45 protein-coding genes are annotated in these 40990 nt (G+C 72.6%); 24 read left to right on the top strand and 21 right to left on the bottom strand.

Annotation, left to right across the window (positions count from 1 at the left end):
- Positions 1-206 (bottom strand): SDR family NAD(P)-dependent oxidoreductase (locus ACT4N7_RS21900; RefSeq protein WP_444830685.1); only part of this gene is annotated, 206 nt, incomplete at its 3' end.
- A 75-nt stretch (positions 207-281) separates the two neighbouring features.
- Positions 282-791, bottom strand: coding sequence for an XdhC family protein (locus ACT4N7_RS21895; protein ID WP_444830684.1), 510 nt, complete (start codon positions 789-791; stop codon positions 282-284).
- A gap of 36 nt (positions 792-827) precedes the next feature.
- On the opposite strand from ACT4N7_RS21895, the gene nudC reads away from it, so the two are divergent.
- A complete protein-coding gene (gene nudC / locus ACT4N7_RS21890; protein WP_444830683.1) occupies positions 828-1733 on the top strand; it encodes an NAD(+) diphosphatase in 906 nt (301 codons plus the stop codon).
- Between the two features lie 108 nt (positions 1734-1841).
- Positions 1842-4034 (top strand): MMPL family transporter, encoded by a 2193-nt coding sequence (locus ACT4N7_RS21885; RefSeq protein ID WP_444830682.1) that lies wholly within the window; start codon positions 1842-1844, stop codon positions 4032-4034.
- 42 nt (positions 4035-4076) lie between these two features.
- On the opposite strand, the gene ACT4N7_RS21880 is transcribed toward ACT4N7_RS21885, so the two are convergent.
- Complete coding sequence (locus ACT4N7_RS21880; RefSeq protein ID WP_444830681.1) at positions 4077-4877, bottom strand: helix-turn-helix domain-containing protein; 801 nt, start codon at positions 4875-4877, stop codon at positions 4077-4079.
- 72 nt (positions 4878-4949) lie between these two features.
- On the opposite strand from ACT4N7_RS21880, the gene ACT4N7_RS21875 reads away from it, so the two are divergent.
- Entirely contained in the window at positions 4950-5588 is a 639-nt protein-coding gene (locus ACT4N7_RS21875) for a phosphoribosyltransferase (RefSeq protein ID WP_444830680.1), read from the top strand.
- On the opposite strand, the gene ACT4N7_RS21870 is transcribed toward ACT4N7_RS21875, so the two are convergent.
- The 5 genes from ACT4N7_RS21870 to ACT4N7_RS21850 form a co-directional block, all read right to left on the bottom strand.
- Positions 5575-5982 (bottom strand): STAS domain-containing protein, encoded by a 408-nt coding sequence (locus tag ACT4N7_RS21870; protein WP_444830679.1) that lies wholly within the window; start codon positions 5980-5982, stop codon positions 5575-5577. The two genes, ACT4N7_RS21875 and ACT4N7_RS21870, sit on opposite strands and share 14 nt — an antisense overlap.
- 96 nt (positions 5983-6078) lie before the next feature.
- A complete protein-coding gene (locus ACT4N7_RS21865) occupies positions 6079-7530 on the bottom strand; it encodes a sensor histidine kinase (RefSeq protein WP_444830678.1) in 1452 nt (483 codons plus the stop codon).
- Positions 7508-8236 (bottom strand): response regulator transcription factor, encoded by a 729-nt coding sequence (locus ACT4N7_RS21860; RefSeq protein WP_444830677.1) that lies wholly within the window; start codon positions 8234-8236, stop codon positions 7508-7510. The genes ACT4N7_RS21865 and ACT4N7_RS21860 overlap by 23 nt, the downstream gene beginning before the upstream one ends.
- A gap of 73 nt (positions 8237-8309) precedes the next feature.
- On the bottom strand, positions 8310-8597 hold the full coding sequence (locus ACT4N7_RS21855; protein ID WP_444830676.1) for a hypothetical protein: 288 nt from the start codon (positions 8595-8597) through the stop codon (positions 8310-8312).
- A 222-nt stretch (positions 8598-8819) separates the two neighbouring features.
- A complete protein-coding gene (locus ACT4N7_RS21850; protein WP_444830675.1) occupies positions 8820-9434 on the bottom strand; it encodes an alpha-ketoglutarate-dependent dioxygenase AlkB in 615 nt (204 codons plus the stop codon).
- Between the two features lie 244 nt (positions 9435-9678).
- Between ACT4N7_RS21850 and ACT4N7_RS21845 the strand changes: the two genes are divergently transcribed.
- The 3 genes from ACT4N7_RS21845 to ACT4N7_RS21835 all read left to right on the top strand — a co-directional run bounded on the left by ACT4N7_RS21845 (position 9679) and on the right by ACT4N7_RS21835 (position 11226).
- Positions 9679-10050, top strand: a complete 372-nt coding sequence (locus tag ACT4N7_RS21845) for a hypothetical protein (protein WP_444830674.1) — start codon at positions 9679-9681, stop codon at positions 10048-10050.
- A gap of 559 nt (positions 10051-10609) precedes the next feature.
- On the top strand, positions 10610-10825 hold the full coding sequence (locus ACT4N7_RS21840; protein WP_444830673.1) for a hypothetical protein: 216 nt from the start codon (positions 10610-10612) through the stop codon (positions 10823-10825).
- A gap of 101 nt (positions 10826-10926) precedes the next feature.
- Positions 10927-11226 (top strand): hypothetical protein, encoded by a 300-nt coding sequence (locus ACT4N7_RS21835; RefSeq protein WP_444830672.1) that lies wholly within the window; start codon positions 10927-10929, stop codon positions 11224-11226.
- Here ACT4N7_RS21835 and ACT4N7_RS21830 read toward each other — a convergent pair whose 3' ends face one another.
- From ACT4N7_RS21830 to ACT4N7_RS21820, 3 genes are read right to left on the bottom strand one after another with little or no spacing between them, the layout of a single operon-like run.
- Positions 11227-11682: a DUF6328 family protein gene (locus ACT4N7_RS21830; RefSeq protein WP_444830671.1), complete on the bottom strand. Its 456-nt coding sequence runs from the start codon at positions 11680-11682 to the stop codon at positions 11227-11229.
- Between the two features lie 57 nt (positions 11683-11739).
- The gene (locus ACT4N7_RS21825; protein ID WP_444830689.1) at positions 11740-14139 is read right to left on the bottom strand and encodes a glycoside hydrolase family 65 protein; all 2400 of its coding nucleotides are present in this window, start codon (positions 14137-14139) and stop codon (positions 11740-11742) included.
- 20 nt (positions 14140-14159) lie between these two features.
- Positions 14160-14894: an HAD family hydrolase gene (locus ACT4N7_RS21820; protein WP_444830670.1), complete on the bottom strand. Its 735-nt coding sequence runs from the start codon at positions 14892-14894 to the stop codon at positions 14160-14162.
- A gap of 333 nt (positions 14895-15227) precedes the next feature.
- Between ACT4N7_RS21820 and ACT4N7_RS21815 the strand changes: the two genes are divergently transcribed.
- Positions 15228-16574, top strand: coding sequence for a sodium:proton exchanger (locus ACT4N7_RS21815; protein WP_444830669.1), 1347 nt, complete (start codon positions 15228-15230; stop codon positions 16572-16574).
- Here ACT4N7_RS21815 and ACT4N7_RS21810 read toward each other — a convergent pair whose 3' ends face one another.
- Positions 16575-16991, bottom strand: coding sequence for an STAS domain-containing protein (locus ACT4N7_RS21810; RefSeq protein ID WP_444830668.1), 417 nt, complete (start codon positions 16989-16991; stop codon positions 16575-16577).
- A 245-nt stretch (positions 16992-17236) separates the two neighbouring features.
- Here ACT4N7_RS21810 and ACT4N7_RS21805 point away from each other — a divergent pair, with 245 nt between their 5' ends.
- The 8 genes from ACT4N7_RS21805 (at position 17237) to malQ (ending at position 24295) form a co-directional block, all read left to right on the top strand.
- The gene (locus ACT4N7_RS21805) at positions 17237-17569 is read left to right on the top strand and encodes a hypothetical protein (RefSeq protein ID WP_444830667.1); all 333 of its coding nucleotides are present in this window, start codon (positions 17237-17239) and stop codon (positions 17567-17569) included.
- Positions 17553-17852, top strand: coding sequence for a DUF6235 family protein (locus ACT4N7_RS21800; RefSeq protein ID WP_444830666.1), 300 nt, complete (start codon positions 17553-17555; stop codon positions 17850-17852). Before ACT4N7_RS21805 ends, ACT4N7_RS21800 begins: the two co-directional genes overlap by 17 nt.
- A gap of 190 nt (positions 17853-18042) precedes the next feature.
- Positions 18043-18528 carry a DUF6423 family protein gene (locus tag ACT4N7_RS21795; RefSeq protein WP_444830688.1) on the top strand — a complete coding sequence of 162 codons (486 nt, stop codon included), beginning with the start codon at positions 18043-18045 and terminating at the stop codon, positions 18526-18528.
- Between the two features lie 86 nt (positions 18529-18614).
- Positions 18615-19907, top strand: coding sequence for an FAD/NAD(P)-binding protein (locus ACT4N7_RS21790; protein ID WP_444830687.1), 1293 nt, complete (start codon positions 18615-18617; stop codon positions 19905-19907).
- Entirely contained in the window at positions 19900-20334 is a 435-nt protein-coding gene (locus tag ACT4N7_RS21785) for a DUF6187 family protein (protein WP_444830665.1), read from the top strand. Before ACT4N7_RS21790 ends, ACT4N7_RS21785 begins: the two co-directional genes overlap by 8 nt.
- A gap of 13 nt (positions 20335-20347) precedes the next feature.
- Entirely contained in the window at positions 20348-20893 is a 546-nt protein-coding gene (locus tag ACT4N7_RS21780; protein ID WP_444830664.1) for a carboxymuconolactone decarboxylase family protein, read from the top strand.
- Between the two features lie 61 nt (positions 20894-20954).
- Positions 20955-22337, top strand: coding sequence for a DUF2867 domain-containing protein (locus ACT4N7_RS21775; protein WP_444830663.1), 1383 nt, complete (start codon positions 20955-20957; stop codon positions 22335-22337).
- Positions 22338-22372: 35 nt separating this feature from the next.
- A complete protein-coding gene (gene malQ, locus ACT4N7_RS21770; RefSeq protein ID WP_444830686.1) occupies positions 22373-24295 on the top strand; it encodes a 4-alpha-glucanotransferase in 1923 nt (640 codons plus the stop codon).
- Here malQ and ACT4N7_RS21765 read toward each other — a convergent pair.
- The 4 genes from ACT4N7_RS21765 to ACT4N7_RS21750 all read right to left on the bottom strand — a co-directional run bounded on the left by ACT4N7_RS21765 (position 24258) and on the right by ACT4N7_RS21750 (position 27234).
- Positions 24258-25088, bottom strand: a complete 831-nt coding sequence (locus ACT4N7_RS21765; RefSeq protein ID WP_444830662.1) for a pentapeptide repeat-containing protein — start codon at positions 25086-25088, stop codon at positions 24258-24260. The two genes, malQ and ACT4N7_RS21765, sit on opposite strands and share 38 nt — an antisense overlap.
- 323 nt (positions 25089-25411) lie before the next feature.
- Entirely contained in the window at positions 25412-26005 is a 594-nt protein-coding gene (locus ACT4N7_RS21760; RefSeq protein WP_444830661.1) for a DUF7711 family protein, read from the bottom strand.
- A 16-nt stretch (positions 26006-26021) separates the two neighbouring features.
- Positions 26022-26720, bottom strand: a complete 699-nt coding sequence (locus ACT4N7_RS21755) for an alpha/beta fold hydrolase (RefSeq protein ID WP_444830660.1) — start codon at positions 26718-26720, stop codon at positions 26022-26024.
- Position 26721: 1 nt separating this feature from the next.
- Positions 26722-27234, bottom strand: a complete 513-nt coding sequence (locus tag ACT4N7_RS21750; RefSeq protein ID WP_444830659.1) for a pyridoxamine 5'-phosphate oxidase family protein — start codon at positions 27232-27234, stop codon at positions 26722-26724.
- A gap of 71 nt (positions 27235-27305) precedes the next feature.
- Here ACT4N7_RS21750 and ACT4N7_RS21745 point away from each other — a divergent pair, with 71 nt between their 5' ends.
- Positions 27306-27968, top strand: coding sequence for a winged helix-turn-helix transcriptional regulator (locus ACT4N7_RS21745; protein WP_444830658.1), 663 nt, complete (start codon positions 27306-27308; stop codon positions 27966-27968).
- Between the two features lie 294 nt (positions 27969-28262).
- Here ACT4N7_RS21745 and ACT4N7_RS21740 read toward each other — a convergent pair whose 3' ends face one another.
- Both ACT4N7_RS21740 and ACT4N7_RS21735 read right to left on the bottom strand, forming a co-directional pair.
- Entirely contained in the window at positions 28263-29111 is an 849-nt protein-coding gene (locus ACT4N7_RS21740; RefSeq protein ID WP_444830657.1) for an RCC1 domain-containing protein, read from the bottom strand.
- Between the two features lie 310 nt (positions 29112-29421).
- Positions 29422-30240, bottom strand: coding sequence for an alpha/beta hydrolase family protein (locus tag ACT4N7_RS21735; protein ID WP_444830656.1), 819 nt, complete (start codon positions 30238-30240; stop codon positions 29422-29424).
- 71 nt (positions 30241-30311) lie between these two features.
- Between ACT4N7_RS21735 and ACT4N7_RS21730 the strand changes: the two genes are divergently transcribed.
- Positions 30312-31880, top strand: a complete 1569-nt coding sequence (locus tag ACT4N7_RS21730; protein ID WP_444830655.1) for an amidohydrolase — start codon at positions 30312-30314, stop codon at positions 31878-31880.
- Positions 31881-31927: 47 nt separating this feature from the next.
- On the opposite strand, the gene ACT4N7_RS21725 is transcribed toward ACT4N7_RS21730, so the two are convergent.
- Both ACT4N7_RS21725 and ACT4N7_RS21720 read right to left on the bottom strand, forming a co-directional pair.
- Complete coding sequence (locus ACT4N7_RS21725) at positions 31928-32980, bottom strand: magnesium and cobalt transport protein CorA (RefSeq protein ID WP_444830654.1); 1053 nt, start codon at positions 32978-32980, stop codon at positions 31928-31930.
- A gap of 65 nt (positions 32981-33045) precedes the next feature.
- Positions 33046-33393, bottom strand: a complete 348-nt coding sequence (locus tag ACT4N7_RS21720; protein WP_444830653.1) for a hypothetical protein — start codon at positions 33391-33393, stop codon at positions 33046-33048.
- A 54-nt stretch (positions 33394-33447) separates the two neighbouring features.
- On the opposite strand from ACT4N7_RS21720, the gene ACT4N7_RS21715 reads away from it, so the two are divergent.
- From ACT4N7_RS21715 to ACT4N7_RS21705, 3 genes are all read left to right on the top strand, one after another.
- Positions 33448-34788: an OFA family MFS transporter gene (locus ACT4N7_RS21715; protein ID WP_444830652.1), complete on the top strand. Its 1341-nt coding sequence runs from the start codon at positions 33448-33450 to the stop codon at positions 34786-34788.
- Positions 34785-34889 carry an MFS transporter small subunit gene (locus ACT4N7_RS21710; protein WP_444830651.1) on the top strand — a complete coding sequence of 35 codons (105 nt, stop codon included), beginning with the start codon at positions 34785-34787 and terminating at the stop codon, positions 34887-34889. The genes ACT4N7_RS21715 and ACT4N7_RS21710 overlap by 4 nt, the downstream gene beginning before the upstream one ends.
- 72 nt (positions 34890-34961) lie before the next feature.
- Positions 34962-35423 (top strand): hypothetical protein, encoded by a 462-nt coding sequence (locus ACT4N7_RS21705; protein ID WP_444830650.1) that lies wholly within the window; start codon positions 34962-34964, stop codon positions 35421-35423.
- A gap of 115 nt (positions 35424-35538) precedes the next feature.
- Here the strand turns inward: ACT4N7_RS21705 and ACT4N7_RS21700 are convergent, their stop codons facing one another.
- Positions 35539-36666, bottom strand: a complete 1128-nt coding sequence (locus ACT4N7_RS21700; protein WP_444830649.1) for a hypothetical protein — start codon at positions 36664-36666, stop codon at positions 35539-35541.
- A 251-nt stretch (positions 36667-36917) separates the two neighbouring features.
- Here ACT4N7_RS21700 and ACT4N7_RS21695 point away from each other — a divergent pair, with 251 nt between their 5' ends.
- From ACT4N7_RS21695 to ACT4N7_RS21680, 4 genes are all read left to right on the top strand, one after another.
- Positions 36918-37718, top strand: coding sequence for an ArsR/SmtB family transcription factor (locus tag ACT4N7_RS21695; protein WP_444830648.1), 801 nt, complete (start codon positions 36918-36920; stop codon positions 37716-37718).
- 43 nt (positions 37719-37761) lie between these two features.
- Entirely contained in the window at positions 37762-38973 is a 1212-nt protein-coding gene (locus tag ACT4N7_RS21690) for a tyrosine-type recombinase/integrase (protein ID WP_444830647.1), read from the top strand.
- A 52-nt stretch (positions 38974-39025) separates the two neighbouring features.
- The gene (locus tag ACT4N7_RS21685) at positions 39026-40063 is read left to right on the top strand and encodes an RNA polymerase subunit sigma-70 (protein WP_444830646.1); all 1038 of its coding nucleotides are present in this window, start codon (positions 39026-39028) and stop codon (positions 40061-40063) included.
- 69 nt (positions 40064-40132) lie between these two features.
- A complete protein-coding gene (locus ACT4N7_RS21680; RefSeq protein ID WP_444830645.1) occupies positions 40133-40912 on the top strand; it encodes an SDR family NAD(P)-dependent oxidoreductase in 780 nt (259 codons plus the stop codon).
- The last annotated feature ends 78 nt before the right edge of the window (positions 40913-40990 follow it).

The following is a 40990-nucleotide window of genomic DNA, read 5'->3' as shown; positions in this document are numbered from 1 at the left end:
TCGACCTGCGCGGCGTCGCGGACGTCGGCACCCACGGCCAGCGCCGTGCCGCCCTCGGCCTCGATCGCCGCCACGGTGTCCGCGCAGCTCGCCTCGTCCAGATCGATCACCGCCACGGCGAACCCGTCCTTGGCGAGACGCTTGGCCACGGCGGCGCCGATGCCGCGGGCGGCACCGGTGACGATCGCGGTGCGGGGTTGGGACACGGTTCCTCCGGGAGCGGTCGATGAGCTAAGCAAGCGCTTAGCAAGCTACTCCCGGGCCGTGCGGCTGTCCACCCGTCAGAACTCGAAGCCGCCCGGTTTGCCGTTGCGGTCGGCGATCAGGCCCGCCAGCGTGGCGATCGCGATCTCGGCCGGGGTGCGCGAGCCGATGTTGAGCCCGATCGGCCGGTGCACCCGGTCGATCTCCGCCTCCTCCACGCCGAGCGCCCGCAGCGCGGGGATGTGCGGCCCCGGGTGGCGAGGGTTGCCCATCACGCCGACCCACCGGGTCTTCGACACCAGCGCGGCACGCAGGACGAGGCCGAGTTCGGGGCGGTGGTGGTCGGTGACCACGATGTCGGTGTCCACGCCGAGATCGGCGGGCACTGTCGCCGCCACGGACCGTGCGGGTTCGCCGCCGCGCCGCGCCGGTTCGGGCTCGACCAGGACGGTCCGGTAGCCGAGGTCGGCGCCGTAGCGCAGCAGGTGCTCGCCGACCGCGGTCGCGAACACCACCACCAGGGTGCGGGTGCCCGCGTCGGGCACCGGGGCGCCGTGGGCGACGGCGCACGAGTCGTCAGTGGTCATGTCCGCAGTCTGGTCGATGGCATAGCCTTCAGCGCGATGAATCCTTCTTCGAGCGTGTCGGCGCGGGACACCCTGCCCTACTGCGGCCTGACGCTGGATCGGGCGGGCGCCCGGCGCGCCGACGACGCGTGGCTGCGCGCGCTGCGCGAACACCCGAACAGCACCGCGATCCCGTTGTGGCGCGACCGATGTCTGGTGCGCGACGGCCTGCCGGTGTCGATCCCACCCGACGCGGACACGGTGTTCCTCGGCCTCGACGGCGCCGCCGGGGTGTTCGCCGCCGATCTGTCCGAACTGGACGAACCGGCCGCCGTCGCCGCGGCCGCCGCCGAGTCCACTGTGGACTTGCGGCGGCTGTTCCCGACCCTGCCCGCCGACCACGGCGCCCGGCTCGCCTACGCCCGCGGCCTGCTGCACTGGCACCGCAACCAGCGCTTCTGCGGCGCCTGTGGCGCCGCCACCCGACACGGCCACGGCGGCCACCAGCTCGTCTGCACCGGCTGCGCCAAGCTGCTGTTCGCGCGCATCGAACCCGCCGTGATCGTGCTGGTCGAGTCGGGGCGGCGGTGCCTGCTCGGGCGCCACCGCGGCGCCGCCGAGAACGCCTACGCCACCCTCGCCGGGTTCGTCGAGATCGGCGAGAACCTGGAGGACGCCGTCCGCCGCGAACTGGCCGAGGAGGCGGGCGTCGCGATCGGCGCTGTCGAGTACCGCGCCTCGCAGGCGTGGCCGTTCCCGTCCGGGTTGATGATCGGCTTCCGCGCCGTCGCGCTGTCCGAGGACATCACCGTCGACCGGGACGAACTGCTCGACGCCCGCTGGTTCACCCGCGCCGAGGTCGCCGCCCTACAGGCCGAACACCGCGCCGCGGGCACCCACCGGGGCGACTCGATCGAACAGTTCCTGCTGCGCTCCTGGCTGGGGTCCGACCTCGACCCCTAGGGGCGGTACCGGGGGTCAAGATCCGGGACGGTTCCCGATTCGCCGACGCCCGCGCGCTGACACTCTTCTGCTCGACACAGTCCTGAGCAGAGCGGTGGGGGTATCCCAATGTCAGCGAAACCGATGGTGACGGTGCGCATCGCCAGATGGAGCGCCTTACACCCGTGGCGGGCGATCGGCGCGTGGTTCCTGTTCGTGATCGTCTGCGTCGGCGCGGGGGCCGTCGTCGGCACCAAGACCGCCGACTTCGACGACAACCCCAAGGGCGAGCTGGCGGTCTACCAGCAGATCATCGACGACGCGAACCTCACCCGCCCGGCCACCGAGAACGTCCTGATCACCGCCCGCTCGGGCAGCCTCGACCAGGGCACCGCGGCGACCGTCGCGGCCGAGGTGCGCGCCAGGATGGCCGCGCTGCCCGAGGTCGGCGAGGTGGGCGAGCCGATCCCGTCGCCGCGGGGCAGCGCGATCCTGGTCAGCGTCGACATCGCGGGCGACCGCGAGACCGCCGAGGACCGGCTGCGGCCCCTGCTGGACACCACCGCCTCGATCCAGGCCGCCCACCCGGACCTGCGCGTCGAGCAGGTCGGCGGCCAGTCGCTGAACAAGGCCGTCTCGGAGACCTTGGGCAACGACTTCCAGAAGGCCGAGTTCATCAGCATCCCGGTGACCCTGCTGATCATGCTGATCGCGTTCGGCGCGGTCATCGCCGCGGGCGTGCCGGTGCTGCTCGCGATGTCCGCCGTCGGCAGCGCGCTGGGCCTGTCCGCGCTGGTCTCGCAGCTCGTGCCGAGCACCGAGAACACCTCCAGCATGATCCTGCTCATCGGGATGGCCGTGGGCGTGGACTACTCGCTGTTCTACATCCGGCGTGAACGCGAGGAACGCGCCAAGGGCGCCAAACACCTCGACGCCGTCGAGATCGCCGCCGCCACCTCCGGGCACGCCATCGTCGTCTCCGGGATCGCCGTGGTCGTCGCGATGGCGGGCATGTTCGTCGCCAACGACGTCACGTTCTCCTCGATGGCCATCGGCTCCATCCTGGTCGTGCTGGCCGCGGTGATCGGCTCCATCACCGTGCTGCCCGCGATGCTCGCCAAGCTCGGCCGCTGGATCGACCGGCCGCGCGTGCCGTTCCTCTGGCGGCTGGCCGCGCGCTCGAACGGCGAGCCCCGGTTCTGGCAGGCCGTGCTGCGGCCGTCGCTGCGCAGGCCGGGCGTCGCGCTCGCGCTCGCGACCGGCGCGCTGCTGGCCCTGGCCATCCCCGCCGCGGGCATGAACCTGAACTCGCCATCGGACGCCGACCTGCCGCGCAGCATCCCGATCATGCAGTCCTACGACCGGATGACCGCGGCGTTCCCCAGCACGGGCGCCACGCACGCGATCGCGGTCCGCGCGCCCGCCGACCGGGTCGCCCAAACCGAGGCCGCGGTCGCCGAACTGTCGGCCCGCATCCAGGCAGACCCCGGGTTCGCCAAGGACCGCGCCCCCGAGGTCACCCGGTCCGCGGACGGCCGGATCTTCGTCATCGCGGCCGCCATCCCGGACAACGCCACCAGCCCGGGGTCCGACCGGTCGCTGTCGTGGCTGCGGACCACCGCGGTGCCTGCCACGGTGGGCGCCGTCGCGGGCGCCGAGTTCGCGGTGAGCGGGCAGACCGCGGGGGAGAACGACTTCATCGACAACATGACCTCGGCGCTGCCGTGGGTGATCACGATCGTGCTGGTGCTGACGTTCCTGGTGATGCTGTGGACCTTCCGGTCCCCGGTGATCGCGCTGTCGTCGATCCTGCTGAACATGCTGTCCGCGGGTGCCGCGTACGGGGTGCTCGTGCTGGTCTTCCAGAACACCTGGGCCGAGGGCCTGCTCGGGTTCACCTCGACCGGCGGCATCGTGGCCTGGCTGCCGCTGATCCTGTTCGTCGTCCTGTTCGGACTCTCGATGGACTACCACGTGTTCGTGGTCAGCCGCATCCGCGAGGCCCGCCAGGGCGGGCTGGACACCCGCGCAGCGGTCGCCAAGGGCATCACGACGTCGGCGGGCGTGGTGACCAGCGCGGCGGCGGTGATGATCGGCGTGTTCTCCATCTTCGCCACACTGAGCACCATCGACATGAAGCAGATGGGCGTCGGCCTGGCCACGGCGATCCTGCTCGACGCCACCATCATCCGGGCCGTCGTGCTGCCGTCGCTGATGGCGGTGCTCGGTGAGCGCAACTGGTGGACGCCGCGGTTCCTGCGGCCGCGGGTCGCTCCGGTGTCCGCTCGGCACCGGCAGCGCGAGCTGGACCCGGTCGGCTGACCCGCTGCGGACGGCCGCCCCCGGTTTCGGGGTCGGCCGTCCTCAGGCCGTCAGATCCCGCAGGGCTCGGGCGGTCGCCTGGTCGGCGGGGAAGAACGACTCGATGGCGAGTTCGGCGACGGTGATGTCGGTCGGCGTGCCGAACGTGGTCACCGTGCCGAAGAACGCCAGCTCGGTGTCGCCGTGGCGCAACCGCAGCGGGATCACCACGTCGGCGGCGCCGTTCGGGTCGACCTCCGGCTCCGGCTGGGCGCACGGGTAGGCCGCCAGCTCGTTGTGGAGGTCCGACAGGGCCTCGTCGGCGGTGATCGCGATCTGCCTGCGCAGCCGGGCGAGCAGGTGCGCCCGCCACTCGCCGAGGTTCACGATGCGCGGCGCCACGCCATCGGGGTGCAGGCTGATCCGCAGCACGTTGGCCGGTGCCGCCAGCAGCCCCGGCGCCACCCCCGCGAGCAGCAGCGACAGGCTCTTGTTGGCGTCCACCAGGTTCCACCGCCGGTCGACCGCGACGGCCGGGAACGGCTCGTGACCGGCCAGGACCTGACGCACGGCGGCCCGCACGGCCGCCATCCGCGGCGAGTTCAGCGGCGCCTCGGAGTAGACCGGTGCGTAGCCCGCGGCCAGCAGAAGCTGGTTGCGGTCGCGCAGCGGCAGATCGAGGTTGTCGGCCAGGTGCAGCACCATCTCTCGGCTCGGCGCGGAACGGCCGGTCTCGACGAAACTCAGGTGCCGCGTGGAGATCGCGGCCTGCAAGGACAGGTCGAGCTGGCTCAGCCTGCGCTGCTCCCGCCACTGGCGGAGCAGCGCGCCGACCGGTCGCTCGGGGGCGTGGGCCGTGGTCATGGTTCGAACCTACGGACCGGCGTGCGCCAAGACCATTACCCGCCGGGTAATGGCGGGGCGCACACTGGCGGGATGCGCTTCGCCGACCGCGCCGACGCGGGCCGGACACTCGTCGGGCTCCTGGGCCACCTGCGCGCGGACAACCCCGTCGTGCTCGGCCTCCCGCGCGGTGGCGTGCCGGTGGCCGCGCAGGTCGCCGCGGGGCTCGGCGCCGAACTCGACGTGGTGCTGGTGCGCAAGGTGGGGGCGCCCGGCAGGCCGGAGCTCGCGGTCGGCGCGGTAGGGGAGCGGGCGGTCACCGTGCAGGCCACCGCCGTCCTGCGCGACCTCTGCCTGACCTGGGCCGACGTCGCCGACCAGGCCGAGCGCGAGCGGGTCGAACTCCGCCGCCGCGCCGTCCTGCTGCGGGGCGGTGCCGATCCGCGCGACCTCGCGGGCCGCACCGTGGTCGTGGTCGACGACGGCGTGGCGACCGGGGCCACGGTGGTCGCGGCGATCGAGGTCGTGCGCAAATTGGGGGCGCGTCGGGTCGTGCTCGCGGTGCCCGTGGCACCGGTCGGCGTGCTGGGTTCGCTGCGGGAACTGGCCGACGAGGTGCACTGCGCGCACACCCCGCGCCGGTTCGTCGCGGTCGGCCAGTGGTACGGCGACTTCACCCAGGTCACCGACGCCGAGGTGGGAGCGGTGCTGGACGCCGCTAGTCGATCGTGAGGCCCGTCTCGTCGTCGGAGGAGCCGAGCAGGTCCAGGATGCGCCGCATCGCCTGCGGCGGGTTGTGCAGCACCAGCCTGCGGTCGTCCGGCAGCGTGCTCGCGGCCCGCAGCAGGATGATCACCCCGGACACGTCGATGAAGTCGAGTTCGGCCATGTCGAGGTGCACGTCGCCGCCCGCCTGGCTGCACAGCGCGACCAGGAGCTGCTCGAAGTCGGGGCGGGTGCTGAGATCGGCGTGCCCGGTGAGCCGGGCGGGCTGGCGCGGGATGGCGGACTCGTCGAGGTCCGCGGCGGGCGTCGACGGGGGACGGTTGAGCGGGTCAGCGATCGTCGCCACCGCCTTGGCGGCGGGCGGGCGGGCGGACAGCCATGAGCACTGCCCACCTCCCACCGGCGTCGGACTACCGAGTGGTCGGAGCCTACGCGGGCAGGCGGCCCCTGTCCCAGGTCCAAAGTCCTCAGCCGACCGGTGGCCACCGCGGCTGGACTACGCGGCCGGGATTCGGACGGTGAACCGGGTGGCGCCCGGCCTGCTCGCCACCTCGACGCTGCCGTGGTGGGCCTGGACGACCGCGGCGACGATCGCCAGCCCCAGCCCGGTGCTGCCCGCCGCGCGGGAGCGGGAGCTGTCGCCGCGGGCGAACCGCTCGAACACCTCCGCCGCCAGCTCGTCCGGGATGCCGGGGCCGTCGTCGGTCACGGTGAGCACCGCGTGCCCGTCGTCCACCGCGAGCCCGGTGGTCACCGTGGTGCCGGGCGCGGTGTGCGTGCGGCCGTTGGCCAGCAGGTTCGCCAACACCTGGTGTAGCCGCGCCTGGTCGCCGACCGCCAGCACCCGCTCCGCGGGCAGGTCGAGGCGCCACTGGTGGTCCGGCCCCGCGACCCGGGCGTCGCCGACGGCGTCGAGGACCACCCGGGACAGGTCGACGGTCTCGTAGCGCAGCGGCCGCCCGGAGTCCAGCCGCGCGAGCAGCAGCAGGTCCTCCACCAGCGTGGTCATCCGGCGGGCCTCGGACTCCACGCGCGAGATCGCGTGCGCGACCTCCGGCGGCACCTCCCCGCCCCGGCGGCCGGCCAGTTCCGCGTACCCGCGGATCGCCGCCAGCGGGGTGCGCAGCTCGTGGCTCGCGTCGGCGACGAACTGGCGCACCCGGGTCTCGCTCGCGTGCCGCGCGGCGAACGCGGCGCCGATGTGGCCGAGCATCCGGTTGAGCGCGGAGCCGACCTGGCCGACCTCGGTCCGCGGATCGGTGTCCGCCTGCGCCACCCGCTCCGACAGGGCCACCTCGCCCCGGTCGAGCGGCTGCTCGGCGACCCGGCGGGCGGTCGCGGCCATCCGGTCGAGCGGGCGCAGTGTCCGCCGCACGATCAGGGTGCCGAACACACCCGCGATCGTCAGGCCGAGCAGCGAGACACCGGCCAGCACGCCCCCGACCGTCCACAGCGTGCTCCGCACCGCCGCCAACGGCAGACCGGTCACGATCACCGTCTCGCCAGGACCCCCGCGCACGGCCACCAGCCGGTACGGGCCGTACTCGCCCAGGTCGCCGTCGTGGGTCTGGCCGTCGGCGGGGAGCCGGGTCAGCACCGGGTGCAGGCCCGCGGGGATGTCCTCGCGCCGCGCGGTGTTCGTCTGCACCTTCGCGTCGGTCACGGTCCCCTGGTACACCAGCGCGTTCAGCGTCCCGGGACCCTGGCCGGGAGCGTCGATCGGCGGGCGCCCGCGCGGTCCGCGGCCGGGCTCGGGCCGCCCGACGAACTCGCTCGCCCGCCCGCTGGCCTCCGCGAGCTGCGTGTCGAGCCGGTCGACCAGGAACGCGCGCAGCGCGACCACGGTGACCACACCGATGATCAGGCACACCACCGCCAGCAGGACGAGCTGCTCGGCGATCAGCCGCGCGCGCAGCGACCAGGCCCTACCCGGCCGGTTTGAGGACATAGCCCGCACCCCGCATGGTGTGGATCATCGGCGGCCTGCCCGCGTCGATCTTCTTGCGCAGGTAGGAGATGTACAGCTCGACGATGTTGGCCTGGCCGCCGAAGTCGTAGTTCCAGACCCGGTCGAGGATCTGGGTCTTGCTCAGCACCCGGCGCGGGTTGCGCATCAGGAAGCGCAGCAGCTCGAACTCGGTCGCCGTCAGTGTGATCTCCGCGCCCGCCCGGCGCACCTCGCGGGTGTCCTCGTCCAGGCTGAGGTCGCCGACGACCAGGGCGGCGCCCCCGCTCGCCTCGGTGACCCCGGTGCGGCGCAGCAGGCCGCGCAGCCGCAGCACCACCTCCTCGATGCTGAACGGCTTGGTCACGTAGTCGTCGCCGCCCGCGGTCAGCCCGGCGATGCGGTCCTCGACGGCGTCCTTCGCGGTGAGGAACAGCACCGGCAGCGTGGTGGCCTCCGCGCGCATCCGGCGCAGCACCTCCAGGCCGTCGACGTCGGGCAGCATCACGTCGAGCACTACCGCGTCCGGCTTGAACTCCCGCGCCACGCGCACCGCGCTCGCGCCATCGGGGGCGCTGCGCACGTCCCAGCCCTCGTAGCGCAGGGCGAGGGTGACCAGTTCCGCCAGCGTCGGCTCGTCGTCGACCACCAGGACCCGGACGGGTTGGCCGTCCGGCCTGCGCAGGTCCGGTCGCGTGGTCGCGGGCATGCCCACATCCTGCTGGGTCGGGATGGTCCTCGGCTGTGCTGATCCTGTGTATCGACTGTGAGACGGGCGCCGGTCACTTGTCGACCGGCTCGACCACCTTCGACGCGGCGACGACGATCGACCACAGCGGACTGCGGGTGCGCTCGTAGTAGACCCGGCGGTTGGCGGGCTCGCGGTGCTCGACCAGCATGCCGAGGTCGACCAGTCGGGTCAGCTCGGCCCCGGTCGCGCTCTGCGCGATGATCGTCTTCGGCGGCTCCGACTGATAGAAGCGGGGCCCGGCGTGCTGGTGGATCCACAGCGCCAGGCGCAGCCTGCTCGGCCTGCCGAACAGCAGTCGCCCCACGTCGCCCGCGTCCATGTCGCTCCCGGTAGCCGGTAGTCATTATCCGATATCAAGATAGCGCGATGTGCCGGGGATGTCGAGGCTGAAGGTGCCTGGTGTTGTGGAGAGTGCCTGGTGTCGCGAAAAGCCAGGCCCAGGCGCGCGTTTGTGCTGCTCACCAGGCCGGGGGAGTCTTATCTAACTGTCACGTTGAGGTTGAAGGTAGGTCGGTGATAACCCTGAAGTCCAAGGTGAGGGTCAGCGCACGTCGGTCGGGCGGAATTGGATGCTGATCCGCGGGCCCACCGGCCGTGCCGTCTTCGGGACCGCGTGCTCCCAGGTGCGCTGGCACGACCCGCCCATCACCAGCAGGTCGCCGTGGCCGAGGGCGTGGCGCACCGCGGGGCCGCCGCCGCGCGGTCGCAGCAGCAGGGCCCGGGGCGCGCCGACGGACACGATGGCGACCAGGGTGTCCTCCCGGGCGCCGCGGCCGATGGTGTCGCCGTGCCAGGCGACGCTGTCGCGGCCGTCGCGGTAGAGGCAGAGGCCCGCGGTGGTGAAGCGCTCCGGGTAGTGCGCGTCGAGGGCGTCGCGGGCCTGGACGAGCAGCGGGTCGGGCAGGGGGTCGCCGTCGTCGTAGAAGCTCAGCAGGCGGGGGACGGCCACCACGGTGTCGTACATCTGCCTGCGCTCGGCGTGCCACGGCACCCGCTCGACCAGCCGGGCGAACAGGTCGTCGGCGCCGGGCAGCCAGCCCGGGAGCACGTCGATCCACGCGCCTGCCGACAGCAGGGTGCGCCGGGCGGCCGCGAGCGGGCCGAGTCCGGTGCCGCCGAGTCCGTCGAGCAGGGAGCCCTGCAGCGTGACGTCCATGTCGGCCAACCTACACCCGCAATCGAACGGACGTTCGTATTGTGACCGTTTGTTGGCGATTCCGGGGCGTTGGTGCCTTTGTCGCACAGTTCTGCGAAAATCGTCACCCGGGGATTCCGAGAATCGGCAATGTGATCCTTGATGCCTATCGCAGTACTCCCGAGTGGCAGGTAGTGGACAAGCCCAAGAGGGTGCCGCTGCCTGCGGCTAGCGTGCTCGGGAGTCGCCGCGGAAGGAGCGGGTCGTGGTCAGCAGGCAGCTCAGGGTCGCGCAGATAATCATGTTCGCGCAGGCCGTGGCCTCGCTCGGGATCTGGGTCGTGCAGTTGCTGACGATCAGCGCCCGCCTGGACCACAACCAGGTAGTCGCGGGTTCGGTGTGGTTCGTGATCGTGATCAATCCCCTGATCGCGGTCCTTATCGCCCTCGCCGCCGCCTTCCTGACCCGACGTCCGTGGGCGCGTAGCCTCGCGTTGGTCATGGAGGTGGTGGGGGCCGTGGGCGCGCTGATCAGCTTTGTCACGGGATACCCCCAGGCCGTGATCGCGGTTCTGCTGGCCATCGGCGTGGTGGTGCTGGTGGCTTCCAGTTCATCGCGTTCCGCCCAGACAGCGTGACGAGCTCGATTCGGTGAAAGGATCTGCCGTGTCCCGGTTCCGCCCGGCCGCCCTCGCCTGCGCTGCCGTCCTGCTCGTCACCGGTTGTTCCAGCCCACCCCCGACGGTGTGCGACGGGAACTTTTGCAGCACGCCCGGCTACTCGCCGAGTACCGCCACGCAAATCGAGAACGGCGTCGTGGCCGTGCTGAGCGCTATCGGCGTGGTCCCGATCGTCCCTCGTAGCGCGAACGGCCCTGCCCGCCGACCAACTCGACCGTAGCAACGGAGGCGCGGGCGTCCCCGGCAGCGGTACCATCTCTACCGCCTTGAGCAGGCTCTACCCGATCACTGGCAGGTCTCTTCTCGCCTATCCCTGCGCTCCTTCGGGTGTTTGGGTGGATACTCGCCGGGGCAAGCCTGTTGGGTGTCGGGACAGGCCCCGGCGCCCGGGAGAATCGAGACCGTCATGCCGATCGCGCACGCTGTGCCGAGCCCCCTCCCCTCGAACCCGCTCCTGGCGCCGCCGGTCGCCGTTCCCCGACGGCCCGGGGTGCGACTGCTCGCCTCCGTGGAGAAGGTGACGGCGGATCCCACCGCCGACGCTGTCGCCGAGTTGATCGCCGGGCTGGCGTGGACCGCCGCCTGCGGAGACACCTGCGTGCTCACCGGGCCCGTCGCGGACGTGCGGCGGGCGGTCGAGGCGCTGCGGGCGGGCGACGAGGCGACGGCCCGCGCCACCCTCGACGCCGCGCTCCGCGCTCTGCGGGCGATCCCCGTGCGGCACCACCACTGAGGCCCGCGCTTCACCCGGTCGGGTGGAGACCGCCGTCGGATCCGGTGGCGGCGCGGTCGGCGGTGCAGGCTCAGGGGACTGGCCTCAATGGGGAGACAGACATGACACGGCAACTCGACGCCCCGCCCTACCCGCGATCACCGTCTCCGGGACTCGACCTGCGCCGCGCGGTCGACGCCGCGCTCACGGTCCTCATCGACCCGCTCCCGCCCGCCGCCGCGGACACGCTGGCCGACAACCTGCTCGGCGCGCTGGCCCGCACGGCCGCCACCGGCGACACCTGCCAGGTGCTTCCCGCGGCCGACGCGGTCGGCACCGCCCGCCGCCACCTACGCGCCCGCAGACCCGACGCCGCCCGCGCCGCCCTGGTCGCCGCCCGCGACCACCTCGACCGCCGGTAGCTACTCGCGGCGGTAGCGGTAGGGGAGCACGAACCAGAGTACGGCGAACGCCAGGGCGGACAGCGCCGCCAGCGCGGTGGCCACGCGGTCGCCGAGGACCACGTCGGTGATCAGCAGGACGGTGCCGGTCATGGCGGCGGCGAGGCAGGCCATGCCCGCGAGGGCGAACCTGTTGCCGATGCGCAGGACGCGTTCGCGTTGGCCCTGGCGGAACAGCACCCGGTGCCACGCGGCGGGCGCGGTCAGCAGCGCGATCGCGGCCGCCGCGAACAGCACCGTGATCAGGTGCACGGTCTGCTGGAAGTCGCCTGCCCGCAGGTACGGCTCGGTGAAGGTGACGGCCAGCAGGAAGCCGAACAGGATCTGCACCCCGGCCTGGGCGACGCGCAGTTCCTGGAGCAGCTCGTTGACGTTGCGGCGCAGTTGCTCGTCGTGGGTCTCTCCGGTGGTCGCCATCCACATCGCTTTCTCGCGGTGGGTATCGCCTGGTGGAGTTCCCGCCGCGCGACCGGGTCAAACGGGCTTGGCGTGCCGCCGCGGCGCGCGGCCCGGGGGCGGCGTCGGGGTCGGGTGCTCCGGCGCGGGCGGCACCGGTCGGGTCACGGGCGCGTCGGGCCCGATCACCAGCGGCTCGCCGTGGTGCGACACCGTGCGCGGGTCGCCGGAGACCAGTCGGTAGGTGGCTTGGCCAGGCTCGATGACGACTTGCAGCCTGCTCCCGCGAAAGCACATCCTGAACGCCACGCGGTGCAGCGCGGGCGGCAGCCGCGGCGCGAAGGTCAGCTCGCCGCCGTGGTCGCGCATGCCGCCGAAGCCCGCGACGACGGCCTGCCACGCGCCGGCGAGCGAGGCCATGTGCAGGCCGTTGCGCACGTTGTCGTGCAGGTCGTGCAGGTCGGTCATGGCCGCCTCGACCAGGTAGTCGTAGGCCAGGTCGAGGTGCCCGCACTCGGCCGCGATCACCGCCTGGGTGGCCGCCGACAGCGACGAGTCGCGCACTGTGCGGGCTTCGTAGTAGGCGAAGTCGCGGACCTTGTCCGCGAAGGTGAACGCGTCGCCGCGCAGGTGCAGGGCGAGCACCAGGTCGGCCTGTTTGACCACCTGCTTGCGGTAGAGGTCGAAGTACGGGTAGTTCAGCAGCAGCGGGTAGTGCTCGGCGGGGGTGTTCGCGAAGTCCCATTCCTCGTGCTGGGTGAACCCCTCCGACTGCGGGTGCACCCGCAGCATGTCGTCGTAGGGGACGTGCGTCTCCCGCGCCGCGGTGAGCCAGCTCGCGGTCTCCTCGTCGGTGACCGCGAGCCGTCGCGCCACCTCGGGGTTGCGCTCGCACGCGGCGGCGGCTTCGGTGAGGTTCTTCTGCGCCATCAGGTTCGTGTAGACGTTGTTGTCGACCACCGCGGTGTACTCGTCCGGCCCGGTGACGCCGTCGATGCGGAAGCCGTCGTGCGGGTCGTGGTGGCCCAGCGACGCCCACAGCCGCGCGGTCTCCACCAGCAGCTCGGTGCCCTGCGTGCGGTCGAACTCGGCGTCGCCGGTGGCGGCGAAGTAGCGGGCGGTGGCGTCGGCGATGTCGGCGGAGACGTGGAACGCGGCGGTGCCCGCGGGCCAGTACGCCGAGCACTCGGCGCCGTTGATCGAGCGCCACGGGAACGCCGCGCCCCGCTTGCCCAGCACCCTGGCCCGCTCGCACGCCTTGGGCAGCGTGCTGTGCCGCCAGCCCAGCGCGTCGCGGGCGGCGTCGGGGACGGTGTAGGTCAGCACGGGCAGCACGAACGTCTCGGTGTCCCAGAACGCGTGCCCGTCGTAGCCCGGCCCGGTGAGCCCCTTGCCCGGGATGGCCCGGCTCTCGCCGCGCGCCCCCGCCTGCAGGATGTGGAACAGCGCCAGCCGCACGGCCTGCTGCAGCGCGTCGTCGCCGTCGATCTCGACGTCGGCGACGTCCCAGAAGTCGTCCAGGAAGGCCCGCTGCTCGGCGAGCAGCCCCGCCCAGCTCGTCTGCCGCGCGCCCGCCAGCGCGGCCTCCACCTGCGCGCGCAGCGCGGGCGCCGACCGCTGCGCCGACCAGCCGTAACCCAGGAACTTGGTCACCACCAGCGTCTGTCCCGCGGCGACGTCGACCGCGGCGGTCAGCCGGGCGAGGTCGGCCTCGGCGCGGATCTCGGTGCGCAGACCGTCGCCCACCTCGATCTCGTGGTCCATCGCGGCGGCCATCCGCAGCCCGGACTCCCGGGTCCGGTGCACCAGCACCGCGCGGTGGTCCTCGGCGCTGTGGAACTCGCCGACCAGTGGCGACTTCAGCGCCGCCGCCACCCGGGGGTCGCGGGTGCTCGACTCGATGGGCTCGTTGGCCAGCAGGTCGGACTGGACCACGAGCTGCACGGTGCCGTCGACCGGCTCGACCTCGTAGCGGATCGCGGCGACGGCGCGCTGGGTGAACGACACCAGCCGCCGGGTGCGCACCCGCACCCGCCGCCCGGTCGGCGACTCCCAGTCGGTCTCCCGGGTGAGCAGGCCGGAGCGGAAGTCGAGGGTGCGCTGGTGGGCGTGCGCCTGGCCGTAGCGCATGTCCAGCGGCTCGTCCTCCACCAGCAGCCGGATGACCTTGCCGTCGGTGACGTTGACGACCGTCTGGCCCGCCTCGGGGTAGCCGTAGCCCGCCTCCGCGTAGGGCAGGGCGTGCTCCTCGTAGAACCCGTTGAGATAGGTGCCCGGCAGGCCGACCGGCTCGCCCTCGTCCAGCGAGCCCCGCATCCCCAGGTGCCCGTTGGCCAGCGCGAACGTCGACTCGGTGCGGTGGAGCTGGTCGACGGCGAGGCCGGTCCAGCGCAGCTGCCACGGCGCTATGTCGTACCCGGGCCGCACGGACGCCCCCTCGCAGGCTCCGTGGCGCCGCTCGCGGACGCCCTGTGACATTGGTTCGCTCGCAAGCTCGCTCACGTCGAGGTCTCCAGCAGGTCGGCGAGGTCGTCGACCACCACGTCGGCGCCGCGTTCGCGCAGGTCGTCGGCCTGGTCCGCGCGGTCGACGCCCACCACGTAGCCGAATCCGCCCGCCCGGCCCGCCGTGACGCCCGCCAGCGCGTCCTCGAACACCGCGGTCGCGGCCGGTGCGACGCCCAGCGCCGCGGCGCCCGCCAGGAACGAGTCGGGGGCGGGTTTGCCGCGCAGGCCGTCGCGGACGATGGTCAGCCCGTCGACCCTGGCCCGCACGTACTGGGTCAGGTCCGCCGCGTCGAGCACGTGCGCGCCGTTGGCCGAGGAGGTCACCACGCCGATCGCCAGGCCCGCGTCGCGCGCGGCCCGCAGGTAGGCCACCGAACCCGGGTAGGGCTCGACACCGCGCTCGGCGATGATCGCGAGCAGCAGGTCGTTCTTCCGGTTGCCCACGCCGTTGACCGTCGCCCGGTCCGGCGGGTCGTCCGGGTCGCCATCGGGCAGGCGCACGTCGCGGGCGGTGAGGAAGGTGCGCACGCCGTCGGCGCGCGGGCGGCCGTCGACGTGGGCGGTGTAGTCGTGTTTGGTGAACGGCGAGCGGTCGCCGTCGGCGCGGGTGGCCAGGAACTCGTCGAATGTCCGGCGCCACGCGATCTCGTGCAGGGCGGCGGTGTCGGTGAGCACGCCGTCGAGGTCGAACAGGCAGGCGGTGATCGCTTCGGGCAGTCCGATCATTGCCGTGACGCTACCGTCCGCGCGGGCGGACGGCGGGGTGAGCGGGAACACGCGGGCTCGGGAACGTCGGGCGGGCGATGTGCGTTGTGCAAGTTGTCGCCCGCTGAATCAGGACCGGGCGGGACGTTTCCCGGTGGTGTTCCCCCAGCCCCGCCGGACGCACGTCCACGAATCCGGCGCGCGGGCGACCCAGCCGCCGGCCGGACGAGTCCCCCCAACTGTCCGGTCGGCGGCACCGGACCAGCGCGGGTACGTTCAGCCGAGACCCTGTCGCCTCGGGAAGGGGACCGCGGTGGACCTCCGCACCCGCGCCGTGTCCTGGTCGACGCGGCGGTGACAGAGCCAGGGGGCGCCGCCCGCGCCGCGCTGCCGCTGATCCTCGCCGCCGCGGCCACCGTGCCGGGCGTGTACCTCGGCGCCACCGGAACCATGCCCGCCCCGCCGATCGCCGCGGCCCTGTTCGGCATGGCGATCATCGGCGCGGCGTTCCTGCTGTCCTGGGTCGCGGAGGCCATCCAGGTCGACATCTCCGCGGGCCTCGCGATCGGTCTGCTCGCGCTGATCGCGGTGCTGCCCGAGTACGCGGTCGACTTCGTGTTCACCATCGAGGGCGGCCGCGACTTCGCCGCCCACGGCCCGTCCTGCGTCGCGCCCGATGCCGCCCCTGGCACCCAGTCGAGCTGCGGGCTGGCGCTGGCGAACATGACCGGCGCCAACCGGATCCTGGTCGGCGTCGGCTGGGCGATGGTGGTGCTGCTCGCGGCGTGGCGGCTGCACCGGAACCGGGTGCGCGGCGGATCGACCCGCCCGATGCGCAGCCCGAAGCAGACCTCGGTGGCGCTGCTGCGCACCGACGCCGTGCCGCTGGCGTTCCTGGCCGTGGCCACCGTGTACTCGCTGGCGCTGCCGCTGCGGCAGAGCATCACCTTCGTCGACACCGCCGTGCTGGTCACGATCTTCGTGCTCTACTGCGTACGGATCGCGAAGGCCCCCGCGGGCGACCCGGATCTGGACGGCGCCGCGGCGTGGATCGGCGGCCAGCCCCGCGTCCGCCGCAGGCTCACCTGCGCGGCGCTGTTCGCCTTCGCCGCCGCGGTGATCCTGCTGGTGGCGGAGAACTTCGCGCACGCGCTCGTGGACAGCGGCACCGACCTGGGCATCAGTCAGTTCTTCCTGGTCCAGTGGGTCGCGCCGCTGGCATCGGAGGCGCCCGAACTGCTGGTGGCGGGCCTGTACGCGTGGCGGCTCAAGACCACCGACGCGCTGGCGACGCTGATCTCGTCGAAGGTGAACCAGTGGACGCTGCTGGTGGGCACGCTGCCGCTGGTGTTCGCGCTCGCGGCGGGCTCGGCGTCCGGGCTGCCCATCGACTCCGCTCAGCGCGGGGAGTTGCTGCTGACCGCGGCGCAGTCGCTGTTCGCGGTGTCGCTGCTGCTCGACCTGTCGATCACCGTGCGCGGCGCGCTGATCCTGCTCGGGCTGTTCGCGGGCCAGTTCGTGCTGGCCGCGGTGCTGCCGGAGAACGTCGCGGGCCTGGAATTGCTGCTGCTGTCCGGGGTCTACATCCTGCTCGCCGTGGTCAACTTCGTGCGCCACCGCGACCAGGCGGTGAGCCTGCTGCGCGACGGGTTCCGCACGCCGTACCGGGACCTGGTCGACGCGGGGGAGCGCTCGACCTGATCAGGGCATCGCCCGGTACCGGGCGAGCGCGGCGGTGTCGTCGGGGTAGAGGGCGAAGTCGTCGGTGAGCCCGCAGACCGCGAGCGGCCGCAGCACCACGCGCCTGCCAGCGACGAGCCGCAGGTCGACCGCCCGCAGCGCGCACCGCGCCCGCAGGTCGACCAGCATGGCCAGGCCGGACGCGCCCAGGAAGTCCACTTCGGACAGATCGACGACCAGCGCCAGCAGGTTCGGCCGGGCCAGCGCGGCGATGATCCGCCCGCGCACGGCCGAGGTGGTGTGGAGGTCGATCTCGCCGCGGACCCGGGCGATCGCCGCCCAGCGGCCGATCGGCTGCACCTGGACCCCGGCGCCGTGCGGGTCGAGCGCACCGGCGGGGCGAGGTGCGGGAATGCCCGTGCGTGCGGGAGCACTCATGTCGGCCTCGGTTCTGGGGAAGAAGGTGCCGCCAGCATATGCCATGTTTGCCTCAAGGCAAATATTGCCGCCGGTTCGGGGCCCCGGCCGCGCGGGTCGTGAGGAATTCATGTCCGACCTGTGTGCGGTGCGGTCCCGGCGGGGTGTGCAAACCAGGTCCGGCCCGTGCCTGGCGCACTGGTCCGTGCCACGCCGACCGGCGGAGACTTCTCGGTATGTGAGCCACCGTGCGACGGGAGACAAGCATGCCTTCGACGACCACCGCCTGGCGCGCCGAGCCGTTCGGGACCGAATGCCTCCGCCTCGCCGACCAGATCACCGTGGCGCTGACCCGCTTACCCGCCCGCCGACGGCTCGAACGGCTGCGCAAGCTGGCCGTCGTCCTGGCCCACCAGAAGCGCACCGGCGACATGTCGGCGGTCGAGCACTTCATCGAGAGCCTGGTCATGACCGAGCGGATGGAGCGCGATCCCGACTACGTCCTGGCGATGGCAGGCAGGGAACGGCCCGGCAGGGCACGGGACATCGAGGACGTGATCGCCGCACTGGAGGCACGGGACAGTGAGCCAGGGACATAGCAGGCTCCGGCTGAACTTGGGATTCGCGCGGCTGGAGGAATGGGCGGACAAGGCGGGGCAGGTCGAGAAGAACGCGCTTTACAAGGCGTTGTTCGCGATCTCGGATGGTTCGGTGTTCCGGTCCTACAAGGTGCTCGACGACGTGCAGCGGACCGGGGAGTTCTTCGTGCTGGTCCGGGACAACCTGGTGGTCAAGGTCTGTTTCCGGGACGTGGGCGCGTTCGGCGTGCTCTACATCGGCACCCCGGCGGAGGCGCCGGACCTGGACGCGGACGCGGCCTGATCCGCCGATCAGCCCAACCGGTTCGCGGACCATTGAGGTTGGGTCGGCGGTGTGCCAGCCTGGCCACGCGATCGCAGCGCCGATGTTGTCGGAAGTTCTTTGTCGTCAGGCATTTCGAGGAGGAACGGTGTCGTCATTGGACATCCCCGGGCTGGACGTCTCCAGCCGGGTGCGGGCCCGCGATATCCAGATGGCGGCGGTCGCCGACGTGCGCCGCCGGGTGCTGATGATCTCCGGCGCGGTCGATGCCATCGACCACGACGTGTCGATGTGCATCAACCTGCCCGAGCCCGGCCGCTGGCAGGTGATCAAGTCCGAGACGAACCTGACCGACCAGACCTGGGTCGCCATGCAGGTCACCACGGACGACGACTCGCACTTCGTGGACAGCGACGAGACGATGATCCTCTCCCGCCAGTTCGCCCGCACCTTCCTCACCCCCGACCTGCGCCGCCTGACCTTCCACGACGGCGAGGTGCGCCCCGGCGAGGCGGTGCTCAAGGTGTTCGACCTGGAGTGCTCGACGCGCAGGCCCACCTACGCGCACTCCCGCTACTGCGCGGTGGCCACCGACAGCCCGGAACAGACCGCCGCGGCCCTGGAGCGCATGATCGCCGACGGCATGCCGCAGCGGCCGATGATCGAGATGATCGTGCCGGTCACCGTGATCGGCTGACCCGAGCCCTCCCGACCAGTGCCTGCCGAGGCCGGGCGATCCCGCCCGGCCTCAGCAGGCGCGTGCACACACCTGGGGCGCCGTTGATCACCACTTTCCTGCCCGAGCCGCACCTGCTGGACTCGCCGCGGGGTCGCGACTGGCCGCCGCCGATGGGCACCGCCGTACCCGTCGCGGGACCGCCCGCCCGCGCCGACGTGGTGATCGTCGGCGCCGGACCGGCCGGCCTGGCGGTGGCCTCGGCGCTGTGGCACCTCGACGTGCGCGACGTGGTCCTGCTCGACCGCGCCGACCGCCCGTGCGGCCGGTTCTTCGACCGGGTCGACGGGCTGCGCCAGCGCGTGCTGCGCTCGCCGTACGAGCACCACCCCGGGGTCGAGGGCTACCGCGACTGCGAGCTGGCCGACTTCGCGCGGCTGCACTGGTCGCGGCTGACCCCGGTGGAGCGCCGCGAGATCAGGATGGCGCAGGCGGGCCACCGGTCGGTGGTGCCGGTCGACGTGTTCGAGGCGTACTGCCGCCACATCGCGGCCGTGCACGGCGTCGACACCCGAACCCACCAGGCGACCGTGCGGGAGCTGCACCCCGGGGCCGACGCGGTGCGGGTGCACACCGACCGCGGCACCGTGACGGCCCGGTTCGCCGTGCTCTGCCTGGGCGAGGAACGCACAAGCGCGCCATGGGGTGGGTCGGCGTCAGTGGGCTACTGGGACGAACCGGTCCCGCCGGACGCCCGCTCGGTGGTCGTCGTCGGCGCCGGGCTCAGCGCCGCGCACGTCATCGCGAACGCGCTCTCCGACCGGCGCCGCGTGCACTGGGTCGTCCGGGAGGTCGAGGAGCGCTACCAGTGCGCGGACGTCAACGCGTCGTTCTTCCGCGCCGAGGGCCGCGCCCGCTTCGACGGGGCGTCCTGGGCGGACCGGCTCGCGCTGATGGGCCGCCACCGGCGGGCGTCGGTGATGTTCGAGTTCCGGCCGCTGCTGCGCGCGGCCGAGGCCGACGGCAGGCTCGTCGTGCACCGGGGCCGGGAGATCGCCGACGTGTCCGCGGCGGGCGTCGGACTGGTCGACGGCACCCGCGTCCGGGGAGACCACGTGGTGCTCTGCCTCGGCACCACCCCGTCGATCGGCACGGGCCTGCTGCCCGACGCCATCATCGGCGCCCGCGACGGCTGGCCCGACCTGGACGAGCGCACCCTGGCCTACACCCGCGCGCCGCGGGTGCTCGCCGTCGGCGCCGCCGCGTGCATGGTGCTCGGCCCGGCCGCCCGCAACATCGACGGCCACCGGGTCGCCACCGCCCGGGTGGCCGCGACCGTCGCCGCCCACCTGGGCGCACCGTCCACTCTGGACCGAACGGCGGTGGGGGCCCTTGTCTGACACCGACTTCGACACCCGCTTCGACCTGCCCGCGGTGGACGACTCGGCCTCGACCGAGGTCGGCGTGATCCTGCTCGGCCTCGACGCCGAGCGGCTGCTGGCCGGGCTCGGCATGGCCAGCCTCGCCGACGACCTCGGCCGCGTCACGACGCTGGTCGACCAACTCCGCCACGACCTCGGCGCCCGGCTGACGATCGAGGCGGCCGTCGCCGCGGGCGCGCACCGCTGGCGGTCGGTCCGCGCCGCGCTGGCCGAGGCCGACCCGCACCCGACCACCTCGGCCGCGGTCCGCCAGGCGTGGACCAAGACCTACGCCCTGGTCGCCGGGGCCGACATCGGCGACACCGGACCCGCGACCCGGGTCTACCTCACCGCCTGCAGGCTGCGCCGCGCCGACGTCGACCGGCAGGTCGAGTCCGCGCCCTGACCTTGGAGGACCCGTGCCCTACCTGAAGTCACTGCCCGCGGACGCCGTGCTCCTGCAGGTCTTCCGCACCTACCCGGAGACCGCGAAGCCGCTGATCGACTACCACGAGCTGGTCATGCGCGGGTCGTCGCCGTTCACCCTCGCCGAGCGCGAACTGATCGCCGCCTACGTCTCCGGCGTCAACGCCTGCGACTACTGCCACGGCGTGCACACCGCCACCGCCGAGGCGTTCGGCGTGCCCCCGGGCCTGCTCGCCGCCGCCGTCGCCGACCTCGACACCGCCCCGATCGACGACAAGCTCAAAGCCGTGCTGCGCTACGTCGGCACACTCACCCGCACACCGTCGCGGGTCACCGCGGCCGACGCCCAAGCGGTGTTCGACGCGGGCTGGGACGAGAAAGCCCTGCACGACGCGGTGCTGGTCTGCGCGCTGTTCAACTTCATGAACCGGATGGTCGACGGCCTGGGCGTGCGCGCGGACGCGAGCTACTTCGCCACCTCGGGCACCCGGCTGCACGACATCGGCTACAGCGGGCTCACCGCGCTCATCGACGAGTAACCGGCGGCGGACAGCGGCCACTGCGATAGTGGGGCAGTCGTCAACCGAGAGGACCACCACCGTGGCCTGCTGTCTCGTCGTCGGAGCCAGCGGCTACGTCGGTTCCCTACTGGTCGGCGCCCTGCACGCGGGCGGCCACCGGGTCCGCGCCCTGGCCCGCTCGCTCGACCCCGCCACGCTGCCCGATGGCGTCGACGCCATCCGCGCCGACGTGCTCGACGCGCCCGCCCTGGCCGCCGCACTGTCCGAAGTGGACGTCGTCTACCACCTGGTGCACTCCATGGCGGGGGCGGACTTCGCCGCCGCGGACGACCGGATCGCCCACGCCGTGGCCGACGCCGCCGCGCGAGCAGGCGTGCGGCAACTGATCTACCTCGGCGGCCCGCGCCCGACCGACGGCCCGGCGTCGGAACACCTGGCCTCCCGCGCCGCCGTCGGCGACACGTTCCTCGCCGCGCCGACCCCCGCCCTGGTGCTACAGGCGTCGATGATCATCGGCCGAGGCTCGGCCAGCTTCGAACTGCTCGGCCGCGCCGCGCGCAGCGGACCCGTCCTGCTGCGGCCGTCGTGGATGGACAACCGGAGCAGGCCCATCGCGATCGCCGACGTGCTGTACCACCTGCTCAAGGCCGCGTCCGACGAGCCGGTGAACATGATCGGCGACATCGCCGGGCCCGACACCCTGACCTACCTGGAGCTGGTCCAGCGGTACGCGCGCGTCGCCGGACTCCCGTGGCGACTCCCCGTGCCGGTCACCGCCGTATCGACGGGCACCGCGTCGGCCGCCGTCGCCGCGATGACCCCGCTGTCCACCACACTCGTGCGCGCGCTGCTCGACTCGCTGCGCCACGACCTCGCGCCCGACGGTGATACCGACAACGTTCTGCCCCCGCCACCCGGCGGCGCGACACCGACCGACCGCGCGATCCGCGCCGCCCTGGGCGACCCCGTGCCGGTCGGCCCGCCCGAGAACGCCGACGGCCTGGTCCGCGACCGCAAGGTGCTGCGCGTGCGCACCGGCACCGCCGAACTGTGGCGGGTGATCACCGACATCGGCGGCGCGGGCGGCTGGCACACCATGCCCGGCGCCTGGACCCTGCGCGGCGCCCTCGACCACCTCGTCGGCGGCGTCGGCCTGCACCGAGGCCGACCCGACGACCTCGCCGCGGGCGACACGGTGGACTCCTGGACCGTCATCGACCGCCACGACGACGACGGCGTGCTCCTGCTCCGCGCCGATCTGCGGCTGCCCGGCACCGCCTGGCTGGAGATGCAGGCCGCGCCGGGGGAGCGCGCGGGGGAGAGCAGCTACCGCCAGACCGTCACGTTCGTACCCACCGGCCTGGCGGGCAAGCTCTACTGGTACGCCCAGAAGCCCGCGCACGACGTCGTGTTCGGCCTGATGGCCCGCGGCCTGGTCCGCGCCGCCGAGGCAGGCGGCTAGGGTTGTCCGCTGTGAGCACGGCGAAACGGTCCTCAGTGGACGATCAACTGGCGGAACTCGCGGCCGCGCACGGCGTCGCCGTCGGCTACCAGAACGGCGACCGCGAGCAGGTCGCCGTCGACCCCGAGGTGATCATCGCCGTGCTCGCCCAACTCGGCGTCGCCGCGGCCACCCCGAGTGAGGTCCGCGACTCTCTGCACCGGGTCCCGCGCGGCGCGGCCACCCCGACCGTCGTGCGCCAGGGCAGGCGGGTCGACATCGGCCGCGGCGAAGTGGTGCTGGAGGACGGCGGCACTATCGCCGTCGACGGCGCGCTGCCCGCCGACCTGCCCCTGGGCTGGCACCGGCTGCGCGTCGGCCACACGGAAACCCCGCTCGCGGTCGCGCCCGCCGCGCTGCCACCCGTCCCGCGCACCTGGGGCTGGATGACCCAGCTCTACGCGCTGCATACGCCCGGGTCCTGGGGCATCGGCGACTTCGCCGACCTGCGCGCGTTCGTCGACGCCGCCGCCCGCGACGACGCCGGTGCCGTGCTGGTCAGCCCGGTCGCGGCCACCACCCCCGTGCACCCGGTGCAGCGCTCGCCGTACTCGCCGTCGTCGCGCCGGTTCCTCAACGCCCTGCACCTGTCGGTCACCGACACCCCCGCCTTCCACGCCGCCGACGACGACACCCGCCGCCGCGTGCTCGACCTCGCACCCGGACGCCTCGACCTGATCGACCACGACGACGTCTGGCTGGCCAAGTCCGCCGCCCTGCGCCTGCTCGCCCCACCCATGAACCTCGACGCGCTCGACCCCGCACTCGCCGACTTCGCCACCTTCTGCGCGCTCGCCGAGCGCCACGGCGCCGACTGGCGCACCTGGCCCGCGGCCCTGCGCCACCCGGCCGCCCCCGAAGTGGTCGCCGCCCGCCGCGAGCTCGCCGACCGGGTCGCCTTCCACGCCTGGGTACAGCAGCAGTGCGCGGCCCAGCTCGCCGACGTACACCGGGCCGCCGCCGGGATGGCCGTGGGCATCGTGCACGACCTGACCGTCGGCGTCGACCCGGGCGGCGCCGACGCGTGGTCACTGCGCGACGTGCTCGCCTCCGCGGTCACCGTCGGCGCGCCACCGGACGCGTTCAGCCCCCGCGGCCAGGACTGGCGGCTGCCGCCGTTCCGCCCCGACCGGCTCGCCGTTCACGGGTACACGCCGTTCCGCGACATGATCCGCGCCGTCCTCGCCCACGGCGACGGCATCCGCGTCGACCACGTCGCCGGGCTGTGGCGGCTGTGGTGGATCCCGCCGGGCGAGCCACCGGACCGCGGCACCTACGTGCACTACGACGCCGAGGCGATGGTCGGCGTGCTCGCGCTGGAAGCCCACCGCGCGGGTGCCGTGGTGATCGGCGAGGACCTCGGCACCGTGCCCGAGGACGTCACCGAGACCCTGCGCGAACGCGGCATGCTGAGCTGCGCCGTCGCCTGGTTCCAGCGCGACGCCGAGGGCCGCTCGCTGCCGCCGAAGCTGTGGCCCGAGACCGCCGCCGCCAGCGTCTCCACCCACGACCTGCCCACCGCGTCCGGGTTCCTCGCGGGCGAACACGTCCGCGTCCGCGCCGACCTCGGCCTGCTGACCGACCCCGCCGAGGAGGCCCGCCGCGCCTCGACGGAGCGAACCGCGATCATCGAGCTGCTGGTCCGCGAGGGCCTGGTCGAGCCGGACGCCCCCGCACCCGACGTCGTCGCCGCGCTGCACGCCCTGCTCGCCCGGACACCGTGCGCCGTGGTGTTCGCCGCCCCGACGGACCTGGTGGGGGAGCTGCGCCAGCCCAACCTGCCCGGCACCCAGGACGAGTACCCGAACTGGCGCATCCCGCTGCCCGTGACCGTGGCCGAGCTGTTCGCCCACCCGGCCGTCCGCCGAGCCGTGGCCACCCTCAGTCAGGGCCGCTCAACCACCGGGTCGGGCGGCTGAGCGACGGCGGCACCTTCGTGGCGCCGTCCCCCTTCGCCGCGTCGAGCTGGGACTGGATGAGGAAGAGGGCGCCGGTGAGGTCGGCGCCGCCGAGGTCGGCATCCCGGAAATCGGCACCGATGACGTCGGCCCCGCGTAGGTCAGCCCCGCGCAGGTCGGCGCCGATGAGGTAGGCCCCGCGCAGGTTCGCGGCCCGCAGATCGGCGCCCCTCAGGTCGGCCCCGATGAGATCGGCGCCCCGACGGTCCTTCGGTTTGCGCCGGACGCCTGCCCGCACGAGTTCGCTCACGCGCAGCAGCAACGCACTGACCTCGTGTCGATGGGTGGCCAGGTCGAGGGCCTTGAGCGCGTCCGGGCTGTCGCGCGTGTGACGCTCGGTCTCGTCGAGCGCCTGGCCGAGTTCGCCGTGCAGGGGGTGGGCCTGGGGGAGCGTCAGCGCCTCGGTGAGGTACCAGAGGAGCTCGTGCAGCCCGCGCATGATCGGGAACGCCTCGAACATCGACTTCGCGGTGTGCGGCGCCGTCCGCCAGTCGTGTCCGCCGAAGGTGACCTGGGAGATCTGCTGGCCCGCGCCGAAGCAGTCGTAGACGGTGCATCCGGTGAAGCCACGCCGCGGCAGCTCCGAGTGGATGCCGCAGCGGAAGTCCGATCGCAGGTTCGGACAAGCCCGGCCGGCGGGTTTGTCGATCGCGAAGTCCGCGGAGACCGCGAAGGCGGGCACGACACAGCACAGCGCGAAGCAGTTCGCGCAGTCGGCTCGCAGCTTGGCGGCGGGTTCGCGATTGCCTGACAACGTGAGTGATCTCCCGTGATTGCGAGCCCGTGCCGGGGCTGTGCGGGCAGTCACCGCACCCTAGCCGCAGCCGACCAGGTGATCATCGCGGCCACCTCGCCTCGATTCGTGATCCCGGCCTGCCGTCCCTTCCTCTTCGTTCCCCTTCTCCCCCCGTCGCTCATTACTATATCTCCACTAATCACTATTCACTATCAGGATAATGGGATGTTGTCGGCGGAGCTGGAAGAGCGCGCCTTGCCTGGGCAGTAACGAAACAACAGCCCTGATGGGGAGGGCGGCATTGTTCAGGTCGGCCGCCGAGGTCGCTTCGGGGAGGACCGTTACCGTCCGGTCGCGTCGAGCAGGTCCAGGTAGCCCTCGCCTGCCCGCCACAGGGCGTCGGCGACGGGTTCGAGTTTGCCCGGGCCCCAGCGGCGGTCGGCGTAGGTGGCGGTGCGGGTGCGCAGGGCGCGCAGACTCACCGCCAGCTCGTCGTCGAGGCGGGCGCGGTGTTCGGCCGCCGATGGCGCGGCAGGCCGAACCGTCTCGGCGACACCGTCGGTGATGGCGAGCAGGGTGGCCTCCGCGACCCCCGTCTCGACGTCCCAGATCAGGGCGGGCCGGTCCAGGGCGTGGTTCCACACCGGCGCGTGCGCCGAACGCCACCGCACGGTGATGGGGGACTGGGGCAGTCGCGCGGCCTGCGCCCAGTGCTGGGAGCCGTGCGGTTCGGTGAGCCAAGGGACTTCATCGACGGGCAGGTCCACCACGAGCGCGACAGTGATCCGGTCGACGTCGCGGACCGGTCCGAGGATGTCCCCGGCGGCCCAGAGTCGCGTGACCCGCAGCGGGAAGATCGTGCGGGGGCGGGTGGCCATGTCGGCACAGGTGTGCGCCAGGGTCTCCAGGTGGTGCAGCGCGCGGATCCACTTCACCCGCACATCCTCCCGGTCACCCGCGAACCAGCTCCTCCCGGTACGCCTCCAGCCGGTCGATCAGGTCGCGCGGGCGGCCCAGCGCGGGCAGGTGGCCGCCTGCCATCTCGTCGGGGGTGATGCCGAGGCGGTCGCGGACGACGCGGCGCTGGAAGTCGGCGGGCAAGAGGCGGTCGTCGCGGCACAGCAGGAACCTGGTCGGCACGTCGGGCCATGCGGACAGCGGCCACGGGTCGCCGAACGGGGTGTCGGACTGGTCGCCGCCGCCTCTCGCCATCAGCTCGGCCACCAGCTCCGGCGGGACGTCGTGCAGGAACATGGCCACGGGGTCGAAGTCGCCGCCGGTCGGGCGGCCGTCGCGCTCGTCCTGCGCGCGCTGGGCCTCGTCCTGCCCGGTGGCGGCCCACCACTCGCCGGCCGTCTCGCCTGGGGCGGGGACCATCGCCGCGAGCAGCACCAGCAGGTCGACCGGGACCCGGTCGCACACCATCGGCGCGGTGAACCCGGCCATCGACTGGGCAACCACGATGAGGTCGGTGCGGTCGCCGATGGCCGCCACGACGGTGTCGGCGTATTCGGCCAGCCCGGCGGAGTCGTCGGCGCACGGCAGCTCCGGCACCACCACGTCATGGCCCCTGGCCTGGAGTTCGGGGACCACGAGATGCCAGTACCAGGCATCGGACCCGGCGCCGTGGATCAGCACGTAGGTCGCCATGTCAGCCCCGGCCCCGGCGCTCGAAGTCGGCGGCGGTGCGGCCGCCGGGGAATCTGCTCTGGAAGTCCAGCACGCCGACCCACGCGGGCCGGACGGCGATCCGGGCCATCCGCAGGTCGGGGTGGTCGATCTCGGCCGCGGCGGCCGCCTGTTCGTCGCCGCCGTAGCGGCGGTGGGCGGCCAGATATTCGGGGACGATCCCGTCGATGTCGGTGACCACGGCGCGGCCGCGGATCAGCAGCACCTCGGGCGGGGGCGCCGCCGAGTCGATGGAGATGGCCACGTCCGGTCGGGCGCGCAGGGCGGTGATCTTGTTCGCGCCCGCGAAGGTGCTGAACACCATCTCGGACCCCGTCCAGTGGAACAGCATCGGGAACACCCGTGGCGTGCCGTCGGCGGCCACATAGGCGAGCCGGGCCAGCTCGGTGGAGGCGAGCAGGTGCCGTGCGACGTCGGTGTCCAGTAGGCCGACGTCGCCCTGGGGCAGTGTCATCGCGGTCTCTTCGAGCTTCATGCTGCCTCCTCGGAACTAGTAGTCCTAAAGTAGCACTTACTAGTCCTGAATAGGGACTGTATGCTGGCGGCATGTCTGGAACCCGCAGCTATGACGACCCGTGCGGGGTCGCCCGAGCCCTCGACCTGGTGGGGGAGCGGTGGTCGCTGCTGGTGGTGCGCGAACTGCTGTTCGGCCCGAAACGGTTCACCGACCTGCGCCTCGGCCTGCCCACAGCGAGCCAGAACGTGCTGTCGCATCGCCTGTCCGAGCTGACGGCGGCGGGCGTGGTGCGCCGCACGCGGCTGGAGCCGCCCGCCGGGGTCTGGGTGTACGAGCTGACCGAGCGCGGCCGCGACCTCGAACCGGTCCTGGTCCAGCTCGGCCGGTGGGGGAGCAGGGCCCCGATCACGTCGTCGGGCGACCTCGGCCTGGGCGCGCTGCTGCTCGCGCTGAAGACCACCTTCGACCCGGCCGCCGCGGGCGACCTGCGCGCCACGGTCGACCTGCGGCTCGACGGCACCCGATTCCGCGCAGAGGTGGCCGACGGAGTTGTCGAGCTGGTTCGGGGTTCCGCGGACCGCTCGGACACCGTCATCGACACCGACGCCGCGACCTTCCGCTCCCTGGTGTTCGGCGGCCGCCCACTCGCCGACGCGACAAGCCGCGGGATCGTGCGTGTCGAGGGCGATGGCCAGGTCGCGGAACGGTTCCTGGCCTTGTTCCCGCGCCCACGTGTCCACGCTTCCGGTTAGCCGCGGACGAGGAACTAGCCTTCGTGGACCCCGGTCGGGGCCGGGGTCCGGCGGACCGGCTGGGCCTGGCAGTGGCGCTGTGCATGCTGCCGTGGCTGGGATTCGTGCCGGACAAACCCAGTCTGCCGTCGCGGCCAAGCTGGGCGTTTCCCGCTGGACGCTTGGACGGGCACTCGATGACGCGCCACGCTGACCTGGTCCGCCGGCGCGGCGACCCTTGTGACCGCAGCGGAAAACGCGCGCATCGCGGGATGAGGATGTTGGCCCGGGACCAGCAGCACCTCCGTGCGGTATCTAGTTAGGCGACCGGATCGCGTCCCAGCCGGTGATGTCGCATTGACCGTGCTCGTTGTTTCCGGCGGCGACGACCGTTCCGTCTGCGCGTAGTCCGAGAGTGTGGGTGGATCCGGCCGCCACCGCGACGATCTCGCGCCAGTCGGCTACGTCGCGCTGGCCGGAATCGTTGCTGCCCACGGCCACGACTCGGCCGGCCGCGGTGACGCCGACGGTGTGGTAGCTCCCAGCCGCCACTGCCACAACGTCTCTCCAAGCACTGACGTCACAGGCGCCCGCCGATTGATCCCCGACCGCAACGGCGCGTCCGTCGTTGGTGAGGCCGACCGTGTGAAGGTAGCCGGCGGCGACGGCGGCAACGTCACGCCACGTGTCGACCGCGCACTGCCCACGGCGATCGTTGCCCACGGCAACGGTAGTCCCGTTGGCTCTGAGGCCCACCGAATGCCAGTCGCCACAAGTCAACGCGACAATCTCACGCCATTGGCTCACGTTGCAGGCCCCCTCGCGGAGCCGTCCCGCAGCCACCACGGTGCCGTCACCAACCAGCCCCAAGGTGCGGCGCCAACCCGCGGCGACAAGGGTGACGTCGCGCCATGACGCGACGTCACACTGCCCGTCACCGTTCCAGCCCACTGCCATCACCGTGCCGTCCGCGCGGAGGCCGACGCTGTGCGACCGTCCAGTATTCGACGCGGTATGCACGTTGCCCGCCGCCACGGCGACCACATGGACCCAGTCTTCGACTCGACACTCACCAGATGTCCCCGTGCCGGCCGCAACCACGGTGCCGTCGGCACACAGCCCCAACGAGTGTCGCCGTCCAGCGGCGATGGCAGGACTACTCACATGCACAGCATTGCGGATTACATGCCCCTGGGCAGATCCAGCACGCTCCGTGCCTCCAGGCTGATGAGCGTCGCCCACGGCGCAATTGAGGCCGACCTGATCAACCTCTCCGGCAACGAGGACCGCCGCACCGCGGGCTTACAATCTTACTATCCACTATCCACTATCAAGATAATGGAGGATGATTCAAGAAGGGGAAGCGTTGGCACTGACCAAAACCGCTGGAGAGGGGAGGGGACTTGCCGACTGCATGTTGGCCCGGGTCGAGTCGGGGCACGGCCAGGGCAGGAGGTGCGCTGGGGCGGGCTGGTCAGGTGAGCAGGCGATCGACGGCGGCTCGGCAGGTACGCCAGGCTTCGGTGGCGGGGTCGATGAGCACGAAGTGATCGCCCGGGACGGTGACGAGTTCGGCGCCCGCCGCGTCGGCGAACCGGGTGCTCTGGTCCATCGGCACGATGTCGTCGCGGGTGCCGTGGACGCAGATGACGGGGACGGTCATCGGCAGGTGCGCCATCGGGGATGCCTCGGCGTACCGCGCGGTGGCCGTGGCGGGTGTGCCGCCGAGGAACTCGGGTACCGCGCCGCCGCCCAGGTCCAACTCGGCGGCGCGGACGAGGTCGAGGACGCCTGCCTGGCTGACGACGCCGCGCAGTCGGACGTCCGGTTCGGCGGCGAGTCGGCAGGCCAGGTGGCCGCCCGCGGAGTGGCCGATCGCGACTACGCGGTCGAGGTCGAGGCGGCCGCCCGCGGCCTCTTGGCCGGGCCCGGCGAGCAGGCGGAGGGCCGCGGCGACGTCGTCCAGGGTGGCGGGCCAGCCGCCGCCTTCGCCGGTTCGCCGGTATTCGACGTTCCACGCGGCGATTCCCGCGGCGGCGAGGTCTTTCGCTAGTGGGCGGGCGAGTTCGAGGCCGTAGGACCGGCGCCAGAAGCCGCCGTGCAGGAGCAGTGCGACGCCGCGGGGTGCGCCATCGGTCGGCAGGGTCAGTTCGCCGAACTGGCTGGGGTGGGTGCCGTAGTCGAGCCGTTTCGCGGCGGTGACGTTGGTGGGGCCGGGGGTCGCGCACGCGGCGGCGACAGCGGCGATGCCGAGTGCGGCGAGGCCGCGCAGGGCGGAACGTCGGGTGACCACGGTGGGTATTCGTTCGCCGGCCCGAATCGGTTGGTGCGCCGCACCGGGAACCGCGGGCATAGGGTCGTGGCGTGCTGGATCTGCTGCTGGTCAACGCTTCCGTCGTCACCATGGACCCCGCGCGGCCCGCCGCGAGCCGGATCGGGATCTGGCGGGGCCGGATCGTCGGGGTGGACGACGCGGTGGCGGCGCTGCCCGCGCGCCGCACCGTGGACCTGGGTGGTGCGGTGGTGCTGCCGGGGTTCGTCGACGCCCACGTGCATCTGGCGTGGACCGGCATCGCGGCCGCGGCGGCGAGTGTCGCAGGCGAGCGGACGGTGGCGGGGGTGCTGGCGGAGGTCGCCCGGGCCGCGGCGGCGCGACCCGCGGGGGAGTGGGTCGACGTGGTCGGCTACGACCAGCGGCGGCTGGGCAGGCACCTGACCGCGGCCGAGCTGGACTCGGTGTCGGCGGGCCGGAAAGTGTTGGTGCTGCACGACTCCGGGCACGCGTGCGTGGTCGACTCGACCGTCTTGGCGCTGCTGCCCGCGGGGACGGAGCACCGCGACGGCGTGCTGGTGGAGGCTGGCACGGCGGCCGCCCGGACGCTGCGCCAGCCGTACTCGCGCGCGGAGTTGGTCGACGCGATCGAGCGGGCGGGGCGGCAGTGTCTGGCCGAGGGGGTCACGGCGTGCGCGGAGGCGGGGGTCGGTGGCGGCCTCATCCGGCACAGCCCGATCGAGGTGGCCGCGTATCAGCAGGCGGAGCGCGAGGGCAGGCTGCCGCTGCGGGTCCGGCTGATGGTGGCGGGCGATCTGCTGCGCGACCTGGGCGCGCATCCGGGCGACGACACCCCGCGGGCGATGGATCTGGGGCTGCGGACCGGTTTCGGCGGCGACTGGCTGTCGCTGGGCGCGCTGAAGATTTTCACCGACGGCGGCATGATGGCCCGCACGGCGGCGTTGACCGAGCCGTATGTGGGGGAGTCCCACGCCGGGGCGCTGTACGCGGACGAGGCGGCGCTGCACGCGGTGATCCGGGACGGGCACCGGGCGGGCTGGCAGCTCGCGGTGCACGCGATCGGCGACCGCGGGGTCGACGTCGCCCTCGACGGGATCGCGGCGGCGCAGCGGGAGTTCCCCGGCCACGCGGGCAGGCACCGCGTCGAGCACGCCGGGCTGGTGCGGCCCGACCAGGTGCCGCGGTTCGCCGAGCTGGGCGTGGCGGCGGTTGTGCAGCCCACGTTCCTGTGGTCCTTCGGCGACGACTACGCCGAGATCATGGGCCCGCGGCGGGCGCCGTGGCTGTATCGGGGGCGCGGGTTCCTCGACCACGGGGTGCGGTTGGCGGGCAGTTCGGACCGGCCGGTGACGGTGGGTGCGCCGCTGCGCGCGATGCAGTTCATGATCGACCGGCGATCGCGGTCGGGTCGGGTGATAGGCCCGGCGGAGGCGATCACGGCGGATGAGGCGCTGCGGGCGTACACGGCTGAGGCGGCGTACGTGTGCGGGTGGGAGCGCGAGCTGGGGTCGATCGAGGCGGGCAAGCACGCGGATCTCGTGGTGCTCGACGGTGATCCGCGCTCGGCCGCGCCCGCGGACTTGTCGGTCCGCGCCACGGCGGTGGCGGGCGAGGTCGTCCACGGCGAACTCCTGTGGTGAAGCCGCAACCGCCCGCAGTGGCGGAACCGCGACGACCTCGGCGGCGCTCAGAGCCATTTGTTGCGTTTGAAGGTGCGGTGGAGCACCAGGCAGGCGAACAGAATGACGGCGACGACGAACGGGTAGCCGTACTTCCAGCGCAGTTCCGGCATCTGGTCGAAGTTCATGCCGTAGACGCCGACGACCATGGTGGGGACGGTGATCATGGCGGCCCAGGCGGTGATCTTGCGCATGTCGTTGTTCTGCTGCAGCGTGACCTTGGCGAGGGTGGCGTTGAGCAGGGTGGTCAGGATCTCGTCGAATCCGGTGATGCGTTCGGCGACGGTGGCGAGGTGGTCGTCCACGGCGTGGAAGTGGGCGCGCATCTGGGGCGGGACCAGCGGGGCGTCGGTTTCGGCGAGCGCGCGCAGCGGCTTGGCCAGCGGGGTCACCGCGCGGCGCAGTTCGACGATCTCGCGTTTGATCAGGTACATCTGTTCGGCGCCGATGGTGGTGCCGGGGGCGAACACCAGCGCCTCGACCTCGTCGATGTCGTGTTCGACGGCGTCGGTGACCGCCAGGTAGTCGTTGACGACGTGGTCGGCGATGGCGTGCAGCACGGCGGCGGGGCCGAGCGCGAGCCGCGCGGGGGTGGCTTCGAGGTCGGTGCGTAAGCCGCGCAGGCCGCTGTGTTGGCGGTGGCGGACGGTGACGATGAAGTCGCGGCCGAGGAAGACCATGATCTCGCCGGTCTCGACGATCTCCTTGGTGGTGGTCGCCGAGTCCTGGGTGACGTGGCCGACGGTCTTGAACGCGGTGAACAGGGTGTCGTCGTAGCGGTCGAGCTTGGGCCGCCGCGACCCGTTGAGCGCGTCGCCGACGGCCATGGTGTGCAGGCGGTAGGTCTCGGCGAGGTCGTCGAGCTGGTCGGCGTCGGGTTCGTACAGCCCGATCCAGACGAAGCCCGCGCCGCGGCGGCGCACCTCGTCGAGGGCTTCGGCGGGGGTCCAGTGGCCCGGCAGCCGCGCGCCTGCCACGTAGACCGCGCAGTCGATCACGGTGGCCGACCGCGGGTGCGTGTCGTGGCCGATCAGGGTGTCGATCGACGGGGTACTCGGCACGAAAGTCCTCCAGGCGGTCGCGGACGGCCAGCATGATCGACTTCCTAGTCCGTCTGCCGGTGGCCCTACGTTACGGCCACGAGCCAGTTCAGCTCGGCGCGCACAGCGGACTCCGCGGTCCGGTGCCTGCCCTGCGCGAGGACCGCGATCTCGATCTTCGCGACCCAGATCCGGTTCGGCGGGCACAGGACGGGCGGGGCGCGGTGCTCGGCGGCGTGCAGGGCGTAGCCGGTGGGTTGCCCGGTCGCGCGGTCGGTGCCCGCGGGGAGCCGCTGGTCGTAGAGCTGGTGGGCGCGGCCGGTGACGTAGCGTTGTCGCCGCCCGCGAGGTCGTGGCTCCAGACGGTGCGGAACGCCGCGGCCCACACCCGGGCGTCGGCGGCCGGTCCGGCGGTCATTCACCACTTTGGCCATGCGAAGGTGGGTTGCCCACCACTATGGTTGAGTCGGCAATCACTGGGAGGGGCCATGGCCGCAGGACTGCTGACTCGCGACCGCATCGTCGCGCCGCCGGGCTGGAGCAGGTGGCTGATCCCGCCCGCCGCGCTGTCGGTGCACCTCGCGATCGGACAGGTCTACGCCTACAGCGTGTTCAAACCGCCGCTGGAGTCGGCGCTGGGCATCACCGGCACTCAGAGCGCACTGCCCTTCCAACTCGGCATCGTGATGTTGGGCCTGTCCGCCGCGGTGTTCGGCACCCGCGTCGAACGCAACGGGCCGCGTTGGGCGATGCTGGTCTCGCTGATCTGCTTCTGCGGCGGGTTCCTCGTCGCCGCCGCCGGGGTGGCCGCGGGACAGTTCTGGCTGGTGGTGCTCGGCTACGGCGGCCTCGGCGGCATCGGGCTGGGCATCGGCTACATCTCGCCGGTCTCGACGCTGATCAAGTGGTTCCCCGACCGGCCCGGCATGGCCACCGGCATTGCGATCATGGGCTTCGGCGGCGGCGCCCTGATCGCCTCGCCCTGGTCGAGCCAGATGCTGGAGACCTTCGGCAAGGACACCGCGGGCATCGCGCAGACCTTCGCCGTGCACGGGGTGGTCTACGCGGCGTTCATGACGCTGGGCGTGCTGCTGGTCCGCGTACCGCCAGACGACTGGGCCCCGGCGAGCGCGCCGCCGCGCGCCGCGCACCGCCGAACGATGATCACCACCGCCGATGTCTCCGCGAACGACGCCATCCGCACGCCGCAGTTCTGGCTGCTCTGGGTCGTGCTGTGCTTCAACGTCACCGCGGGCATCGGCATCCTGGAGAAGGCGTCGCCGATGATCCAGGACTTCTTCCGCGACACCCCCGCCCCGATCACCGCGGCCGCCGCCGCCGGGTTCGTCGCGCTGCTGTCGCTGTCGAACATGATCGGCCGGTTCGTCTGGTCGTCCACATCGGACATCGTCGGCCGCAAGACGATCTACCGGCTCTACCTGGGCGCGGGCGCCCTGCTGTACCTGGTGATCGCGTTGACCACCAACGGCTCCAAGCTGCTGTTCGTGGTGTGCACCGTGCTGATCCTGTCCTTCTACGGTGCGGGATTCGCCACCATCCCGGCCTACCTCAAGGACCTGTTCGGCACCTACCAGGTGGGCGCCATCCACGGCAGGCTGCTCACCGCGTGGTCGGTCGCGGGCGTGCTCGGCCCGCTGATCGTCAACCGGATCGCCGACAACCAGGAGGCCGCGGGGGAGTCCGGGCCCGACCTCTACACCACGTCGTTCTTCATCATGATCGCGCTGCTGGCCGCGGGCTTCGTCGCCAACGAACTGGTCCGCCCCGTGCACACCAGACACCACCGGACACTGGAGGAGGCCCGATGAACCGCAGGCGGTTGCTGGTGGGCGTCTGGGCGTGGGTGGCCGTGCCCTTCGCCTACGGCGTCTACGAACTGGTCCAGAAAGTCACCCAGCTATTCGGCTGAGCGGGGGTAACGCCCTCATCGGCGGCGGCGACGCTGGGGGTGGGCCCAACGCGCGCCCGCGGTGACCGACCTGTGATCCGTCGCGCCGGGCCGCTGACCCTGGTCCTGATCCTCACCGCGGGCTGCGGCGGCGAGGCGGCCGCCCCGTCGACCCGGCCAGGAGGCGACCCGCCGCAGGTCCTGAACCTGACCGCGGGCGAGCGGTACTTCTGCGAGACCCTGGTCCGGGGGATGGGCAACACCTACCGCGGCCTGGAGGACATCGCCCGGGGCGGCGCGGGCCCGGGCGGGTTCGACACGTTCGCCGCGGCGCTGCCCAAGACCATCCAGGAGGTCGAGACCCAGCTCAGGGGCTCGCAGACCCGCGAGTTCGTCGCCGCGCTGGAGGTCATCTCCGAGCTGGGCGCGCCCATCCTGGACGCCCACCTCACGGGCGGGCGGGAAGCCGACTTCGACGCGGACGGCCTGGCCAAGGCGTTCGCGCGGACGGCGAAGGTGTGCGAGGCGGCCAACATCAGCGTCAGCTGGATCTAGGGTGTACTGACCTTCGGACCCTTGGACCGCGCGGGTAGGCCCATGGCGCGGTACGTCTCGGCCCCGGCGGGGTTCGCTCTCGCAGTTGCCGACGGCGGGATCGCCCAGGTGGCCGTCACAGCCCCCAGTCGACGGGGTTCAGTGCCGCGGTGACGGCGGCGTGCGGGTCAGGGGCCGACAGTGCGGTCCGCACCCGGTCCACGGTGCCCGCCAGCTCCGCCCTGGCCGCCGCGTCTGCCGCCGCGGTGGCCCGCAGGTCCGCCATGGCCGCCTCCGCGGTTGCGGAATGGTGGCGGGCGGCGCCGAGGCGTTCGTGGAGTTCGCCGAGGGCGGCGCGGTGTTCGCGGGTCGCGGTGTGCAGGCGGGTGTCGGCGGCGGCGCGGACGCGGTCGAGTTCGATCCGGTGCTGGTCCGCGGCTCGGTCGGCGTCGGCTCGGGCCGCGGTCAGCGCGGTGGCGGCCTCGGCGCGGACGGCGGCCAGCTCGGTGGCGGCCAGGTCGCGGTCGCGGTCGGCGGTGGCGCGGTCGTCGGCGCGGCGAAGGTCGAGGGCGGCGAGTTCGGTGCGGGCCGCGGCCGCGTCCTGACGGGCCTGGGCAGCGGCCTCGGTCGCGGTGTGGTGACGCGCGGCGGCGTCGCGGGCGCGGTGTTCGGCCTGTTCGGCCCGCTCGTGCTCGGCATCGCGGCGGGATTCGGCGCGGGCCTGTTTGAGTTCGGCCGCCTTGGCGCGGCCGATGGCCTCGTCACGGGCGTGTTCGGCGTCGCGGCGGGCGGCCTCGTGTTCGGCGGCCTGGTCGCGGGCCTGCGCGGCCGCGTGCTCTGCCTCGACGGTCCGCCGCTCGGCCTGTTCCCGCAGCCCCCGGTCCGCGGCGGCGGCGCGCTCGGCTCCGTCGACCGCGGCGAGCACGGCGGCCACCTCCCCGTCGAGTCGGGCCAGCACCTGCGTCAGGACTCCCTGTAGCGCTGCGGCGGGCCGTAGCGCCCGGTCGACGTGCTCGCGGACGTCGGTGGCGAACCCGCCGAGCGCGAGCTGCCCGGGGTCGGCGCCGAGCGCGGTGCGCAGCGCGTTCTCCGCCCCGGCGAGCTGCTTGCAGGTGGCGTTGCCCGGCCACTGCCGGTCGGGGCAGAACTCGTAGGGCCTGCCGCCGCGCGGCCCGGACGGGGGGAGCGGTTTCCGGCATCGGCTGAACCCGCACAACGCGCCCGTTTCACCGGCCTGCCCTCGCTCACTCGACCCTGTCTCCATGCCGACGATCTTAAGCGACAAGTTGTATAACTGCTAACTCAGGTTTTAGCTTGATAACTACAACTTAGGTTACCTACGAAACCGATCTTTCGTTGGTAACCTCCGCCGGGCGATCGGAACGTCGCCGAAGTGGTCGGCCGGGGCCTGACCAGTCGTGTCCGAGCCGGATCGGGAACTGCCCACCCCGGAAACTGTCCAGTCCGCACGTCGACTAGACAGGCAACCAAAGAGTTGCCTATTCTGGCGCCACGATGGACGCGGTGTTCAAGGCGCTCGCCGACGCGAGCCGCAGACGACTGCTGGATCGGCTCAACGCCCGCAACGGGCAGAGCCTGCGGGAGCTGTGCGAGGGCCTGCGGATGAGCAGGCAGGCGGTGAGCAAGCACCTCGCCGTGCTGGCGGCCGCCCACCTCGTCACCACCGTCCGGCACGGCCGGGAGAAGTTGCACTACCTCAACCCGGTGCCCATCCGCGACCTCGCCGACCGCTGGATCGGCCGCTACGAGCACAGCCGCCTGACCGCGCTCTCCCACCTCAAACAGACCCTGGAAGGACACCCCGTGAGCAAGCCCGAGTTCGTCTACGTCACCTACATCCAGACCACCGCCGAGAAGCTCTACCGGGCGCTGACCGAACCCGAGTTCATCGCGATCTACATGGGCGGCATGGGACCCGACTCGGACTGGCAGGTGGGGTCCTCGGTGCGGTGGCAGATGAGCCCCGACGGCGAGTTCGAGGAACTCGGCCAGCGCGTCCTGGCGGCCGAGCCCGGCAAGCGCCTGTCCTACACCTGGCACACCCTGCAACCGATGCACCGGGAGCTGTTCGACACCGACGAGGAGTTCACCCAGGCGTGCACCGAGCGGACCCGGGTCACCTTCGACATCGAGCCCGCCGAGATCGCGGTGATGGGGATCAAGCTCACCATCACCCACGACGGCTTCGACAGCCCGGACAGCAAGATGCTCGAAGGCGTCAGCGGCGGCTGGATCATGATCCTCTGCGCGCTGAAGACCCTGCTCGAAGGCGGCACACTGGTCGCGGACCAGTGACACCGACCAGGGCAGTGACAGGGGCAGTGACAGGGGAGTGGCAGTGACCGAGCCCGCGATCCGCCCGGCCGAGTCCGTCTGGCCGGGCAGCGACGACCCCGCGCGGCTGCTCGCCCTGGTGTCCGACTGGCTGATCGGCTACGCCAACCGCGCCACCCGGCACAAGTACGCCGAATCCCTCGGCCTGCCGGTGTCCGCCGCCGACCTCGACCACTGGCGGACACCGGCGGCGACACCCGAGGGCTGGCCGATGGCCGTCGAGGCATATCGGCGGGTCCTCGCGCTGCCCGCCGCACCGGCCGCGACCAGCACGAACCGACCGCCACCGGCCCGCAGGGGCAGGCTGCGACACCTGCACTGGTTCCGCTGGTGCGGCGCCCGCGGCCTCGACCCACTCGCCGCGCGCACCACCCACGTCAAGGAATGGCTCGACGACCTCACCGACCACGACGCCGCCAAAGCCACCCGCGACCGCATGCTCGGCACCCTCAAAGCCCTCTACGGCCACCTCGCCGACGACGGCATCGTCCGCGCCAACCCCGCCGCCCTGTCCCGCAGACGCCTCGCCGTGGCCACCGACCACGACACCAGCAGCACCGTCACCCTCACCCCCGGACAGGTCCGCGCCCTGCTCGACGCCGCGGCGACCCCGCGCCCCGGCCGCGACCTGCTCGGCACCCACCGCGCCACCGCCGTGGTCGCCCTGTTCACCCTCGGCGTCCGGGTGTCCGAACTGTGCGACCTCACCCGCGCCGACCTGCACACCACCCGCGACCGACGCGCCCTGCGCGTGCCGGGCAAGGGCGACAAACCGCGCATCGTCTACCTGTCCGACCTCGCCGACCGCGCCCTGCACACCTACCTCGACCAGCGCGACCGCACCACCGGCGACACCCGCCCCGTCCGCGCGGGCCAGGTCCGCTCGGGCACCAGCTCCCTGATCGCCACCCGCGCAGGCACCCCGATGAGCCGCCACGACGTGTGGGCCCTACTGCGCCGCATCGCCGCCGCCGCGGGCGCCGACCTCGCCGCCGTCGCCGACCGCCTGCACCCCCACGCCCTGCGTCACTTCTACGTCACCGCCGCCGTCGAGGCCGGCGCCGAACTGGTCACCGTCCAGGCCGACGTCGGCCACGCCAGCGTCGACACCACCAACCGCACCTACAACGCCGCCGCCCGCGACCCCGGCCGCAGCGCCGTCGACCTCGTCGCCGACACGATCACCAATTCCCGCCACAACCGCGGCTCGTCGTAGACGATGACCCACGCACCGGATGGAGACCCACGGACAGGATGGAGACCCACCCATGACCGCAGGCACCATCGAGGACGACCCCGTCGTGGCCGCCGCCACCGCGGGCGACGAAACCGCCTTCGGGCACCTCGTCGCCCGCCACCGCCGCGAACTACAGGTCCACTGCTACCGCATGCTCGGCTCGTTCGAAGACTCCGAAGACCTCGTCCAGGAGACCTTCCTGCGCGCCTGGCGCAAACGCGACACCTACCAGGGCCGCGCCACCTTCCGCGCCTGGCTCTACCGCATCGCCACCAACGCCTGCCTCGACCACCTCGACCGCAACCCGCGCAGCCCCGGCCACTACCCGATGCCCGCCACCGCCGCCGACCCCGGCCTCGGCGACACCCCGCCCCGCTCGATCCCCTGGCTGCAGCCCTACCCCGACCGGCTCCTCGACCCCCCGGCCACCGAGGCAGGCCCCGACCACCAGGTCGTCGCCAAGGAGACCATCGAACTGGCCTTCCTCGCCGCCATCCAGTACCTGCCGCCCCGCCAGCGCGCCGTGCTGATCCTGCGCGACGTCCTCGGCTGGTCCGCCACCGACACCGCCACCCACCTCGAACTCACCGTCGCCGCGGTCAAGAGCGCCCTGCAACGCGCCCGCCCCACCCTGCGCCGGCACCTACCCGAACGCCGCGCCGAATGGGCGCCCACCGCCGACCCCGACGACGCCGAACGTGACCTCCTGCGCCGCTACATGGCCGTCCTCGACGACCCGACACCCACCGCGTTCGCCGAGATCCTGCGCGCGGACGTCCGCGTCACCATGCCGCCCAACGACCTGTGGTTCGCAGGCCGCACCTCGTTCGTCGCGGGCATGATCGAGATGTTCGACCCCGCGTCGCCGAACTACTTCGGCGAATGGCGCTCGGTGCCCACCCGCGCCAACCGCCAGCCCGCCGTCGCCAACTACGTCCGCCGCCCCGGCGACACCGAGTTCCGCGCCCAAGTCCTCGACGTGCTGCGCGTCGAGGACGGCATGGTCGCCGAGATCACCTCGTTCATCCCCGACCTGTTCCCCGCGTTCGGACTGCCCATGACGCTCTGAGCAGCGCACCGATTCCTTTTCGCGAGCGCGGCCGTCATACCGGTGTCACCACGAACCACAGGAGGAACCATGTTGCTGCAGAACAAGGTCGCGGTCATCTACGGCGCGGGCGGCGGAATCGGCGGGGGAGTCGCGCGCACCTTCGCGGCCGAGGGCGCCACCGTCCACCTCGTCGGCCGCACCCACACCACCCTCGACGCCGTCGCCGCCGACATCCGCGCGGCGGGCGGCACCGCCGAGGTCGCCGTCCTCGACGTCCTCGACGCGGCCGCCGTCAACGACCACGTCCTGGCCGTCGTCGAGAAGTCCGGCAGCCTCGACGTGTCGATGAACCTGGTCAACCGCGGCGACTCCCAGGGCACCCCGCTCATCGACATGACCGACGAGCAGTTCGGCGAGGGCGTCACCACCGGCCTCATGGCGAACTTCCACACCGCCCGCGCCGCCGCGCGACACATGACCAACCAGGGCAGCGGGGTCATCCTCACCGTCACCAGCGGCTCCGCGGGCGGCGCCCGGCCGCTGATGGGCAACACCGGCGTCATCGACGCCGCCGTCGAAACCTTCCTGCGCTACCTCGCCGCCGAGATCGGCCCCGCGGGCGTCCGAGTCGTCGGCATCCACACCGCGGGCGTCGCCGAGACCCTCACCCGCGAGAAGATCGGCGCCGTCGACGGCGTCGGCATGGACCCGCAGGTCATCATCGACGCGATCGGCGCCGCCGCCATCCTGCGCCGCGCCCCCCGCCTGGCCCAGGTCGCCGACACCGCCGCGTTCCTCGCCTCCGACCGCGCCGCGGGCATCACCGCGTCGTTCACCAACGTCACCTGCGGCCTGATCACCGGCTGAGCCCCGCCGTGGGGGCCCGCCCACCAAGCCAGCCCCACCGCCGGGGGGCGCCCCCCCCACCCCCCGGGGACCGCCCAC

The organism is Actinokineospora sp., from assembly GCF_052390155.1.
Classification (GTDB): domain Bacteria; phylum Actinomycetota; class Actinomycetes; order Mycobacteriales; family Pseudonocardiaceae; genus Actinokineospora.
Note: the sequence above shows the minus strand (reverse complement) of the source record. Positions and strands in the feature narration are given on the sequence as shown.

Bases quoted from the DNA above. Each gene is read 5' to 3' on its own strand.
- ACT4N7_RS21825 (WP_444830689.1), bottom strand. From the start codon at position 14,139: ATGTCACAGGGCGTCCGCGAGCGGCGCCACGGAGCCTGCGAGGGGGCG.
- ACT4N7_RS21865 (WP_444830678.1), bottom strand. From the start codon at position 7,530: ATGTCCTCAAACCGGCCGGGTAGGGCCTGGTCGCTGCGCGCGCGGCTG.
- ACT4N7_RS21875 (WP_444830680.1), top strand. From the start codon at position 4,950: ATGCGCTTCGCCGACCGCGCCGACGCGGGCCGGACACTCGTCGGGCTC.
- nudC (WP_444830683.1), top strand. From the start codon at position 828: ATGAATCCTTCTTCGAGCGTGTCGGCGCGGGACACCCTGCCCTACTGC.
- ACT4N7_RS21720 (WP_444830653.1), bottom strand. From the start codon at position 33,393: ATGGCCAAAGTGGTGAATGACCGCCGGACCGGCCGCCGACGCCCGGGT.
- ACT4N7_RS21835 (WP_444830672.1), top strand. From the start codon at position 10,927: ATGACACGGCAACTCGACGCCCCGCCCTACCCGCGATCACCGTCTCCG.
- ACT4N7_RS21820 (WP_444830670.1), bottom strand. From the start codon at position 14,894: ATGATCGGACTGCCCGAAGCGATCACCGCCTGCCTGTTCGACCTCGAC.
- ACT4N7_RS21750 (WP_444830659.1), bottom strand. From the start codon at position 27,234: ATGAAGCTCGAAGAGACCGCGATGACACTGCCCCAGGGCGACGTCGGC.
- ACT4N7_RS21885 (WP_444830682.1), top strand. From the start codon at position 1,842: ATGTCAGCGAAACCGATGGTGACGGTGCGCATCGCCAGATGGAGCGCC.
- ACT4N7_RS21830 (WP_444830671.1), bottom strand. From the start codon at position 11,682: ATGGCGACCACCGGAGAGACCCACGACGAGCAACTGCGCCGCAACGTC.
- ACT4N7_RS21895 (WP_444830684.1), bottom strand. From the start codon at position 791: ATGACCACTGACGACTCGTGCGCCGTCGCCCACGGCGCCCCGGTGCCC.
- ACT4N7_RS21710 (WP_444830651.1), top strand. From the start codon at position 34,785: ATGAACCGCAGGCGGTTGCTGGTGGGCGTCTGGGCGTGGGTGGCCGTG.
- ACT4N7_RS21680 (WP_444830645.1), top strand. From the start codon at position 40,133: ATGTTGCTGCAGAACAAGGTCGCGGTCATCTACGGCGCGGGCGGCGGA.
- ACT4N7_RS21695 (WP_444830648.1), top strand. From the start codon at position 36,918: ATGGACGCGGTGTTCAAGGCGCTCGCCGACGCGAGCCGCAGACGACTG.
- ACT4N7_RS21715 (WP_444830652.1), top strand. From the start codon at position 33,448: ATGGCCGCAGGACTGCTGACTCGCGACCGCATCGTCGCGCCGCCGGGC.
- ACT4N7_RS21700 (WP_444830649.1), bottom strand. From the start codon at position 36,666: ATGGAGACAGGGTCGAGTGAGCGAGGGCAGGCCGGTGAAACGGGCGCG.
- ACT4N7_RS21850 (WP_444830675.1), bottom strand. From the start codon at position 9,434: ATGGACGTCACGCTGCAGGGCTCCCTGCTCGACGGACTCGGCGGCACC.
- ACT4N7_RS21860 (WP_444830677.1), bottom strand. From the start codon at position 8,236: ATGCCCGCGACCACGCGACCGGACCTGCGCAGGCCGGACGGCCAACCC.
- ACT4N7_RS21685 (WP_444830646.1), top strand. From the start codon at position 39,026: ATGACCGCAGGCACCATCGAGGACGACCCCGTCGTGGCCGCCGCCACC.
- ACT4N7_RS21880 (WP_444830681.1), bottom strand. From the start codon at position 4,877: ATGACCACGGCCCACGCCCCCGAGCGACCGGTCGGCGCGCTGCTCCGC.
- ACT4N7_RS21745 (WP_444830658.1), top strand. From the start codon at position 27,306: ATGTCTGGAACCCGCAGCTATGACGACCCGTGCGGGGTCGCCCGAGCC.
- ACT4N7_RS21795 (WP_444830688.1), top strand. From the start codon at position 18,043: ATGGCGGCGGTCGCCGACGTGCGCCGCCGGGTGCTGATGATCTCCGGC.
- ACT4N7_RS21810 (WP_444830668.1), bottom strand. From the start codon at position 16,991: ATGAGTGCTCCCGCACGCACGGGCATTCCCGCACCTCGCCCCGCCGGT.
- ACT4N7_RS21855 (WP_444830676.1), bottom strand. From the start codon at position 8,597: ATGGACGCGGGCGACGTGGGGCGACTGCTGTTCGGCAGGCCGAGCAGG.
- ACT4N7_RS21805 (WP_444830667.1), top strand. From the start codon at position 17,237: ATGCCTTCGACGACCACCGCCTGGCGCGCCGAGCCGTTCGGGACCGAA.
- ACT4N7_RS21755 (WP_444830660.1), bottom strand. From the start codon at position 26,720: ATGGCGACCTACGTGCTGATCCACGGCGCCGGGTCCGATGCCTGGTAC.